Here is a 56,827-nt window from a genome sequence, read left to right on the forward strand (position 1 = left end):
GTCCGCGCCGCCGACATCCAGCACGCGCGCACCGTCGTCGGCGTGGAACAGCAACGTCGCCGGATAGGGGTTCTTCGCGCTGTCCCAGGCGAACGGCAGGTACACCACCGGGAATTCGAGTCCCTTGCTCGCATGCACGGTGGCGATCTGGACGGCGGCGGCGTCCCGGTCGAGCCTGCGGCTGCGGTCGGCGACGGCGCCGGAGGCGGGATCGCGCACGCGGTCGGCCAGCCACCGGGTCAGCGCGGTCAGCCCGAGCCCCTCGGTGAGCGCGACTTGGTCGAGCAATTGCGCGAGGTGCCGCAGGTCGGTGAGCTGCCGCTCCCCGTTCTCTACGGCGAGCAGCCGCGGCGCCAGGCGGGTTTCGGCGGCGATCTTCTCGAACACGGCCGCGAAACCCGCGCGGGTGAACAGCCGCGCCGCCTCACGCAACTGAGCGCTCACCCGGCCGACCAGATCGGCTCCCTCGCTGTCGATCTCGGCCGCGGTCACACCGAACAGCGGTGTGCACGCGGCCAGCCGCACCCGGTCGCCGCGATGCGGCTGTTCCAGCGCCCGCAGCACCCACAGCCAGTCGGTGGCGCTGTCGGTCGCGAAGACGCTGATACCGCCCGCGAGCACGGAGGCGACGCCGACGCGGTCCAGCGCCGCACGCACCACATCGATCTGCGAGCGGGTCCGCACCAGTACCGCGATGTCGCCCGGCCCGATCGGCCTGCGCGCCGTGTCGACCGCCGCGATCGAATCGGCTTCGGACAGTACCGTCTCCGCTTTCCCATCCAGCTGCACACCGGATTCGAGCAGGCGCACGATATCGGCGGCGAGATCGTCGGCGACCTTGGCCCGCATGCGCCCGACGGCCGGGAAGCCGGATTTGTTCAGCGGTCCCGCGCCCGTGCGCGGTAGGCACCGGACCCGCAGCGGCGTGGTGAGTTCGGAAGGTCCGGACAACCGGGACCATGGTCTGGTCGGGGCGACCGGATAGACGCGGATCTCCTCGTGCCCCAGGGCCGCCGCGCCGTGCAGGTGATCCAGCGCGGCGAGCAGTCCGGCGTCGCTGCGCCAGTTCGTGGTGAGTTCTTTGCGGACGTCGGCGTGCGCCACCGCGTCCAGGTAGCTGAGCACCTCCGCGCCGCGGAAGGCGTAGATCGCCTGTTTGGGATCACCGACCAGCACCAACGTGGCATGCCCGTGGAACGATCTGCGCAAGATGTCCCATTGCAGCGGGTCGGTGTCCTGGAATTCGTCGACCAGGGCGACGCGGTAGCGCGCCCGGATGCGGCGGCACGCGCGCGGGCCGTGCTCCGGGTCGGCGAGCACGTCGTGCAGCAGTACCAGCAGGTCGTCGAAGTCGCGCAGCCCGGCCAGCCGCTTGCGGCGCTCGGTCTCCGCGCGTACGGCGCGGGCGAACGCCACCCGCTCGCCTGCCTCGCCGTCGGGCTCGAGCGCCGCATGCCGGTCCCGCACGGCGGCCAGCGCGAGCGTGCGGGCCTCCTTCACCGAGAACGGCGGTTCCCCGCGCGCGTAGCGGTTGAGATACAGATCGTCGACGACGGTGCCGACGAGATCGTCGACGGTCTCCACCAGCCTGGTGCCCGGGTCGTGTTCACCCGCGAGGCCGAGTTCGTCGAGCATGCGCTGGCAGAAGCTGTGCGTGGTGGCGATGGTGCCCGCGTCGAAATCCGACAGGGCGGCCAGCAACCGTCGCCGCCGCGACCGCACCTCGTCTTCGTCGGCCTGCGCGAGGTGCCGGACCAGTTCGTCGGTGTGCGCCCTGGCCGCGACCGGGTCGGTCAATCCCGCGGCGACGGCGACGAATCGGTCGCGGGTGCGTTCCCGCAGCTCCTGGGTCGCCGCGCGGCTGAAGGTCACCAGCAGCAGCTGGGACACCTCGACACCCGCCTCGGCGACATAGCGCACGGCGAGACCGACGATGGCGTGGGTCTTGCCGGTGCCCGCGCTGGCCTCCAGCACAGTCGTGCCGGTGGGCGGCGGTCCGTACGGTTCGAACGCGGCCGCATCGAAAGCGTTTGCCGGGAAGGAGGTTTCCTGCACGGTCATGTGCGCCTCCCTCTTGCGCGGCCGGTAGTCACACACTCGGCGGACGGCGCGCTCGTCCTGGTGACCGGCCACGTCACACGGACCCGAAACGACTGTCCGAGCTGACATTCTGCCGCGCCCCCGGCCGCCCACCGGCGACCGACACGCGCAGCGGCGGCGTATTCCGGTGTCACGTGCCGCGTCGGTTCGCGATCGGTCACGGCTGGCCCTGGCTTTCCGCGGCCAGCAACGGGGCCCACATCCGCCGGGCCAGCGCGCCGAAGCGGGTGCTCTCGCCGGGTTCGCCCGTCGCGGCGGGCGCGGCCATGAGGTCCTCGAGCCGGGGCGCCGGGCCCCAGACGTAGCGAAGGTGGCGGTCGGTGTGATCGCCGAAGGGCCCCGGACCGTTGGGGCCGCCGTTGAATTCGCGCTCCGCCGCCGCGATCGCGTCGTCGGTGCTCGCGCCGCGGAAACGACGTTCGGCGTATACCGCGGTGGCGGCGGGCGCGACTGGCAGCGGTTCGGTCAGGCCCTCGTCGCGCAGCGCGACGAGCCTGCGCAAAATCTCCCCGGCCGCGGGCGCGTCGGGTGCGGTGAGCTCGCAGCGCCAGGTCGGACGGCCGAATTGGCCGCGGCCGGTGCTCACCGCCCGCCAGGAACGGTCCTCGGTGACGGTCAGCGCCAGCAGCGAAACCCACGCTCCGATCCGGTGTTTGGGGGCCAGCCGGGAGAAGGTGGTGCGGACCAGGGTGTCGCCGCGCACCTCGGGCACGGTGCCGGTGAGCCGCCGCCCGTTGCCCAGGTCGACCGCGATGTCCACCGCGCGCGCCGGGCCCGCGTAGTCCGCCTGCGCGGCGCGCACCAACCGGTCCACGGTGTGCTCCACCTCGTCGAGCACGGCGGCGCCGAATCCGAACGGCGGCAGCGTGCCGCGCCGCCACTCCGCCGCCCGCAGCCCGGCCGGATCCGCGCCGGTCAGGCGGGCCGCGAGCAGGCGTTCGCCCAGCTCCCACTTGGCCAGGCCGTCCAGTTCGATGGGCAGCCGGTCGGCGATGTCCTCGTCGTGCTCGGGAACCCGCAGACCGAGCCGCTGCCACAGGAAAGCGCGCACCGGGTGCTCCACGAACGAGATCAGATCGGCCAGCGCGACATCCGCCGTTCGCGCGGCGGGCAGCGGCGCGGCCAAGAATCCCGGACGCGGCAGCGCGGGTCCATCGGCCGCGTGCGCGCCGGCGAGGGCCACCTTGTCGAAACTGAACGGCTGCTCGGCCCGGAAATTCCGGCGATCGAAGGATTGCAGCGGATGCCGCGTCACCACCGAGCGCATCGCCGCGGCGCCGACGTGGGCCCGCAGTGCGTCCAGCAGCTCGGCGACCGGAACGGCGGGCGGCCGGTGCGCCCCGCTGACCGGGTCGGCGCCGGTGTGGAACACCAGCAGCGTGTCCCGCGCCGCGAGCACGGCGTCCAGCAGCAGCTGCCGGTCCTCGCTGCGCGGATCGCGTTCGCCCAGCAGGGGTTCACGGGCCAGCACGTCGTCTCCGTCCGCGGCGCTCGCGCGCGGGAACATCTCGTCGTCCAGGCCGAGCAGCGCCACCACCCGGTGCGGCACAGACCGCATCGGCACCATCGTGCAGACGGTCAGTTCGCCGGTGCGGAAGTTGGCCCGGGTGGGGCGCGCCGCCAGCCGCGAACGCAGCAGCACACCGACGTCGGCCAGCCGCAACGACACCTCGCCCGCGTGGTCGGTGGCGGCGGCGAGTTCCTGCCTGGCCTCGGTACGCACCCAGGCCTGCGCGTCCGGCACGTCGGTCAGCAGATCCAGCGCGCGGCCGAGCGCGGCCGCCCATTCGTGCGCGGGACGGGGGCCGCGCAGGTCGCGCAGGCACACCGCGAGCCGGTCGACGTACTCCGCGAAGCGTCCGGCCAGATCGACGTCGTTGCTGTCCACGTCGTCCAAGGGCAGCGCGAGATCGAGCCAATCGTCGGAGGTCTCGCCAGCGGTGACTCCGAGCAGGATCCGGTCCACCGCGCTGTTCAGCGTGTTCTGCGCGAAATCGGCGAGCCCGAACGCTTGGCGCTGACGCTGCCCGATGCCCCACCTCGCCCCGGACTCGGCCGCCCACTCGCGCAATCGCTCGATGTCGTCGTCATCGAACCCGCAACGGCGCCTGACTGTTTCGGCGGCGGCGAGATCGAGCACCTGGGTCACCGTCACCCGGCCGTCGGCCAGCTCGAGCAGCACTGCGATGACCGCGAGCAGCGGATTGGTCACCCCGCGTCCCCGGTCGGCCAGGCGCACCCGCAAGCGGTGCGCCGGATGCTCCGAATCGCTCTGCGTCTCCGGCGCTCCCGGCGCGCGCTGCCCGAATGCCGCGCGCACCAGCGGCGCGTACGCCTCCACCTCCGGGCACATGATCAGCACGTCACGCGGCTCCAGCGTCTCGTCGGCCGCGAACAGCCCGAGCAGGCTTTCCCGCAGGACCTCCACCTGCCGTGCGGGGCCGTGACAAGCGTGCACCTGCACGGTGCCGTCGGCGCCGACCTGCCCCGCCGCCGGGGGCCACTGGTCGTCCCGGATACCCCGTTGTAGCGCACGAAGCAATGTCATGGACGAATCATGCTGTGCCGCAACGTCATCGAGTTCGCTGATCGGATGATAGGTGTCGGTTCCGGTGACGGCGGACGCGGCCAACCGCTGCTGCAACTCCCGGACGTCGCGCCCCAGTCCCGCCAGCAGCGGATGGGTGACCGCCGTGGCGCTGCGGTCCTCGGCGCGCGTGCGGGCAGGGGGCAGCTCGCTCAGGGTCGACCAGAGGACGGGACTCGGATGCACGAGCCACAGGTGCACGTCGCGGCCGGCGGCCAGCGCCGACAGCACGGCCAACTGGTCGCCGGCCAACCGGGTCACGCCGAACAGCGACAATCGCGGCGGCAGCGCGACCAGATCCGGCCGCGCACGCAACCGGGCACAGGCGGCGTCGAGCCGCTCGGCCGGGCTCGGCGCCCCGATCTCGGCGCGCAGCCCGCGCCAGAGCATCGGCTGCCAGAGCAGGTCGTCGGGTACCGGAGCGCCCGCGCCATCGGTGTCGAGGCCCGCCGCCCACTCGGTGATCAGCGCTGGACGCTGAGCGGCGTAACTGTCGAACAGCGCGGCGACCTGTGCCGCGGTCGCGTAACGCCGTCCGGCGCGGTGCTCGCCGCCCGTGGCGTCTCCTGCGCCGAGATGCCTGGCGGGCACCGCGCACCAGGGTTCGGACAGCGAGGCGTCGATCACCCGCAGCAGCGTCCACACCGCCCGCTCCTGCGCCCACGGATCCTCCGCCTGCGCCACCCCGCTCGCCGCGGCCAGCGCCTCCGCGACCAGCGCGGAAGGCGAGGGGAAGGCGATGTTGGCGCACACACCGTCGGCCGCTCCGCCCGCGCCGAGCACTCCCGAGAGCGTCTGCGTCAGCCAGCGCTCCACGCCTTTCGCCGGCACCGCGACCACCTCGGGCGCGAACGGGTCTTCCTGCGGCGACGCCAGCACCCCGGCGAGCGCACGGGCGAGGACGTCGGCGCGCTCGGCACGGTGGATGTGCAGCGGCATCTGCGCCCTCTCGATCGGTGGTGTCCGGCTGCCCGGCCTCGGACTTCGTGCACGTTTATACGCCCAGCGACCGACGTGCAACCGCACCGCCCCATCCGGAGTGCAGTGAAATAGACCACACCAGAACGGATTACTCCGACGTGTCACGCGGGCGCCGCCGCGGCGATGTGCGACAGTGCTGCACCGGGGAGGAGAGCTTGCACCGGGGCGGAACGAGAGAGCTGCACCGAAAGGCTGGTTCGCGTTCTATGGATGCGATGGTGATTCCCCTGCTTCCGAAAGGCGGATTCACGGTCCGCCGGATCGGTGACCGCTGGGACCTGATCAACTCGCGCCACTACGGTCGCACCGTAGTCCTGCATTCCTGGCCGAGGGACCGGCACACCGAGGCCTTCGAGCACTGCTACCGGCTCAACGGACGTACCGTCGAGGAACTGCGCGCCGCCTTCCGCTGACGTGCCCGGCCGGGGGTGACGATCGAATTCCACTGCGGCGCAAGCAGCCGGAACGGGCGCTAGCACACCCTGGATCCGAGCTCAAGACGTGCGTCCGGACCCGCGATGTGCGATCGTCATCCCTCGTGCGTTATCCGTCCCCCGCCACCCGAACCGTTCCCCGCGTGGCCGCTTCCGCCTGTGTCCTCGCCGCAGCGGCGATCATCGCTCCGAGCCTGCCCGCCGCGCTCCCGACCGCGGGCGCGGTGCCGCTCGCGCACACGCAGGGCTGCCTGCCCGGCTTCGACTGCGATCTGAGCAGCCGCATCGCGAAGGCCGACGCCTACCTCAACAACCGTCCCGGTGTCACCGGCTACGTCCTGCGCGACCGGGTGTCCGGCGGGGTCTACGCCAACGCCAACGCCGAGAACGCGGTCTGGACCGCTTCCACGATCAAGCTCGCGATCGCCGCGGACCTGCTCAACCGGGCGCGGGTCGGCGCCATCAACCTGACTCCCGAGGACCGCGGTCTGATGGAGGGCATGCTCGCGACCTCGAACGACGGCGCCGCCGACCTGCTCTGGACCAAGTACTCGGGCATCGACCGGATGGCGTTCAACAACGCCTTCCGCGCCAACGGGATGACCTCGCTGGTTCCCCAGCCGACCAATACCGCGCTGTTCCCGGACTGGTCGTTCCAGAAGTGCACCGCCGCCGACCTCGACCGCCTGATGGACAACGTCCTCAACCGCATGCACCCCGACGACCGCAACTACCTCGTCGACCGGATGCGCGCGGTGGACTCCAACCAGCACTGGGGCGTGTGGGGCGCGGGCGCGAGCATGCGTCCCGGACTGAAGAACGGCTGGTCGGCCGAACAGGGCGGCTGGGTGGTCAACTCGGTCGGCTTCGCGGGACCGGGCGAGCGCTACACCCTGGCCATCATGAGTTCGCTGGGTGACGCGGGCGGCTACACCGAAGGCGCCGAGACCGACACCAAGCTCGCGGAGATCCTGCTCGCGGGCCGCTGACCGCCCGGCCGCTCAGGCGGCCGCGCGCCTGCGCAACGTCATCGGCGCACCGTCCCTGGGGAAGGGAATCGTGGTGAATCCCCAGGGCATGCGGTATTTCTCGGGTATCCGCCACTCGTATGCACGCACCAGGGCGGCGGTCACCGTCTTCACCTCGAACGTGCCGAAGTGCATCCCGATGCACTTGTGCGCGCCCGCTCCGAACGGCATCCACGCGAGGCGGTGCGACTTGTCCTCGCGCCGCTGTTCGCCGAATCGTTCCGGATCGAAGCGTTCGGGGTGGGTCCACAGTTCGGGCAGCAAGTGATTCACCTGGTAGGCGAGGTCCACCGGGGCGCCGGCCGGAATATAGTGGCCTGCGATCTCGGTGTCACGCACGGCGCGGCGCGACAGTCCAGGAACCGGCGGCATCAGCCGTAGGCTTTCCCGGACCACCAGATCCAGATCGTGCAGCGCCTCCAGGTCCGCGATGGCGGGCGGCCCGTCGCCGAGGCGCGCGTCCATGTCGAGCACCTCAGCGCGCACCCGCTGCTGCCACTCCGGGTGCTTGCCCAGGTAGTACGCGACGGCGGTGGCGGTCGTCGTCGTGGTGTCGTGCGCCGCCATGATCAGGAAGATCATGTGGTTCACCACGTCGGCGTCACCGAAGACGCCGCCGTCCTCGCTGCGCGCGTGGCACAACCCGGAGAAGAAGTCCGCCGTCTCGACGCGGCGCTTCTCCGGCAGCATCGCGGTGAAGTAGTCCTCGAGCACTCTCCTGCCGCGCAGCCCGGCCCGCCAGTTGCCGCCCGGCACCGAATGCCGGATGATCGCCAGCCCCGCGTGCGTGCAGTCGACGAACGCGTCGATGAGCTGGCCGCGCCGCGGGCCGACATCGACTGCCATGAACGTCTCGCCGGCGATCTCGAGGGTCAGCTCCTTGATCGCCGGATACAGCCGCACCGTGCGTTCGGCGTCGCGCCCTACCGGCACCCAGCGTGCGATGTACTCCCGCGCCACCGGCGTCAGCGCCGCCAGGTGCGCTTCCAGCCGGTCCCTGGTGAACGCCTGCTGCATGATCTTGCGGTGGAATTTGTGCTCGTCGAATTCCAGCAGCAGCAAGCCGCGCCGGAAGAACGGGCCGATGAAGTAGTCCCAGCCCTGGCCGAAGTCACGGCGCCGGTGCCCGAGTACTTCGTCGAGTGCGTCCGGTCCCGCGACCAGCACCCGGTCGACACCGAGCGATGTGTTCAGCGAGACGGGTCCGTACCTGCGGTAACGCTCCATCATCTCGGCCGGGCCCCAGCGCATGTAGTGCAACGCCCGGCCCAGGTAGGGCAGCCCGGCATCGCCGCGCACCGCGACGGTGTCGCTGCCCCGCGGCGGGGTGGCCAGCACTTGGCGCCGTTCCGGCAACAATCCCAGCGCCCGATCGATCAGATGGCCGTGCGGTACCTCGATCAGCGCGATGTTCTCCGAATCGGCCCGCACGCTGGGCTTCCGGCCGATCGCACGGTCACCGGCGACCATGGCAATCCTCCCTGAGCGACAGTTACCATCGTAGGCTCTCGACCTCGCCCGCTCGGCCGGTTCGGTCGCGACGATCCTCCCCGCCCAGGCCCGGCGGCAGTGAGATATCGCACCGCAACACGCCAGGAACGGACATCTCGTCGTGACGGTGCCCGACTCGACGGCTACGGTTTAGCTGTCAGGAACCCCCGCCGGGGACGACCCCCAGGTCCATCGAGGAGCAGGACGATGAGCACTCAGACTGTCGAGAACGGCCGGCACCGGGTGGTGGTGATCGGCTCGGGCTTCGGCGGCCTGTTCGGCACCAAGCACCTCAAGCGCGCCGACGTCGACATCACGCTGATCTCGAAGACCTCGACCCACCTGTTCCAGCCGCTGCTCTACCAGGTCGCCACCGGCATCCTCTCGGTCGGCGAGATCGCGCCCGCCACGCGGCTGGTGCTGCGCAAGCAGAAGAACGCGCAGGTGCTGCTCGGCGAGGTCACCGACATCGACCTGACCGCCAAGACGGTCACCTCGCGCCTGCTCGACCAGGACACCGTCACCCCCTTCGACAGCCTGATCGTCGCGACCGGCGCGCAGCAGTCCTACTTCGGCAACGACCGGTTCGCCACCTACGCGCCGGGCATGAAGACGATCGATGACGCGCTCGAGCTACGTGGCCGGATCCTCGGCGCCTTCGAGCAGGCCGAGCTCGCGACCACCCAGGAGGAGCGCGACCGGCTGCTGACCTTCGTCATCGTCGGCGCGGGCCCTACCGGCGTCGAGCTGGCCGGACAGATCGCCGAGCTGTCCGACCGCACGCTGGAGGGCACCTTCCACAACATCGATCCGCGCGACGCGCGGGTGGTGCTGATCGAGGGCGCGGGCGCGGTGCTCGGCCCGATGGGCCCGAAGCTGGGCGGCAAGGCCGAGCGGCGCCTGGAGAAGATGGGCGTGGAGATCCAGCTCAACGCCATGGTGATCGATGTCGACGCGTTCGGCGTCACGGTGAAGGACTCCGACGGCACGATCCGCCGCATCGAGTCGGCGTGCAAGGTGTGGTCGGCGGGCGTGCAGGCCAGCCCGCTGGGCAAGCTGATCGCCGACCAGTCCGACGGCACCGAGGTCGACCGCGCGGGCCGGGTCGTGGTCGAGCCGGACCTCACCGTCAAGGGCCACCCGAACGTCTTCGTGGTCGGCGATCTGATGTCGGTGCCGAACGTGCCGGGGCAGGCGCAGGGCGCGATCCAGGGCGCGACCTACGCCGCGCGGCAGATCACCGCGGGGCTGAAAGGCCAGACGCCGCAGGAGCGCAAGCCGTTCAAGTACTTCAACAAGGGCAGCATGGCCACGATCTCGCGGTTCAGCGCCGTGTGCCAGGTGGGGAAGCTGGAGTTCGGCGGGTTCATCGCGTGGCTGGCCTGGCTGGCGCTGCACCTGTACTACCTGGTCGGCTACCGCAGCCGGATCATCACCGTCATCCAGTGGTTCGTCACCTTCCTCGGCCGCAGCCGCGGACAGATGGCGGCCACCGAGCAGTGGGTGTTCGCACGATTGGCCCTGGAGGCGATCAGCAACGGCGACGACGAGGACGCCGAACAACTGGCCGCCGCTCTCGGCGCTTCCACCAACAGCCGGGTCGCGGTGGACAAGGCGCATACCGACGCGAAAGCCGGCTGATCCCGCCGTAATAGCGCGTTCGACCAATCCAGGTCACCGGCAGATCCGAATGTGGGGCGTCGACGTCTCCTTCGGATGAAAGGTGATCTATGGGCACAGGCAAGCACCGAGCACCCAAACCGCACCGGGCGAAGTTGGGTCCTCTCGTCGCCGTGGGAACGGTTCCTCTCGTTCTCGCGCTGGTGGGAACCGGCACCGCGAACGCGGCACCCGATCGGCCCGTTCCGGTGACCCGGACGGATCCCACCGATCAGCCGGCCCAGTGGCCCGCGGCCGAGGCGCCGAACGTGCGCCCGTACGAAGGTGTGCGGATTCCGGACGACACGCTGAGTTCGTTGCAGTGGGCGCGTCCGTTGCCGAATCCGAAGTATCTGGCCCCGCTGGAAGGGCTGCACGGCCCCGTTCCCGTCGCCCCGGTGCCGCCGATCGCGCCGCCGCCGCACAAGCTGCGCTTCGGAGACGTGCAGGTCGACGCACCGGATTGGCTCTACCGGGAGCAGGCCATCCAGCTCAACGACGGCGCCGCGATGGCCGAGGCGAATATCGCGACGTACCTCGACTCGATCGGGATGGAACGCACGAGGTCCGATCGGGTGGCGGGCCAGACCGTGGGCGCCGCCGCCATCGGCGCCGCGGCCGGCGCCGCGTTCGCGAGTCCGTTCGCGCTGTTCGGAGCGGCCGTCGGCGGAGGTCTCGCCCTGGCCATCGGTCTGCCGTTCGCGCCGATCGGTCTCGCCGCGGGCCCGATCGGGGCCGCTTACGGCGCGGCCCTGATGGCCGCCCCGTTGGCTGCCATCGGTGCGGGGATCGGCGCGGGACTCGGTGCGGTGCACGCGCTGAGCGCACCTCCCCGGGCGCAGGGCGCGCCCGAGGCGGTCGATCCGGCCCCGGAGAACACCGCCCCGGCTTCGGAAGCCACCGACACAGCTCCGGAGGCCGGAGACACGGCCCCGGAGACGGCCAACGGCTGATCGGATGGGGCTTCCGAGGAGCGAGCCGGAAAGGTGGGAACCCGACGACGCTGTCGGGCTCCCACCCTTTCTATCTCCAGCTCTCGGCCGGATTACACCTGTGTCGAACGAAACGATTGATCAGCGCCGCGGCTCGGCATGCTCCACCCCGGAGACGCCCAACAGCGCCCCGGTGCGGGTGAACAAACTGCCACCCGCCGCCAGCGGCAGCCGAGTCTGCGTCAAACCCGTTGTCGCCGTGGCACATTCGTCCGGATAGACGAGTTCGCTCTCCAGGGCGCGAGGCGCGGACAGCGCGTCATCGGCCGCTGTGTCCGCGCCCAGCGCCAGCCGGTGGCGCAGCAGAGGCGTGTCGTCGACATCGGCGATCAGGTCACCGCGCCATATGCCGCCGTCCTCGCCCGTGCGGCCGATCTGGACGCGTTCGCGCATTCGCAGCCGGGCGCCGGAATCCAGCCGGATCGTGGTGACGGTGTGGTGCCGCGCACCGCCCGCGACGATCATCGGCTCGGGATCGAAATCCAATACTCCCGCACTACCGACCTCGAGCTGCCAGCGTCCGCACGATTGCGGCGTCGCCGCGCCCGGCAGTGCCAGTGTCGCCGCGACCGAGCGGACCACCAGTTCGGCACCCGGCGCGACCACGATCACGATGTCGAGTTCGTCGCCGCCCAGCGGCGTGGCGGCGGTGCCGATCAGATGGACCGCACGCGGTCCGGTGCGGCGGGCCGACAACCCGCCGCTCGCATGAATCTCCGGAAGCGTCCCTGGGCGAGCGAGGATGCGTAGCTGCGTGCGCACCGGCGACACTCAGTGCGCGGCGGCGGATTCGCCGGCGCCCGCCCGGTCCTGCTCGGTGACCGTGCGCAATTGCTCGCGTACCCAGGCCAGCACCGGCGTCGCCGCGGGATCCTCGGTGAGCGAGACGAGCACTGTCGGCCGGTCCGCGCGCACCCGCGCCGCATCACGCTCCATCACACCGAGGTCCGCGCCGACCAACGGCGCCAAATCGGTCTTGTTGACCACGAGCAGATCCGAGAACGTCACGCCGGGACCGCCTTTGCGCGGCACTTTGTCGCCACCCGCCACGTCCACCACGAAGATCTGCACGTCGATCAGGCCGGAGGAGAACGTCGCGGTCAGATTGTCGCCGCCGGATTCCACCAGGATCAGGTCCAGCGGCGGATTGGCAGCTACCAGATCGTCGATCGCGTCGAGATTGGCGGTGATGTCGTCACGAATGGCGGTGTGCGGGCAGCCGCCGGTCTGCACGGCGGTGATCCGCTCGTCCGGCAGGACCGCGTGCCTGCGCAGGAAGTCGGCGTCCTCGGTGGTGTAGATGTCGTTGGTCAGTACCGCCAGCGACAGCTCGTCGCGCAACTGCCTGCACAGCGCGGCCACCAGTGCGGTCTTGCCCGAACCGACCGGGCCGCCGATACCGATGCGCAGCGCCTCCCCGGGTGTGCGGGCCCGTTTCGGCCGCTCGTGCCCGTGGTCGTGCAGCTCACCGTCGATCAGGTGCGGGGGCATGGGGCGGTCTCCTTCTTCCGGGACATCAACTCGCGAACAGGGGCATGTCCCGCTGCCGATGCCGCTCGGCGAGCACGTCCTGCAGCGGGTCCGACATCGCGGCGAGACCGGTCACGGCCTCGGCGGCGACGCGATCGCACAGGTCGGCCAGCCGGACCGTGCACGCGGCGATCGCGGCGGGGTCCAGAGCCAGCAGACGCTGGGCCGCGGTGGCGGCGCCGGTGAGGGTCGTGTAGACGACCACACCGGCGATCTCCCGGGGCGGCACCGCGGCGGCCGCGCCGACCATTCCGAAGACCGTGGACAGATGCGGTGTCGTGGCGAGCGGCGACCAATCGTGCCGGGGCCACAGCTGTTTCGCCAGGCGCAACAGACCGCGGCCCTGGGCACGGGACGCGGCCCGCGCCGCGGGTGCGGGCGTGCGCGCGTCGGCTTCCGCTTCGGCCCGCGCCGGATCCAGTTCGCCCGCGCAGACCGCCGCGGCCAGCGACGCGCTCACCAGTCCCGAGGTCCGGATGCGGCGGCGCAGATACAGCTCGACCGTCGCGACGTCGCGGACCAAGCCGGACGCGACGGCTTCTTCCACACCGCCGGAGTGCACGTGGCCGCCGATCGGCAACCGTGAGTCGGCGAGCGCGAGCACCGTCGTGAGACCGGACGCGGCCGGACCGATCGCAGCGGATTCGCGCATCCGTCGATCCTATGTCCCGGCGTGTCGGATAGATGTCCCGGTCGTTTCGCGGAGGTTCCGGTCCGCGCCGGACATGTCCCGCACGAGCCGCGGCAGGTCCTGGCGGGTGAGGTAGGCGGCGATGCTCAGCTCACCCCCGGCGCGCCGGACCAGGAAATCGCTGTAGAGGTCGAGCGTGGGCGCGTCGCCGAGGGTCATCGTCCAGTGTGCCGAGCAGAGCCAGCAGTGCCCGCCGAGTGCGATGGTGGACTGGGTGGCCAGCGTCGCGCGCGGTGCGGCGAGTCCGTGCGCCCGGGCGCGAGCGGCGGCGATGAATTCCTCCCTGTGACGCACCGGCTCGTCGTGGGCGTGACCACCCACGAACGGTGTTCGACTCGTGGGAGGCGCGCCGGTGCGTGACTCAAGCATTTCTACTCGAGCACCCGGCGGCGATCATGTGTTCGAATGTTGCGGGCGCACAAACTTCTTCACCTGGGCTACGCCGGGTGCATCTACCGAGGGGGAACGAGGTGTCGACGCCGGAAACGCGAGTATCTGCCGCACAGTGGGTCGCGCGCGCGATCGCGATCGTGGTGCTGGTTCCGATCCGTCTGCTGTGGGAGGGCGTTCTGCTTCTGTGCCGCGCCTCGGCGGCGGCGCTCGGGTACATCGCGCGACATCTGCTGGTCCCGGCAGCCGAGCTGATCCGGCACTGGGTGCTGCGGCCCGCGTGGATCGTCGTGAAGGATTTCCTGTGGGGCTGGGTGGTGCAGCATCTGCTGTGGGGCTCGGTGCTCACGCCGCTGCTTTCGCTCCTGCTGGAACACCTGTTGCGACCACTGCGGCGTGCGGTGGAGGTCTTCCTGTGGCGCAAAGTGATTCGTCCCGCTGGGGCCTGGTTGCTGCGCTGGGTCGTGTATCCGATCGCATATGCCATCGCCTGGGTCTGCCACCAGACCGTCAAGTGGCTGATCGTCTGGCCCCTGTCGCGATTGTGGCGTTGGGTGCTGCACCCGCTCTGGAAAGCGGTGCGCGTGACCGCGCGCTACGGGTGGCGTGTGGCCACGCTCATCGTGGGTGTGCTCGTGGTGCTGCCGTGCCGCGCGCTGTACCGCTACGTGCTGCGCCCGGTGTTCGCCGCCTTCGCCGTCGTCTGGCTCGCTGTGGTGGTGCGCCCGGTCCGCTGGGTGCACGGCACGATCGTCCGGCCGATGAACCGCTGGGCGGCCGAGATCGTGACTTCCGTCTTCGGCCACTGATCCCGGCCGCCCGACTCAGCGCGAACGTGGAGCGGCGAAGCGGGCGATCAGCGCCATCGCCGTGAGCACCGTCGCGCCGACGGCCACCGCGACGTGCATGCCGTCGACGAAGGATCCGCGCGCCGCCTCGATCAGCGCCGCGTTCCCGCCGGCCTGCTGGATGGTCTCGCCGAGCGTCGCCGCGTAGTCGCCCCCGGACCGGAAGATGAGCGCCGCGAGCGAACCGAGCAGCGCGAGACCCAGCGCATTGCCGAGTTCGAAGCTGGTTTCCGAGATACCTACCGCCGACCCGGCCCGCTCCGGCGGCACCGAGGACACCGAGACCTCCGACACCAGCGTGAAGGCCAGACCGTAGCCGATTCCGGCGATCGTGGAACCGGCGAGGTACCAGCCGAGTCCGTCGTGCGCGCCGACACCGAGCAGCATCAGGTTGCCCGCCGCGGAGGCGAGCAAGGCGAACACGAAGGTCGCGCTGGCCCCGAAGCGATGCCCGACCCGGGCGCCGCCCACCGAACAGACGAAGACCGCGATCGCCATGGGAATGCCGAGCAGCGCCGCCGCCAGCGGCGTGCGCCCGGTCACCGATTGCAGATAGACGCTGGTCAGATAGCTGAGGCCGGCCAGCGACATCATGCCGGTCAGGCTGGCGCCGATCGCCACCGAGAACTGGGGCATGGCGAACAGCCGCAGATCGAGCAGGGGCTCACGCAGCTGTCGCTGCCTGCGCACGAAAACGGTCAGGATCACCGCGCCGACCAGCGCGACGACGATCGCTTGCGCATCGATGCCCTTGGTGGCGGCGTGTTTGATCCCGTACACCACCGGCAGGATGCCGCCGATCGACAGGACGACGCTCGGCAGATCCAGCGGTCCCCGCACTCCCGCCCGGTGCTCCGGCAGCACGAACGGGCCGAACGCGAGCAGGACCAGCAGCACCGGGATGTTGATGAGGAACACCGAGCCCCACCAGAACTGGTGCAGCAGCATGCCACCGATGATCGGTCCGACAGCCGAGCCGCCCGCGAAGAACGCCGTCCAGACGCCGATCGCGGCCGCTCGCTCCCGCGCGTCCGGGAACAGGCTCGAGATAAGCGCCAGGCTGGACGGCAGCAACGTCGCGCCGCCGATGCCCATCAGCGCCCGCGCGGCGATCAGCACGCCCGCGCTGGGCGCGAACGCCGCGATCACCGACGCGATGCCGAAGACCACGGCGCCGGTCAGCAAGATGTTGCGCCGCCCGATCCGGTCGCCGAGATTGCCCATGGTGATCAGCAGGCCCGCGATCAGGAAGCCGTAGATGTCCAGAATCCACAGTTGCTGGTCCGCGGACGGATCCAGATCGAGAGTCAGTGTCGGCAGCGCGAGGAACAGCACCGAGATGTCCATCGAAACCAGCAGCACCGGCAGCAGCAGGACCGCCAAGCCGAGCCAGGCCCGCCGCGAGCCCGTCGTGGCCGGCTCGGTCCGGACCGGCTGCACGTCTGTCATCACCGAACATCCTCTCCATGACGCGTACGTCGTACGCATGATTCCGGGTACAGTGTACGCATGCTGCACCGCGCCGCCATCATCGACACCGCGATCGAGCTCGCCGACACCGAAGGCTTGGACGCGCTGTCCATGCGGCGCATCGCCGATCGGCTCGGCGTGGGAGCCATGTCGCTGTATCGCCACGTCGCGAACAAAGACGAACTGCTCGCGCTGATGACCGACGAAGTGGCCCGGCGCAACCCGTACCCCTCCCCCGAGGGACAGGGGTGGACCTGGCGCGACCGGGTCCGCATCGCCGCCGAGGTCGACTGGGCCCTGTACCGGCAACATCCGTGGGTGCTGCTCACCTTCGCCACTCCGCGCTACAGCTTCGGGCCGCAGAGCTTGGCCTGCCTGGCCTGGTTGGTCGACGGGTTCCTGGAACTCGGCGTGTCCACCCGCGAGGCGACCGGCATGTCCTTCACCGTCTGGAACTACATCTCCGGCGCGACGCTGCCCGAGATCAGCGCCGAGCTGATGGCCCGCAAAGGCATGGATCCCGCGGGCGACAACGGACTGCGGACGCTGCTGCACGGCACGGCACAGGGACCGGTCCCCTCCGCGTTGGCCGATCTCGCAGGCAGCGGTGTACGCGATCTGACCCAGGAGGAGCTGCTCTACGACGGGCTCGACGCGCTCTGCGACGGCTTCCAGGACAGGGCGGCCCGGCGCGACCGGTTGACCTCAACCTGACTTGATGCTGGAGGCTGACCGGCGACGCCAACGAACAGGAGCCACCGTGCGCGCCATCCGCCTCCACGCTTTCGGCCCGGCCGAGAACCTGCGCTACGAAATCGTTCCCGATCCGGTGCCTGGCCCCGGCGAAGTCCGCATCGCGGTGGCGGCGGCCGGTGTGCACCTGGTCGATACCGCCCTGCGCAAGGGCGAGCCCGGGCCGTTTCCCCTGCCGCAGTTGCCGACCATCCCCGGGCGCGAAGTCGCGGGCACCGTGGACCGCGTGGGCGCCGATGTGGATGCGGGCCTGCTGGGCGCGCAGGTGGTGGCCCATCTCGGCCCGGTGCCCGGCGGTTACGCCGAATTCGCCGTGACGGACGCGGCCCGGCTGCACGAGATTCCGGCGAACCTCGATGCGGCGGAGGCGGTGGCGATGATCGGCACCGGGCGAACGACCATGGGCATCCTGCAGTTCACCGAGTTGAAGCCCGGCAGTGTCGTCCTGGTGACGGCCGCGGCGGGCGGCATCGGCACGCTGCTGGTGCAATTCGCGAAGAATGCCGGAGCCACGGTGATCGGGTTGGCCGGTGGCCCCGCGAAGGTCGATCAGGTGCGACACAATGGCGCCGACCTGGCGGTCGACTATCTGTTGCCGGATTGGCCGGACCGGGTCCGCGCTCGAATCGGCGACCGCGGGGCGCACGTGCTGTTCGACTCGGTGGGCGGCGCGGTCGCCCGCGCCGGAATCGATCTGCTCGCACCGGGCGGCCAACATCTGGTCTATGGCTGGTCCGGCACATCGAACGACGAAGGGCCGGTCCGGCTCTCCGCCGCAGAACTGACCGAACGGGGTATCACCTCCGAGACGGTGATCGGTCCGCCGATGCTGGCGCGCGCGGGCGGCGATCTGCGCGTCCTGGAGAACCTCGCCATGGCCGAGGCGATCGCCGGACGGCTGCGACCCGGGATCCAGCGCTTCGCGCTCGCCGACGCGGCCGCCGCGCACCGCGCGCTGGAAACGCGCGGGACGACCGGCAAAGTGGTGCTGGAGCCCTGACTCACTCCACCTCGTCGCCGTTCACCACGGCATAGGCGAAGCCGTCCCAGCCCTTCGCGCCGACGGTCTGCACCACGGTCGCGTCCAGGCTCGGTTCGGCGGTGAGCAATTCGACGAGTTCGCGACTGGCCTGCGCGTTCGGGTCCTCGGACCGCTCGTCGGCGATCGTGCCGCCGCGCACGACGTTGTCGACGATGATCACCGAGCCCGGCCGGGTCAGCCGCAGCGCCCACAGCACGTAATTCGCGTTGTTCACCTTGTCGGCGTCGATGAAGACCAAGTCGAACGGTTCCGGATCCTCCTGCGCGAGCACGGGCAGGCTGTCCAGCGCGGCGCCGACCCGGATCTCCACTCGGTCGCCGACTCCCGCACGGTCCAGATTCGCCCGCGCCACCTCGGCGTGCCGGGCGGCGAACTCGAGCGTGACCACCCGCCCCTTGGGGCCGACCGCGCGGGCCAGCCAGATCGTGCTGTATCCGCCGAGCGTGCCGATCTCCAGCACGCGTCGCGCGCCGACCGTCCTGGCCAGCAGATGGAGAAACTTCCCCTGCGGCGGTGACACGTCGATCGCGGGCAGGCCGGCCGCCTTGTTCGCCTCCAGGGCCGCGTCGGAATCGGGATCCGCCACCAGCGTCTCCACCAGGTAGCTGTCCACATCGGCCCATCCAGATGTCGTCATACCTCGCAGTCTGCCACCCGATTCCACCCGCGGGCGCGCCTCCGGCGAGTAGCGTTCGGCACGGAGAGACGTACATGTTTCGTGAGCGCGCCGACGAATGGACGGACAGAAACGACATGACGAATCTTGCGCGGGCCACAGCGGTCACCGCCTGTCTGATCGCCCTGGGCGCCACCTCCCCCGCCGCGGCCGACCCCATCGGCGGGGCCGAATACGTCGCCGTGGGCGATTCCGGGGCGGCCACCACGGGCGTGCGGAACTTCGACATCTCGGCCCCGTTCCGATGCCTTCGCTCGACCGCGAACACACCGCAACTGGTCGCCCGGGACCTGGGCCTGCGGATCGACGACCGCACCTGCAACTCCGCCCTCATCGCGGACCTCACCGCACCACAGCAGCCGGGCATTCCGCCCCAGTTCGATCCGCTCGGCCCCGCCACCAGGTTGGTCACCGTGCACATCGGCGCCAACGACGCGTTGATGGCCGAACACATCGTCGCCTGCCACGTCTACGGCCTCTCCGGGGCCGGTACCTGCGCCGGTCCGGACTGGGACGTCGACATCGATGCGATCGCGGCGCCTTACGCGGCCGCGTTGCAACAGATCTCGGCCCGGGCGCCGCACGCGCTGATCGTCGTCGACGGCTGGCCGCGCTACGTGCGCGACGGCGGCTGCCCGGCGCTGGTCGGTCTCCGCCCGTCCGACGCCGCGCCCATCCAAGCCGCCTTCGATCATCTCAATTCCGTGGTGTCCCGCGTCGCCACCGCGCACGGCGCGATCTACGTGGACACCAGCGCCGCATCGGAGGGCCGCGACGCGTGCGCGCCCGTCGGCGTCCGCTGGATGGAGCCCGTCCTCGCCACCGAGACGCTGCTGCCCTACCACCTCAACCCGCAGGGCATGCGCGGCATCGCCGATGTCGTCGTCCCGGCGATCCGCGCCGCCGGGCTGCCCGGCTGAGTGATTCGGCCGCGCCGACGCGACCGCCCCGAACTCGGGCGGAGTCCGGGGCGGCGCCGGCGCATGTTATTTCGTGAAGTTCTCCGGCGGCTGCCAAGGACGGCCGTGCGGGTCGTCCGGGCGCTGGGCCGGAGGTTGCTGCGGCGGCTGCTGCTGAGCCGGGAAAGCCTCCTGCGGAGGGATGACCGGCTGGTGCGGCGAAGGTTCGAACGCCGGCGGGGGCGGTGTCGGGGTCAGCCCCTCGACCGGGGTCCGCGCCGTGGCCTCGGCGGCGCGCACGGCGCGCTCGATGGTCGGGTCGGGAGCGGTGTCGAACCAGTCCGCGACATCGGAGTCGTCCTCGGGCTTTGCTTCCGCGCCGTCGGAGGCGGGCGGCTCGTACCGGAACACACCGTCCTCGCCCTGCGTGCCGAAGCTCTTCGCGAACCCCTCCAGCGCCTTGCCGAAATCGCTTGGCACCAGCCACACCTTGTTGGCGTCACCGCGCGCGACCATGGGCAGCGTCTGCATGTACTGGTAGGCAAGCAATTCCGGCGTCGGCTTGCCGGATTTGATGGCGGCGAAGACCTTTTCGATGGCCTTGGCCTGGCCTTGCGCCTGCAGGTAGGAGGCGGCGCGCTCACCTTGTGCCCGCAGGATACGGCTCTGCCGTTCACCTTCGGCCGACAGGATCGCCGACTGCTTGGCGCCCTCGGCGGACAGGATCTGCGCCTGCTTCGAGCCCTCGGCCGTCTTGATCTGCGATTCGCGCTGCCCCTCCGCGGTGAGGATCATGGCGCGCTTCTCGCGATCGGCCTTCATCTGCTTCTCCATCGACTCCTGGATCGACGGCGGCGGATCGATGCTCTTCAGCTCGACCCGCGCGACGCGCAGTCCCCAGCGCCCGGTCGCCTCGTCCAGCACGCCGCGCAGCTGGCCGTTGATCGAGTCGCGTGAGGTGAGAGTCTGTTCGAGCGTCATGCCGCCGACGACGTTGCGCAGTGTGGTGACGGTCAACTGCTCGACAGCGGCGATGTAGTTGCTGATCTCGTACACCGCCGCCTGCGGGCTGGTCACCTGGAAATAGACCACCGTGTCGATGTGCAGGGTGAGGTTGTCCTCGGTGATCACCGGCTGCGGCGGGAACGACACCACCCGCTCCCGCAGATCCACCTTGGCGCGGACGCGGTCGGCGAACGGCACGAGGAACGTGAGTTGGCCGGAAACCGTCCGCGAATACCGCCCCAGCCGCTCGATCACCGCGGCCTCGGCCTGCGGCACCAGCGCGATCGACTTGAAGACCACCACCACGACCAGCAAGATGAGGACGGCGGCAACGATCAGTACAGCCATCAAGGCCCCTTCCAGACGACGGCGGTCGCGCCGTCGATCTTCATGACATAAACGGTCGTACCCGGTTCATAGACTTCGGTCGTGTCCATCGGCCGCGCGGTCCACACCTCGCCGTTCAGTTTCACCTGGCCGGAGTGCGCCGCCACCTGCTCGAGCACCAGAGCGGTCTTGCCCGGCAGGGCGTCCACGTTCGTCGGCGTGGGCGGAGGAGTTCCGTAGCGACGCCGGATGATCGGGCGCACACCGAGCAGCAGCACCGCCGAGATCACCGCGAAGACGACGGCGTCGGCCACGACGGAGGTATCCGCCGCCGCGCTGACACCCGCGGTGCCCAGCGCGGCGACACCGAGCATCAGCAAGGTGAGGTCGCCGGTGAGCATCTCCGCCGCCGCGAGCAGAATGCCCGCGACCAGCCAAAAAATTGCGGCCACACGACCACTGTAGTGCGCGGATCATGATCTCGGGCGCATCATCGACGAGTACTCCCGATGAATTCCACGCGTGGACGCGCGGTGCCCCTGGTCCGCCGAAAGCCATAGCGGCGGTGCTAGCTTCAGGCAGGTGAGCGGGCGTGACAGGTATGGCGACATCTTCTCCGGGCATCCTCGATCGAAGAACAGGGCGGTGCCGACGGTCACCGCGGAACGCGACCTGGTGGTCGAGGATGCCGCCACCGGATTCTGCGGCGCGGTGGTCGGATTCGATCGCAGCTACGACGGCGAGTTCGTGAAGCTGGAGGACGCTCGCGGCACGGTGCGCCTGTTCGCGCTGCGCGAGGCGGCGTTCCTCATCGACGGCGAGCCGGTGACGCTGGTGCGGCCGCGGGCCGCCGCGCCGCAGACGCCGAACCGCTCGGCATCCGGCTCCACCAGGGTGGAGGGCCTGCGCGCCCGGGTCGCCCGTGGCAGCCGGATCTGGGTGGAGGGCGTGCACGACGCCGCGCTGGTCGAGCGGGTGTGGGGCCACGATCTGCGCGTCGAGGGCGTCGTCGTCGAGCAGTTGGAAGGCTTGGACAATCTTGCCGCTCGGCTGGCGGACTTCCGGCCGGGCCCGGGCAGGCGGGTCGGCGTGCTGGTCGACCACCTGGTGACCGGATCGAAGGAGACCCAGCTGACCACCGGCCTCGGGCCACATGTCCTGGTGACCGGGCACCCGTTCGTCGACGTCTGGCAAGCCGTGCGCCCGGCCACCCTCGGCATCGCCGAGTGGCCGCGGGTGCCGCGCGACGAGGATTGGAAGACCGGTGTCTGCCGACGCCTGCGCTGGGGCTCCCCGCAGGACGGCTGGCGGAAGGTGTACGAGGCGGTGTCCTCCTTCCGCGACCTGGAGACGCCACTCATCGGCGCGGTCGAGCGACTCATAGATTTCGTCACCGAGCCGGACTAGCGACGGCGGAGGATGAGCGTCCCACTCCGATGCCGGACGGTATCCGCACGGACTCGCTCGTCGCGGGCAGCGCCGCGCCCGCGGTTTCCGTGCTGCTCACCAATGCCCTTGCGTATGGATGCCCACCGGTAGCGCCCACCCTTTATGCTCGATAATTATGTGCTCTCCAAGTGCGACGCTGACGGTGTGGGCGAGCTCCTGGCTGGCCGGCTGCAGTGCGCCCGACGACGTTTTGGCCGCCTTGCACGCGTGGGCGCCGAAGCACACCATCGCGGCTGGTGATCCGCTCACCGGCGGCCGCACCGACCTACCCTGGTCCGCCCACGGCAACCTGCCGGGGAGCGGAGTCATGGCACTGCTCAAGGTGATTCGCGAGACGATGGCGCAACCCGGCGCGCAACTGCGGTTGGTGCTCCCGGTCCCAGGAGACATCCGCGGCGTCCCCGCGGGCACGGCGTTCGCCGCCGACGCGATCGAGGCGGGCGAGGGCATGCTGATCGGCGTACCCGGCACCGAGGGCACCGGCCTCATCCCGCGCTGGGCCGAGGACGACACGCTGCAGTGGACCGTCTACAGTGCGCCCATCCCCTCGGCGCCCGGCCCCGACATGTCCCTCGGCGAAGCCGAATACGCGATGCGCGAAGCGGTTCGCGATGCCGCCGACGCGCTGATGAAGCTGCACACCACATCGCTGGGCGCGCCCGACTCGGATCCCCGCGAGCTCATCGAAGCCGAACTGGCCGACTATTCGCGGCACGACTATCCCGAGTCGATTTCATTGCGCGCCAGGCGCATTCTCGACACCGCCGATCATGTCGCGGCCATCCTCACGGTGGCGCAGCGGGAGCCCGCTTCCGCGCCCACCTCCGCCAGCGCGATCGGTGCGCAGGAATCGCTACTGCGGCCGCTGTGGGACGCGATCCGCGCCGCGCGCCTGGTCGCCGTGCACGCCTCCGCGCGCGGAAGCCGCTGACATCATGCCGGGGCGGTGTGAGATGCGTTTTTCCCATCGTTGCCGCATGGCCGCCGTCACCATCGCGACTGTTCTGTTCGGTCTCACTCTGCACGCCCCGGCCTCGGCGATCGTGGGCGGCGCCGACGCGACGACAGCGGAGTATCCGTGGCTGGCGGCCATCGGCACGCCGTTGTTCCTCACCCGCGCCTCCGGGCAGTTCTGCGGTGGCGCGCTCGTCGCACCGGACCAGGTGATCACGACGGCGCACTGCGTGGCCCTGGCACAGTCGCTGACACAAACGCTCACCGTCACCTTCGGCCGTGACGACCTTCGCGGAAGCGACGGAAAAACCGTGCATGTCAAGGACATTCGCATGCATCCGGGTTTCCTGGCAACCGTTCTGGACATGACGACCGCGTATCGCAACGACGTGGCGATCCTCACCCTGGACGAGCCGCAGCCCGGTCCGACGATCACCGTCGCCCCGCCCACTTCGGGCAACGCGACCATCCTGGGCTGGGGCGCGACCTCCGAAACCGACGAGACCAACACCCGGTTGCGCGCGGCGAACGTCCCACTGGCCACCGATGGTGAGTGCGCCACCGCCTATGGTCCGGCCTTCGATCCGTACACCATGCTCTGCGCGGGCACTCCCACCGCGGACACCGCCCAGTACGACAGCGGCGGGCCGATTCTCGTCGATGGGCGACTTGCCGGTCTCACATCCTGGGGCGTAGGCGCGGCCCGCCCCGGCTTCCCCACTGTCTACACCCGCCTGACCAGCCCGGGCTTCTGAGTCGCGGGCGCGGCGAATTTCACTGCTGCGGCGGGTACGGCGGCTGCTGCGGCGGGTACTGGTGCTGCGGCGGATATTGCTGATACTGCTGTTGCCCCTGCGGCGGATAGGGCTGTTGGTACTGCGGCGCCGGATATTGAGGTTGGCCCTGCAAATTCTGCTGCGGAAGATACTGCTGGGGGTACTGCTGCTGCGGATACTGCTGGGGCTGGTTCGATTGATTCGACTTGTTCCGCTTGCTCAGCCAGATCACGAGCCCGATGACCACGGCGACGACCCCGATGCACAGCAGCAGACCTCCGATCGAGAAACCACCGCCGCCACCGCTGCGACCACGGCGCCTGGCCTCGGTGACGTCGAGCGCCACGGCCCATACGTTCGTATCGGACCAGGCGTGCGGATCGAGCACGGCGGCGTTGGTCAGCATGTCGGCATAGGTCATCTAGAGGTACCCCCCAGAAAGTCGGATTCGGCGATCGGTCGCAGGCGATGCTATCCGCGACCGCCCCTCCTCAATTCCCAGCAGTGGGACGGCGTGTGACCGCACAGCAGCCGACGGCGCACGGCGCGCCATCGCGCGTGCAGCCGTAGCCGGGCACCGCGCCGAGCCGCCGGGGTTCGGCTCCGCGCAACTGCTCGGACACCAGTTCGACGACCAGCTTCGCGAAGCGCGGATCGCTTCCCGGCGTCGCGGCCCGCGCGAAGCCCATACCGAGTTCGGCGGCTTTCTGCGCGGCCTCGTTGTCCAGATCCCAGATGACTTCGAGATGGTCGGAGACGAAGCCCACCGGACAGACGACCACGGCCTCGACCCCCTTGGCCGCGAGATCGTCCAGATGGTCGACGATGTCCGGTTCCAGCCACGGCACCTGCGGCGGACCCGAACGCGACTGCCAGACGAGGTCGTAATCGGTGAAACCGGTTGCCGCGGCGCACAATCGGGCCGCGTCGGCGACCTGACGACTGTACAGCCGACCGCCGTCGGCAGGCGGACCCGCGGCGGCATCGGCCGACACCGGAATGGAATGCGCGGTGAAAACCAGCCTTGCCGCGGCGCGCTGCCCGGCCGGGAGCCGATCGCGCGCCGCGCGAACGGCATCGGCGAACGTCTCGATCAACAGCGGGTGATCGAAGTACTGACGCAGCTTCAGCAGTTCCGGCGCGCCCGCGCCGAAAGCCGCACGCGCCCGGGCGATGTCCTCGTGGTACTGCAGGCATCCGGAGTAGCCGCCCCACGCCGAAGTCGGGAAGACCACTGCGGAGCCGACACCGTCGGCGGCCATCCGCCCGACGGTGTCCTCCACCATGGGATGCCAGTTCCGGTTACCGAAGTACACCGGCAGCTCGATACCCGCGGCGGCCAGTTCGGCCTCGACCGCCGTGATGATGTCGCGATTGAGCGCGTTGATCGGCGAGACACCGCCGAAGTGCAGATAGTGCTCGGCGACCGCTTCCAGGCGCTCACGCGGCACTCCCCTGCCCCGGGTGACGTTCTCCAGGAACGGCATCACGTCTTCGGGACGCTCCGGACCGCCGAAGGACAGCAGCAGCAGCGCGTCGGCGGTTCGAACCACGGTGTCTCCCATCCGATCGGCTCAGTTGATCGCCATGTTCTCCGGGAACCAGGTGTTGTGGCTGGCTCCGCCGTCGACGTAGATGATCGAACCGGTGGTGCCAGGCAGCCAGTCCGACAGCAGCGCCACGATCGACTTCGCCACCACCGTGGGGTCGTCGACGTCCCAGCCGATCGGCGAGGCGCCGTCCCAGTAGACGTTGAGCTGATTGAGCTTGGCGGCGTCGTCGGTCGCGGTGCCCGCGATCGCCTTGGCGGCCAGCGTCTTGATCGGCCCCGCAGCGATGAGGTTGGACCGGATCTTCTTGGCCGCGCCCACCTCGCGGGCGACATACCGGTTCACCGACTCCAGCGCGGCCTTCGCCACGCCCATCCAGTTGTAGAACGGCATCGCGGTGCGCGGATCGAAGTCCATGCCGACGATCGAGCCGCCCTCGTTCATCACCGGCAACACCGCGCGCGACAGCGACGCGTAGCTCCACGCCGAGATCTCGAACGCCTTGGCGGCATCCGGGCCCGGGCCGTCGAGGAACGGCCGAGCCTCCGGCCCCATGAGGGTGCGTGGCGCGAACGCGATCGAGTGCAGCACCCCGTCGATCCCCTGCGGAGCCAGTTCCCGCAGCTTGTCGGCCAGGCCTGCGAGATCCTCTTCGCTGGTCACGTCGAGCCCGATGGCCGGCGGGACCTCCTGGGGCAGGCGTTTGGCGATCCGGTCGATCAGCCGCAGCCGCTCCGGGATGCCGGTGATGAGCACCTTCGCGCCCTGCTCCTGCGCGACAGCCGCCGCGTGGAACGCGATCGACGAGTCGGTGATGATGCCCGTGACCAGGATGGTCTTGCCTTCGAGCAGTCCGCCCATGAGTTCTCGGTTCTCCTGAAATTCGAATGTGGGGTTGGCTGCGGGCGGCCTGGACCGGCCGCGCTACGCGTTCGGTGTGGTCAGTGGCCCATGCCCATGCCGCCGTCGACCGGGATGACGGCGCCGGAGACGTAGGCGGAGTCCTCGGAAGCCAGGAAGCTGACCACGGCCGCGATGTCCTCCGGCTGGCCCAGCCGCTGCAAGGGGATGAACTTCTTGGCCATGTCGCGCACGTCCTCGGGCAGGTCGGCGGTCATGTCGGTCTCGATGAAACCCGGGGCGACGACATTCGCGGTGATCGAGCGCGAGCCGAGCTCGCGGGTGATCGAGCGGGCCAGACCGATCACACCGGCCTTGGAGGAGGCGTAGTTGATCTGACCGGCTTGGCCGCTCATGCCGACCACCGAGCCGAGGAAGATCATCCGGCCCCAGCGCGCGCGCAGCATGGCGCGGTTCGCGCGCTTGGCGCACCGGAACGCACCGGTCAGATTGGCGTCGAGCACCCGGGTGAACTGCTCCTCGTTCATCCGCATGAGCAGCGTGTCGTCGGTGATGCCCGCGTTGGCCACCAGCACCTCGACCGGACCCTGGTGCGCCTCCACCTCGGCGAAGGCGCCGTCCACCGATTCGCTGTCGGTCACATCGCATTTCACACCGAACAGGCCGTCCGGCACCCCCGAGCCACGATGCGTGACGGCCACCTTGTGACCGTCGGCAAGCAGACGCTGCGCGACCGCGAGTCCGATGCCGCGGTTTCCGCCGGTCACCAGGACCGACCGGGATGTGATGTTCGACATGGGGTTCAACCTACCTGGTCGAATCGGCAGGCAACGACCGGGCCGCCACGTTCGTCCGACCGCCATCCGAGCCCGGCCGCGTTCGTGAAACGCCACAATGACAGCGCGAAACGAAGCCCGATCACGCGGACCGGCCGGTGGTGTGCAGGACACCACCGGCCGGTCGGCATTCGATCGATGCGCCGCCTTTCACTCACCTTCGGCGAGCGACGCGAGAGGCACTGCTCAGCAGCTGGGGCACCAAGTCACGGACAGCGCGTCGAACCCCAGATCCTCCACCTGCTTACCCGGCCCCACGTAACGGTACGGTTGTCCGCCGCCACAGTTGGAACCGGAGCTGAACAGCAACTCGACGTTCGTGTTGTTGATCACCGATCTGGTGCTCGGATCTCCCGCGGGTCCGCAGTAGTTCCGGAAGTTCTTGGTGTTGAGCGTGACCACCTTCGCCGTACCGGAAAAACCGACACCGGAGTACTGACACAGACTGCCAGTTGGACAGCCTGCCGCTGAAGCTTCCGGAAGCGGAGCCACGACAAAAGCCAGCGCGGCGAACGCGATTGCGGTGACGATTGCAGAAATTCGCATGTTTCCTCCCCAAATGGAGGGCGGCACTCCCTTACCGCCCGTCCTGGGCACGGTAACACACTTTCCCGGCTATGGCCCGTGTAATCGCCTGCGCGCCTTGCTGTTCGTAGCGCTAAGGCAAACGCTGGCGATACACCAGACCGATGACCACTCCCGCCGCGACGACCACCAGTCCGAGCAGCAGCCACGGACGACTGGCGTCGCCTCTGGTCAGTTCGTACCCGATCTGTTGCTCCAAGGTGTCGTACACCTTGGTCAACTCCTGCAAGGACGACGCGGTGTAGAACTCCCCGCTGGACAGTCGCGCTATCTCGCGCATGGCGTCGTCGTCCACCTCGACGCGTACCTGGTCCTTGCTGCCGTCCTCCCGGGGGATCTCGACGACGCCCCAGCGAGTGCCGAAGGAAATGGTCGAGATGGGGACGTTCTTGCTCTTGGCGAGCCGGGCGGCGACGTACTCGTGCCGGGGGTTGTCGACGTCCTTGAAATCCGGAACGGTCTGCTTACCGTCCGACATCAGCACGATCCTGGCAGGCGGTGGCTCCTGGGCGCCACCGAGCACCGTGGCGAGCGTCTCGATCGCCTGCAGCGCGGTGAGAATGCCTTCACCGGTAGCGGTGCGCTCGGCCAGCCGCACATTGTCGATCGCGGCTTTGACCGATTCGTGGTTCGTCGTGGGCGAGACCATCACCGAGGCGGTGCCCGCGAAGGTGACGAAGCCGATGTTCACGCCCTCGGGCAGTCCGTCGACGAACTCCTTGCCCGCCTTCTTGGCGACCTGGATGCGGCTCGGGGCGACGTCGGTCGCCTCCATCGACAGCGACACGTCCATCACCAGCATGACGGTCGCGCGGTTGCGCGGCACCTTCTTGACCGCGGTCGGTCCGGCCGCGGCGACGGTGAGGAACACCAGGCCGACCAGCAGCAGCGCGACGGCCACATGCCGGAACGCGCTCGGCCGCGACGGAGCGACCTTCTCCAGCAGCGCCATGTTGGTGAACTTCAACATGTGCTTGCGCCGGTTGCGCTGCACCAGGACGTAGCCGAGCGCGATCAGCGCGATGACGACGAGGAATCCCAGCCAGATCTGTGCGGTGAAATGCGAAATACTCACTGGCGTGGCACCCGCCCCGTCGGGGCGCCGAAGCTGTGGCGCCGGGTGGACACGAACCGGACCACGTCGGCGATCCAGTCCCGATCGGTTCGCAAGGTGAGCACCGGAGCGCCACAGCTGCGCAGGGCCTGTTCGACCTGCTGCCGGTGGCGCTGCGCGGCAGCCGCGAAATCGGCGCGCAGCGCGGAGGTCACGCTGAACTCGCGGGTGCGCCCGGTCTCCGGGTCGTGCAGTACGACGTCGCCCATGTCGGGCAGGGAGAGGTCGCGCGGGTCGAGCACCTCGACCGCGAGCAGATCGTGCCTGGCCGAGATCGCGCGCAGCGAGCGCTGCCAATCGATGTCACCCAGGAAATCGCTGATGATCACCGCGAGTCCACGTTTGCGCTGCGGACGGCGCAGCGATTCGATGCCGGCGCGCAGGTCGCCGCGCACACCGTCGCGCGCGTGCGGTGTGGTCGCGATGCCGCGCAGCAGCGACTGGGCGTGGACGCGCCCGCCGCGCGCCGGGATGCGGGTCAACCGTTCGCCGGTGGCGACGACCGCACCGATCCGGTTGCCGCCGCCACTGGTCAGATGGGTGATGGCGGCCGCGGCGGCGATGGCGAGATCACGCTTCTGGCAGGCGGCGGTGCCGAAGTCGAGGCTGGCCGACAGATCGACCACCATCCAGGTCTCCAGCTCCCGGTCGGCGATCATCTGCCGCACGTGCGGATGAGTGGTGCGGGCGGTGACCGACCAATCCATCTGGCGCACGTCGTCGCCCGGTTGGTAGGCGCGCGCCTCACCCGGCTCGGAGCCGGGACCTGGGATGAGACCGAGGTGATCGCCGTGCAGCACGCCGTCGAGCCTGCGGCGCACGGTGAGTTCGAGAGTCTTGAGCGCGACCGTGAGCCTGGGGTCGGTCAACTCCCCCGCGTGGAAGGACGGCGGTGCGTGGGACGGCGACGTCGGCACTGGCGCGACCCGATCCGATGCCGAGGTCACTTCGGCGGAACGGTGCCCGCGGGCTGCGACTGCTGCCCGTTGGGCGGCTGGGGCACGGCCTGCTGCGGCGACGGCGGCTGGGGAACCTGCTGCGGGGCGCCCTGCGGCGGCGCGGCGGGCACGCCGGGCGCAACGGCCTGCGGGGCGACCTGTGGCAGGCCGACGGTCTGCAGAACGCGCTTGATGACGTCCTCCGGGCTGATCTCGTCGGCGAGCGCGTCGTAGGACAGCACCAGGCGATGGCGCAACACGTCCGGGATCACTTCGACGACGTCCTGCGGCACCACGTAATCGCGGCCCCGGATGAGCGCGACGGCGCGGGCCGCGGCGATGATGCCGAGGCTGGCGCGCGGCGACGCGCCGTAGGAGATCCAGCTGGCCACGTCCTGCATGCCGAACTCGGCCGGTTTGCGGGTGGCCGCGATCACCCGGACCACGTAGTCGACCAAGGCGTGGTGCACGAAGGTGTTGGCCGCGACCTTCTGCAGACGGATCAAGTCCTCCGGCTCCAGGATCCGGCTCGCCTCCGGCGGGGTGACGCCCATCCGGTAGATGATCTCGCGCTCCTCCTCCACGGAGGGGTAGTCGACGACGACCTTGAACAAGAAGCGGTCGCGCTGCGCTTCGGGCAGCGGGTACACGCCCTCGCTCTCGATCGGGTTCTGCGTCGCCATGACCAGGAACGGGTCGGGCATCGGGTAGGTCTTGCCGCCGATCGACACGTGCCGCTCGGCCATCACCTCGAGCAGCGCCGACTGCACCTTGGCGGGCGCGCGGTTGATCTCGTCGGCGAGCACGAAGTTGGCGACGACCGGGCCGAGTTCGGTGTCGAACTCTTCGCGGCCCTGCCGGTAGATGCGAGTACCGATGAGGTCGGTGGGCACCAGGTCGGGCGTGAACTGCACGCGGGCGAACGAGCCGCCGACCACCCTGGCGAAGGTCTCCACGGCGAGGGTCTTCGCGATGCCGGGGACACCTTCGAGCAGAACGTGACCACGTGCGAGCACGCCCACGAGCAGTCGTTCGACCAGGCGATCCTGGCCCACGATCACCCGCTTGACCTCGTAGATCGCCTTCTCCAGGGTCTGGACGTCACGCTCGAGGGTGCTGGGCGTCGAGACCGGCGCATCCTTCGCCGAGTTCGCTCCGCTCACACCGTCCGTCGAAGTCACCAACATCCCCGCTTTCGCCTTGGTCCTGTGCGTGCTGCCACAACTATTCCAGGTAATCACCGCCTGTGCCGCAACCGGACCCGACAGAATGGGAATTTCCGCGGTCCTCCGGCCGGGCGGGGCACCCGGAATGTCCGATATCAGGAGACGACGCGCACCGCGAACGGCATGATGCCGCCCTCGCGGACCGGGGACACCTTCACCACGTCGCCGGATTCCGGCGCCTCCACCATCTTCCCGTCGCCGAGATACAGCGCCACGTGCTGGCTGCCGTTCGGCCCCCAGAACAGCATGTCGCCGCGCTCGCGATCGCCGACCGGCACCCGGGTGCCCGCGTTGTATTGGTAGCCGCTGTAGTGCGGCAGCGAGACCCCGACGCCCGCGAACGCGTAGACCATCAACCCCGAGCAGTCGAAGCCGACCTTCTCGAAGTCCCCGTAACTGTCGGCGACGCCGCCGTCCCGGATGCCGCGGGTCGGCCCGTCCTCGTCGCCGCCACCCCAGGCGTAGGTGACGCCGAGCTGTGACATGGCGCGATCGACCACGATCTCGATCGCCGCGGAGCCTTCGACCGGTGGCGACTTCGGTCGTGGCGCGCTCCGCCGCGGTGGCGGCGCGTCCTCCAGCTGAGTGTGCGGGCGTTTTCCGGTGCCGAGTTCGGCGGCGCGATCGCGAGCGGCCTGGTCGGCGGCCGCGCGCGCGGCGGCCGCCGCCGCGGCGGCACGCACCGCCGCTTCCTCCACCTTGCGCATGGCGTCCCAGGCCAGGTACGCGTCACGCTGGTCCTGCAGGCCGGCCACGTTCTGCCGCGCTTGATCCAGCCTGCCCTGCGCGTCCTGGCGCCGCCGCAGCAGGTCGTCGCGCTGGGCGGTCTGCCGGTCGAGTTCGGCCTTCGCCGCCGCGACCGCGTTCTCGGCGTCGGCCCTGCGCGCGGCGGCGAGGGCGGCGGCCGTGTCGGCGTCCGATTTCGCCCGCCGCGCGGTGGAGTTCTTGTTGCCTTGATCGATCTGCGCGCGCCGCAGACCGTCCAGCACCTGCTGACGATTTTTGGAGACCAGCTCGAGGAGCTGGGCCCGGTCCAGTGCGACCGCGGGGGTGGCCGCGGCGAGGTAGGTGACCATCGAGCCGGAGCCCGGATTGGTATAGGCCTGGGTGGCGAACTGATCGAAGTTGCGTCGCGCCTGGCCCACCTTGGCCGCGGCATCGGCGAGGTCGAGCTGGGTGTCCACCACCACGACGGCGGCCGCGTCGGCGGCGTCGCGCGCGGTCTGCAGGTCCACCAGCGCTCGGTTGACGTCCTCCCGGCGCTGCGCGACGGCGTCGTCGAGTTGCCCCAGTTGCTGATCGACCACGGCGACCTGGTTGATCAGGGTGCCGACCTCGGCGACACCGGCGTCCACCTGCGCGCCCGCCTGGGCGATCTCGCCGTCGCTGGGATTTGGCGGAGGAGGTGGCACAGCAGCGACAGGTCCAGTCGTGACCACTACAACGACCGCAATCAGCAACCCCACAGCGACCGATAGTCGGCGCCAGTTGGTGAGCCCGCCGTTGTTGCGCATCACACCTCCAAGGACCGGATTCCGGCAATCCTCGAGGGCATCAGGCGAACCAGGATGCACTGTGGTCGACAGATGGCCTCTGGGAACACTTATTCCCCATCAGGGACCATTCGAACCGTACGACACTTACGTCACCGACAAAACGGCATCGACCTTGTTGCCGCCCACATCTTCTTCATTGCTAGAAATTTGCTGTACTGCGCGCCACGCTTTCTTCGAACGCAACAGACCAACCGTTCGGAAAATTAGCTACCTGGATGCTGACGACCCGATTTCGCCCCAGATCGGACACAGCTCGGCTTCGCATCGAGCGAAGGCGGTGTCAGCGACGCACGCCTGCGACACGTAGAGGTCCCGCGCTCGGGGCCGAGTGGCGATGGACAACCACGCCGTTACCGGCGCGGTGAACCACGAGAATGTCGAATCGGCCGCAGCCGGCTTCGCAGAAAGGCGCCGCGACCTCAGATGGCGCGCGCGTCGGACGACTCGCCGTCCGGTGTCCGCCGGGCGCTCGCCACACGCTCCGGTCCGTCGGCCGCCGCCCGCCGGACCTTGACCCAGTACAGTCCGGCGATGACCGCCACCGTTCCACCCAGCAGCGCGCAGGTGATGGCAGTCCAGGACATCGACTCCGGCGTCTCCAAGCGGGCGGTGAAGATGCTCGCGGCTTCTCCGCTCTTACCCTGCGTGCCCTTGGCGGCGTCCTCGGCCCACTCCAGCCGCACACGGCTGATCGTGTCGCTGTAGGTGCCTACCCAGTCGTCGCTGAGAACGACCACGGTGCCGTGCTGCGTCTTACCCACCTCGGTGGCCAAGTCCCGTAGGCTCGAGTCGTGTCCTGGATTGCCGGGGACGACCACGATGCTCAGCGGGATTCCTTGCGATCGCGCCTCCGCGGCGATGGCGGCCAGTTCCTTCTTGTCCTTACCGGTCAGTGTCGCGACGTGATCGTCGGCCAGATCGGCGTTGAGCGAGCGCACGGTGTCGGCGGTGACATTCGGCGGCAATTCGGCGGCCATAGGGGTGAAAACCGAGTTGTGCGGGGCGGTCATCTTCCATCCGGTCTGTCGAGCCGCATCGGCAACCGAAGCGACGGGCATCCAACACTGCAGGGCGAGCAAGATCCCCCTTGCTGGCTCGAAAGCACAGTACGCGACGGAGTGTCGCATCTCGCGCGCGCGGCACGCCGAACCGCCCCCTGGTGTTTCACAGGACAAGCGTACTGTTAAGGTCGTAGGCGCGAGGAACCAGCGCCGGAGCGGCGCCGGAGCACCTCCGAAGACTCGGCCGCCGGCACAGCCCCGCCGGTGGCCACCCGCACAGACGAGTGGAGCTGACGTGACGACAAGTATCGATACTTTCGGCGCCAAGGGCACCCTCGAGGTGGGAAGCAACTCCTACGAGATCTTCCGCCTCTCCGCCGTGCCCGGCACCGAGAAACTCCCGTACGCACTGAAGGTCCTCGCGGAGAATCTCCTCCGCACCGAGGACGGCGCCAACATCACCGCCGATCACATCCGCGCCATCGCGAGCTGGGATCCCACGGCGCAGCCGAACACCGAGATCCAGTTCACGCCCGCCCGCGTCATCATGCAGGACTTCACCGGCGTGCCGTGCATCGTGGACCTGGCCACCATGCGCGAGGCCGTGGCCACCCTGGGCGGCGACCCGGACAAGGTGAACCCCCTCGCCCCCGCCGAGATGGTCATCGACCACTCCGTCATCATCGACGTCTTCGGCCGCGCCGACGCCTTCGAGCGCAACGTCGACATCGAATACCAGCGCAACGGCGAGCGCTACCAGTTCCTGCGCTGGGGCCAGACCGCGTTCGACGACTTCAAGGTCGTCCCGCCGAGCACCGGCATCGTGCACCAGGTCAACATCGAGCACCTGGCCCGCGTCGTCATGGTCCGCAACGGCCAGGCCTACCCCGACACCTGTGTCGGCACCGACTCGCACACCACCATGGTCAACGGCCTCGGCGTCCTCGGTTGGGGCGTCGGCGGCATCGAGGCCGAGGCGGCCATGCTCGGCCAGCCCGTCTCGATGCTGATCCCGCGCGTCGTCGGCTTCAAGCTGACCGGTGAGATCCAGCCGGGCGTGACCGCCACCGACGTCGTGCTCACCGTCACCGACATGCTGCGCAAGCACGGCGTGGTCGGCAAGTTCGTCGAGTTCTACGGCAAGGGCGTGGCCGAGGTGCCGCTGGCCAACCGCGCCACCCTGGGCAACATGAGCCCCGAATTCGGTTCCACCGCAGCGATTTTCCCGATCGACGACGTGACCGTCGACTACCTGCGCCTGACCGGCCGCTCCGACGAGCAGGTCGCGCTGGTCGAGGCGTACGCCAAGGAGCAGGGCCTCTGGCACGACGCCGACTCCGAGCCCGCCTACTCCGAATACCTCGAACTCGATCTGAGCACCGTGGTGCCGTCCATCGCGGGCCCGAAGCGCCCGCAGGACCGGATCCTGCTGTCGGAGTCCAAGATCGCGTTCCGCAAGGACATCCACAACTACACCAACGACGCGGAGAGCGGCCCCGCCGCCGACACCCCGCACAGCAAGCTGGACGAGGCCGTCGAGGAGTCCTTCCCCGCGAGCGACCCTGCCGTGTTGTCCTTCGCCGACGACGGCGCCGAGTCGCTGGTGTCGGCCGCCAACGGCGCCGAGGGCCGTCCGTCCAAGCCGGTGACGGTGCGCAGCGAGGAGTACGGCGACTTCGTGCTCGACCACGGCGCCGTCGTGGTCGCCTCGATCACCTCCTGCACCAACACCTCCAACCCGTCGGTCATGCTCGGCGCGGCCCTGCTGGCCCGCAACGCGGTGGAGAAGGGCTTGGCCCGCAAGCCGTGGGTGAAGACGTCCATGGCTCCTGGTTCGCAGGTGGTCAACGGCTACTACGAGAAGGCGGGCCTGTGGCCGTACCTGGACAAGCTGGGCTTCAACCTGGTCGCGTTCGGTTGCGCCACCTGCATCGGCAACACCGGCCCGCTGCCGGAGGAGATCTCCAAAGCGGTCAACGACAACGACCTCACCGTCACCGCGGTGCTGTCGGGCAACCGTAACTTCGAAGGCCGCATCTCCCCCGACGTGAAGATGAACTACCTGGCCTCCCCGCCGCTGGTCATCGCCTACGCGCTCGCGGGAACCATGGACTTCGACTTCGAGAACGACCCGCTGGGCAAGGACACCGAGGGCAACGACGTCTTCCTGAAGGACATCTGGCCTTCGCCGCAGGAGATCCAGGACACCATCGACCGGGTCATCAGCCGCGACATGTTCCTCGAGGACTACAAGGACGTGTTCCGGGGTGACGAGCGCTGGCGCAGCCTGCCCACCCCGGAGGGCAAGACCTTCGAGTGGGACGCCGAGTCGACCTACGTGCGCAAGCCTCCGTACTTCGAAGGCATGCCGCAGACCCCGGAGCCGGTCACCGACATCAAGGGCGCCCGGGTGCTCGCGCTGCTCGGCGACTCGGTCACCACCGACCACATCTCCCCGGCGGGCAACATCAAGCCCGGCACCCCGGCCGCGCAGTACCTGGAGGCCAACGGCGTCGAGCGCAAGGACTACAACTCCTACGGCTCGCGGCGCGGCAACCACGAGGTGATGATCCGCGGCACCTTCGCCAACATCCGGCTGCGCAACCAGCTCCTCGACGACGTCTCGGGTGGCTACACCCGCGACTTCACCCAGGAGGGTGGCCCGCAGGCGTTCATCTACGACGCCTCGCAGAACTACCAGGCCGCGGGCGTCCCGCTGGTCGTGCTCGGCGGCAAGGAATACGGTTCGGGCTCCTCCCGCGACTGGGCCGCCAAGGGCACCAGCCTGCTGGGTGTGAAGGCCGTCATCACCGAGTCGTTCGAGCGCATCCACCGCTCCAACCTCATCGGCATGGGCGTCATCCCGCTGCAGTTCCCGGCGGGCGAGTCCGCCGCGTCGCTGAAGCTGGACGGCACCGAGACCTTCGACATCGAGGGCATCACCCAGCTCAACGAGGGTGCCACCCCGAAGACCCTGAAGGTCACGGCCACCAAGGAGAACGGTGACAAGATCACCTTCGACGCGGTGGTCCGCATCGACACCCCCGGCGAGGCCGACTACTACCGCAACGGCGGGATCCTGCAGTACGTGCTGCGCAACATGATCCGTGCCTGATCGCGCCACCTTCGGTGGCGCGTGTTCGCGCCACTGAAGTCTCGTGTCGGACAACCCCCGCGTCGGTCTACCGCCGACGCGGGGGTCCGTGTTTCCCCGCTGGAGGATTCCGTGCCCAAGGTCAGTGACGATCACCTCGCCGCCCGGCGCAGCCAGATCCTCGACGGAGCACGCCGCTGCTTCGCCGAGTACGGCTACGACGGCGCCACCGTGCGCCGCCTCGAGGAAGAGATCGGGCTGTCCAGGGGAGCCATTTTCCACCACTTCCGGGACAAGGACGCGCTGTTTCTCGCCCTCGCCCAGGAAGACGCCGAACGCATGGCCGATGTCGCGGCCAATCAGGGCATCGTGCAGGTGATGCGCGACATGCTCGCCCACCCCGAGCAGTTCAACTGGCTCGGAACGCGTTTGGAGATCGCCCGCAGGCTGCGCACCGACCCCGAATTCCGGGCGGGCTGGACCCAGCGTTCGGCCGAACTCACCGCCGCCACCTTGGCCCGCCTGGAACGTCGTAAGGCCGCGGGCGCGCTGCGCGACGATGTGCCCACCGACGTGCTGCTCGGCTACCTCGACCTCGTCCTCGACGGTTTGATCGCCCGGATCGCCTCCGGCCACACCAACGAGAACCTTTCCGCCGTATTGGATCTGGTCGAGGCGTCGGTCCGACGCAAGCAGTGAGGGCGGCTAGTACGCCGCGTTGAGGTACTCCGCGGCGTGCGTGGTCCACAGCACGTTCGTCCCCGGCATGTTCCGTCCGGAATAGAGCACGTGCTGACCGTCGGGCCACGGGGTCAGATAGCCGATGACGCCGCGTACGGCCGTCGTGTAGCGCTCGAGGTTCCCGATCGGGTCGCGCAGCAGGACTTCGAGCAGTTCGGCGAAGATCAGCGGCGCGACGTTGCCGATCCGAGCGCCCTCCACGAACGAGAACGGCGAGATACCCACGTCGATGACGCGCAACGGCGAATCCGCGGGCGACGCGGTGATGATGTCGCCGGGATTCGCGTACTCGCGGACGTCGATCGACGCGGGCCACGCGCCGCGCTGCCCGTGCAGGCCGAACGTATTCGCCGGGCAGAGGTTTCCGACCGACTGCCCGGCTCGGCGCAGCGGGTTGGCGATGTTCACCACGAAGGCGATCTCCAGCGGCGTTCCGTCGGTGTTCTTGTACTTCCCGGACCGCACGCCCTCCAGGATCCGGCTGGCGCAGATGCCGCCGAGCGAATAACTCAGCAGGCCGCAGACGTTCGGCGAGTCCTGGATCGCCCGCACGCCGGCGGCGATGCCGAGCCGTACCGACGTCTCCAGCGAAGGACCCCAGACCTCCGGCACGGGGCCGACGGAAGCGGGCCAATCCGGTTCGAAGCAGCTGAATTTCCCGGTGTCGAGTAGTTTCACGACGTCGTGCAGCATGCCCGCGGGCGTTCCGTCGGAGTTGCGCGGCTCCCCGGTGCCGCGGAGAGTGATGATGTCGATCATCGTGGCCTCCTTGCCCACCGCACCGACCCCTTCGGCACGGAATCTCAAGGTAGAGCAGGGACGCCCACTCGGCACGAGTATCGGGCTACCTCATCGCGGCACGAGTTCGCCCAAGTAGAGCGCGATTCGGCGGATCGAAGGATGCGTGAGCTACCGCGGCTACGCGTCCGGTTCCATGCTGCTGAGCAGGATTCGCGCGAGCCGGTCCAGTTCCCGTCGCTCCCCCGCGGTGAGCACGGACAGCATCCGCGCCTCGTTCGCGGTGTGCTCGGTGACCACGGTGTCGACCAATTCCCGTCCCGCCTCGGTGAGGCCGACGCGCACCGCCCTGCGGTCCCGCGCGTCCGCGACGCGCCGCACCAGTCCCGCCGACTCCAGCCGGTCCAGCCGTCCGGTCATGCCCGCCCTGGACAACATCAGCGTGTCGGCGAGCACCGACGGGCTGAGTTCGAACGGCGCGCCCGAACGACGGAGCGCGGCGAGTACGTCGAATTCGCCGCGCTGCAGGCCGTGCTTGCCGAACACCGCCTCGATCTCACGCTGCGCCACCACCAACAGCCTGCCCAGACGTCCGGCCACGGCCATCGCCTCGAGATCCAGGTCGGGTCGTTCCCGCTGCCACTGCGCCACGATCGCGTCCACGGCGTCCGTTTTCCGCTCGGTCATGGACAGGATCTTATTCGGCACGATATAGTTCGCTAGCAAATTATCAATCACCGAACTAATACGGAGGCTCCGATGGCCATTCCCGCGCCACGCAAGGACGTCGCGATCCGTCAGCCGCAGGATGCGGAGACCCTGCGTACCACGTCTGTCACCATGCGCCTGCTGATCGATGCCAAGGAGGCGGGCGGCGGGCTGAGCACACTCGAGGTCGACATGGACCGTGGAGCGGACGGCGCGGCGCCGCACTATCACACGCTTTCCGACGAACTGTTCTATGTCGCGGACGGCGAACTGCAACTGCTCGCCGGTGACCGCATCGTCACCGTCGGCGCGGGTGGTTCGATCGTGGTCCCGAAATTCATGCCGCACGCCTTCGGCGCCGCACCGGAGAGCACGGCACGGATCCTCATCGCGCTCACGCCCGGCGTGCAGCGCTTCGAGTACTTCCGGCTGCTGGAACGAATCGCCGCGGGCGAATCCCCGATGACCGATCTCGCCGCCGCTCAGGACGAGTTCGACAACCACTTCGTCGACGCCCCCGCTTGGTGGGCGGAGCGCAACGCGAACCGGAAGTGAAGTCGGCGCCCCTCCGAATCCGCTCGCGGGCAATCAATTCGGAGCGAGTCGAGCACGGCGCGGCGCGGGAGGAAATACGATGCCGCACAGCAGCCGTCGTCGCGGGCCACCTGCGCTCAGCAGGACGAGAGTACAGATGCACAGCCGCCAATATCGGGCTATGAGCAGCATCCGCGCCTCACGGGAGATTAGCTTCTCGATTGCCATCTCAGTATTTCCAGGCTACCGGAAAACTTTCGGTACTCGGGCGTTATGAATCGGAATTCGGTTTGCCACAGGCCGGGAAATCTCGCGATCCGAGCCGATAACGCCGCTCATCGCGATATGATCGCTCACACGCTTGGGGGTCGTGGCAAATCGCGAGCAGATCGGAGAAACGGCTATGACCGACGCAATCCACCTTCCCGGGACGACGCCGAGGGGTGACCGCGTTCCTCCGCTCCAGGGTCTGCTGGTCGCGGAATCGGACCGGCAGATCAGCGTGCGCGTCGCCGAGGGAACGTGGACCTTCAGTCGGTCCGATGTCCTGCGCGTGGTCGATTCCGCGGCGCCCCACGCCGATCAGGACGGGCGCCCGGTGCTGGTGGACATTCGCGCGGGCGCCACCGCCGATTTCACCCGCAGGCTGCGGATCGACCTGGTCGATCGGCCGATGACCATCCCGGAGTCACCGTCGGAGGCGCTCGGCGACGAGCAGTTGCGCCGGCTCACCGAAACCTGGGCCGACCGGCTGCAACTCGTCGACTGCCCGGGTGCGAGCGGTGCGACGTTCACCTACTGCCAGACCAAGTCGATGAACGGCAGCGACGACGGCATCAACTGCGACAGCCTCGACTGAGCGGCAGGCGGATGGCCGCACGCCGGCGCGGTTCGGTCCTGATCGTGTCCGAATCCGATGATCTACACGCCACCGCGATGGCGGCGACGCTGCGAGAACACCACGGGCTCGGCCCGATCCACCTCGACCTGCGCGATTTCCCCCAGGAGTCCGGCAGCTTCCGGCTGGACCGGCTCGGCACCACACGCTCGCTGTCGCACCTGATCGGCCTCGACGACGTGCGGTCGGTGTGGTGGCGGCGCCCGCATCCCGCGCGGGTGCCCGCGGGTGTCCGCGCCTCGGACAACGAGTTTCGCCAGGCCGAGTGCGACGGATTCATTCAAGGGCTGCTCTGGTCCATCCCCGCTCACTGGGTCAACGACCCGGGCGCCGACCGCACCGCGGCACGCAAGATCGTCCAGCTGGAGACGGCGCTGCGGGCCGGGTTCGCGGTGCCGGAGACGTTGATCACCAACGATCCGGACGAGGCGCGCAGCTTCGTCGAATCCCGGCCCGGTCCGGTGGTTTACAAGCGCACCGGCACCAGCCGGGCGGAGTTCGCCGAGACCAGGATCATCTCCAGGGACGATTTCGGCAGGCTGGCCGCGATCCGCTCGGCGCCGACCACCTTCCAGGACTACGTCGACGCCACCTGCGATCTGCGCGTGGTGTGGGTGGACGGGGTCGAATGGACCGTGCGCATCGACTCCCAAGCGGGCGTCGGCAAGGTCGACTCCCGCTTGGACACGTCGGTCGATTTCGCGCACGATCACCTGCCCGCCTCGGTGAGCAAGTCACTGGCCACGCTGATGGGCGCACTCGGATTGTCCTTCGGCGTGCTCGACATTCGGCTCGGCCGTGATGGCGAGTACTACTTCCTGGAGGTCAACCCGCAGGGCCAGTTCGCCTACCTGGAGATCAAGACCGGGCTGCCGATCTTTCGCAGCTTGGCCAACCTGCTGGTGGACGGTGACGGCATGGTGGAGGGCTACTGAACCCGGTCACAGGTCCGGCGGCACGATATCGAGACCGGGAACGCCACGGTATGCGGCAACGGCGGCCCCGCATTCGCCGCGCAGCGGCGCTCCACCGGACGACAACAGCAGCCGAAGCCCGTCGCTGGACGGGGTCCCGCGCGACGACCAACGGCGCGAGCGCCGCTGAATTGCGTTGCGTTTCCACTCGATCGCCGAGATGCGCCCGAGGACCTGGCATCGACGCCGCCGTGCAGCTCGGCGAGGTAGACATCCAGTTCGGGGGCGTCGACGTCGATCCGGTTGGGGGCTCCGCCCGGGGCGGCCGCGTAGCCGTCCGGCGGCAAAGCACGCCGTTGCGGCGCTATGGGCTCTTGCGGCGATTGGCTCCACCCCGGCTGCGGAGCTGCACATGCGACTCCACGAGGACGTTGTGGATGAAACCGTAGGAGCGGCCGGTGGACCGCGCCAGTGACCGGATGCTCGCACCGGCCTCGTACTGTTTCTTCAACTGGGTTTGTAGGCGATCGCGTGACTTGCCGGTGACGCGTGTGCCCTTACCCAATGTGGCCTTGCTCTGTGGCCTGTCGCTCATGGCTTCCTCCGAGTCGCCGAGCAGCGTCTTTCCAGGCTAAGCACTCAGCAGGCCGTGATCAACGGGTACCTGTGATGAATCTCACGCGAGCTGAATAAGTTCCAGATATTCGGCCGACCAATGGTCTTCTGTCCCGTCCGGGAGCAGGATCACACGTTCCGGAGACAACGCCTCCGCTGCACCCGGGTCGTGGGTCACGAGCACCACCGCGCCCGCATAGGTGCGCAAGGCGTCGAGAACCTGTTCCCGCGACACCGGGTCGAGATTGTTCGTCGGCTCGTCCAGCAGCAACACGTTCGCCGCCGAGGAGACCAGTCCGGCCAGCGCGAGACGGGTCTTCTCACCGCCCGAGAGCGTGCCCGCGGGCTGGTCGAGCTGCGGGCCGGAGAACATGAACGCGCCGAGCAGGCCGCGCAGCTCCTGCTCACCGGCGTCCGGCGCGGCGTGGCGGATGTTCTCCCACACGGTGGCGTTGTCGTCCAGGGTGTCGTGCTCCTGGGCGAAGTAACCGACCTTCAGACCGTGCCCCGGCACCAGACCACCCGCCGTCGGCTGCTCGACTCCGGCGAGCAGGCGCAGCAGCGTCGTCTTTCCCGCGCCGTTGAGCCCCAGCACCACCACCCGGCTACCGCGGTCGATCGCGAGGTCGACGCCGGTGAAGATCTCCAGCGAGCCGTAGACCTTGGTCAGGTTCTCCGCCATCAGCGGCGTCTTGCCGCAGGCGGCGGGCTCGGGGAACTTGATCCTGGCGACCTTGTCGGCGACGCGCACGTCGTCGAGTTCGGCCAGCAGGCGATCGGCGCGCTTGGCCATGTTCTGTGCCGCAGTCGCTTTCGTGGCCTTGGCGCCGAGCTTGGCCGCCTGGGCGCGCAGCGCGCTCGCCTTCTTCTCGGCGTTCGCGCGTTCCCGCCGCCTGCGCTGCTCGTCGGTGGCGCGCGCGTCCAGGTACTTCTTCCAGCCCATGTTGTAGACGTCGGCCTCGCCGCGCACCGCGTCCAGGAACCACACCTTGTTCACCACGTCGGCGAGCAGGTCCACGTCGTGGCTGATGACGATCAGGCCGCCGTCGTGGTTCTGCAGGAAACCACGCAGCCAGGTGATCGAGTCGGCGTCGAGATGGTTGGTCGGCTCGTCCAGCAGCAAGATGGTGTCCGACCGCCCGCCGCTGCCGTCGGAGGCGGCGAACAGGATGCGCGCCAATTCGATTCGGCGCCGCTGTCCGCCGGACAAGGTGCGCAGCGGCTGACCGAGCACGCGGTCGGGCAGACCCAGGCTGTGGCAGATGCGCGCCGCCTCGCTCTCGGCGACGTAACCGCCCAGCGCCGAGAAGCGTTCTTCGAGCCGGCCATACTTGCGGACCGCCTTCTCCCGCTCTTTGTCGTCGGCGACCTCGGCCATCAGCGCCTGTTGCTTCTCCATCTCCCGGATCAGCGTGTCCAGGCCGCGCGCCGACAGCACCCGGTCGCGGGCCAGCACGTCGAGGTTGCCTTCGCGCGGATCCTGCGGCAGATAACCGATATCGCTGGAGCGCAGGATCTTGCCCGCGTACGGCTCCCCCTCGCCTGCCAGGATGCGCAGCGTGGTGGTCTTCCCCGCGCCGTTGCGCCCGACCAACCCGATCCGGTCGCCCGCCTGCACCCGAAGCGCCGGTCCGGGAGCGGACAGCAGGGTGCGGACTCCGGCCCGGACCTCCAGGTCGGTCGCGGTGATCACAAACTTCTCCTCGCGGATCGTGGTGCTGGACGCGTGCTCGATTGTGCGACCCGACGCGCACAAGAACCACCGATTTTACCCGGGGCGCAGGGTGCGCCCGCATACCAGCACCCCGCATGTGACGGCGATAACGGCCCCCGCGGTGGCCTGCGCTACCGTGCGATGCCATGAGTACCGATCTATTGGGCAAGAGCGCTCTGGTCACGGGGGCCAGCCGTGGCATCGGCAAGGCGGTCGCGGCGGAGTTGCTCGCCCGCGGCGCGAACGTGCTGATCACCGCGCGGAAGAAGGATCCGCTGGAGGAAGCCGCAGCGGAGCTGCGCGAACTGGGGCACCAGGGTCAGGTCGTCGCTCTGGCGGGCAACTCGGGCGTCGCCGAGGATCGATCCGCCGCGGTCGAACGCGCGGTCACGGAGTTCGGTTCGCTGGACGTCCTGATCAACAACACCGGCATCAACCCGGTCTTCGGCTCCCTGATGGACGCCGACCTCGATGCCGTGCGCAAGATCTTCGACGTGAACGTGGTCGCGGCCCTGGGCTACATCCAGGAGGCGTACAAGGCGTGGATGCGCGACCACGGCGGCGCCGTGGTCAACGTGGCCAGCGTCGCGGGCATCCGCTCGACCGGCGTGATCGCCGCCTACGGCGCGTCCAAGTCCGCGCTGATCCATCTCACCGGTGAGCTCGCCTGGCAGCTGGGGCCGAAGATCCGGGTGAACGCGGTCGCGCCGGGCGTGATCAAGACGAAGTTCGCCGACGCGCTGTACTCGACCGACGAGGAGCGCGCCGCGAGCGTGTACCCGATGAAGCGGCTGGGCAGCCCGGAGGACGTGGCGCGCTTGATCGGATTCCTGGTCTCCGACGAGGCGGCGTGGATCACCGGCGAGACGGTCCGGGTGGACGGCGGGCTGCTCTCCACGGGCGGAATCTGACCGCGAACGGGAGCCGCCCGCGCTAGCGGAACGCCAATGCGCCGATGGTGTCGGCGTGCCGGTAGCGCAGGTACTTCTCGACGGCCGCGGCGTCGACCGCGCCGGTGGCCGTCGCCAGCGTCACCACCACGAATTCCTTCTCGCTGCCGTCCTTCCACTTGCCGGTGGCGTAGCCCTTCAGGTAACTGCCCGGACGCAGCGCGAGGTCGGCGTCGGTGAACCGGCCCTTCGCCGCGGCGGCCCGGCCCTCGTCGGCCATGCCGAGCACGAACTGCGTGAACATCAGCGCGCCGCCTTCGGCGCGGTACACCAGCTCCGCCGCGTAGACGCAGCCCAGACCGGTGAGTTTGCCCGCCGCCTCGATGGGGTGGCAGTCGGCGTGATCGCGGCCGTCGACCCACTCGGCGTGCAGTTCGACGCGATCGAACCGGAAGTCCCAGTCCTTCGCGAACTCCGTGTAACTCAACCGGCCCGCCGAAGGGCGCGCACCACGCGACGACGGGCTCGCCGGTCGCGTGCTGGTACCGCCGCCCGCGCGGGTGGTCGCTTCGGCGGTGGCGACCGCGGCTTGCGGGTGCCCTTCCTCGCGCGGCGCCGGCGCCACTCCGATGCCGACCGCGACCAGCACGGCGACGACGCCGATCACCAGCGCGACGACCACACCGGTTCGGGACTCGGGCGGCGGCGGCAGGGGCGGCGCTTCCCACTCCGGCATCGGGTACGCGCTCGGCGGGGACATGCTTCCCCAGTCCGGCGCGTACCGCGCGTCCTCCGGTTTCCCGGACGGATAGGTCATCGCGGTCGCCCTCCCACATCTCCCAGCAGCCGTCCCACCCCGCGTGGGCCTCCCCGAGCCGCCCGAGCGACCCTATCCGATCGAGCCTGCCCCGATCGCCCCGAAATCAGAGCCGGACCGGCTGGAGCCAGTCCTCGCGCCCCGCGGTCGCCGGAGCGGCAGGAGCCTCCTCGATTCCGAACCGCTCGTGCAGTCGGCGCAGCGGGCCGGGCGCATACCAGTTCCAGTGGCCGAGCAACTCCATCGCCGCGGGCAACAGGAAGCCGCGCACCAGCGTCGCGTCCACCAGCACGGCGAGTGGAAGCCCGATGCCGAATGCCTTCATGAAGGTGATGTCCGAGGCGAGGAAGCCGAGGAAGACCAGTGAGATCAGGACGGCGGCGGCCGTGACGATCCGGCCGATCCGCTCCAGTCCGGACGTGACGGCCAGCGCGTTGGACCTGGTGCGCAGGTACTCCTCGCGGATGCGGGCCAACAGGAACACCTGGTAGTCCATGGCGAGACCGAACGCGACGCCGAACAGCATCACCGGGACGGTCGGCGGGAGGTCGCCGGTGACGGTGAAGCCGAGCAACCCGGACAGGTGCCCGTCCTGGAAGATCCAGACCAGCGCGCCGAAAGTCGCGGTGAGGCTCAGGAAGCTGAGCACGACGGCCAGCAGCGGCAGCACGACGCTTCCGGTGAGCAGGAACAGGACCACCACCATGATCAGCACGACGAAGGCCAGCGCGTACGGCAGCGCCGAGACGACCGAGCCGATCGCGTCCGTGTTGGCCGCCGCCACGCCGCCGACCAGCACCGGCGAGGCGGCGGGCGTCCCGCGCACGTCGGCGGCGATCCGATCCAGCACCGTGGGATCGGTGGTGTCCGGGACCACCGTCAGATAGGCGGCGTTCTCGGCGCGGAAGCGGTCGGCGGCCGCGGTTGGCGCGACGAGCAGACCGCCGTGGCTGTAACTGCCGGTGACGGTGTCGACCCGGCGGACGTCCTCGATCTCCGACAGCTCACGAGCGTAGGCGTCCAAGCCTGCGGCGCTGTAAGCGCTTTCGGGCAGCACTACGAACAGCCCGTTCTGCTCGGTGGCGGCGAAGTCGCGCTGGATGGTCTCGGTGACCTGGCGGTTGTTCATCGACTCAGGCAGCGACCGTTCGTCGGGGAAGCCGAGATTCACTCCGAGGAACGGCGCGCCCAGTACGAGCAGCAGGGCGGTGACCCCGAGGCCGATGGGCACCGGCCGCATCATCACGAACCGCGCCAAGCGGTGCCAGGCGCCCTCGCCGGGTGCGGGACGGGCCGCGCGCAGGAACCACCACAACTGACCGTTGTCGATCTTGGTGCCGAGCAGGAACAGGATCGCGGGCAGCACGGTCAGCGACACCGTCGCGGCGATCACCGCCACGGCCAGGCCCGCGTAGCCCATCGACCGCACGGCCAGCAGCGGGAAGAACAGCAGGCCCGACAGCGCGACGGCGACCGTGACGGCCGAGAACGCGACGGTCCGGCCCGCCGAGCGCATGGTGGCGGCCACCGCGGCGGCGGGCTGCTGACCGGCGACCAGCTCGTCGCGGTAGCGGCTGATGATCAGCAGGCTGTAGTCGATCGCCAAGCCGAGGCCCAGCAAGGTGGCGACGTTGGTCGCGGTGGCCGCCAGATCGGTGACGCTCGCGATCAGCCACAGCGCGCCCATGGTGATCATCACCGTGATCATCGCGACCACCAGCGGCAGGCTGGCGGCGACCAAGCCGCCGAACACCAGCAGCAGGGCGATCAGCGTGACCGGGAATGCGATGGATTCGCCCAGAACGACGTCTTTCTCGCTCTGCTGCACCGTCTCGTGCAGCAGCATGGCGTAGCCGCCGACGCGCACCTCGAGTGGGCCGTGGGTGCCGCCGAATCGGTCGGCGAGATCGCCCACCCGCTTGTCGACGTCGGCCTCCTCACCGAGGATGCTGGCCACGATCAGGCCCTTGGTCCCGTCGGTGCTGCGCAGCGCGGGCGATTTGTCGGTCCAGTACGACGTGACGCCCGCGACGCCGGACTCCGACTTCAGCTCGGTGACCAGATTCGTCGCCGCGGTGGCCGTGGCGTCGTCGTCCACCGACCGGCGAGTCTGCACCAGCAACACGAAATTCGGGGTGGCCTCGCCGAAGGTGTCGCGCAGCACCGCGGTCGCCCGGCTCGATTCGCTGTCGGGGTCGATGTACCCGCCGCCCTGCACTTTGTCGAACAGCGTCGCGCTCAGCGTGCCCATCGCCAGTGCGAGCACCACGAACACGGCCAGGATCCACCGGCTGCGCCGCCTGGTCAGCTCGAACACTCCGTCTACCCCTAACTCGTTCCGGTCGTGCCGCTTTCGCGCTCGGACTCCAGCGGTCGCCGGTCGGCAACCTGCCCGGCGTGCCATCCGCGGCACGCCGGTGCGCCGACACCTGACACTCGGCACCGGAGCCGGATGCGTACGCCAGCGCCCCGGCATCCTAGCAACGCGGGACAAACTGCGGTGAGCCCGAACACATTCCGTCGGTGCGCCCGGTCCGGCCACCTGCCTGCACGCTCCGGCATGGGAAGGCAACCGAGCCAGGCCGGACGCACTTCCGCACGCGGGGCGGGCGATCCGGAACCCGCGACAGCTTTCGCGAAACGTTCACTTCGCGGGTCCGGACCTCCGCGCCGGAACGTGTTCGACGCGTGGCTGTGCGACGCTCCAGCGAGCAGATGGGAGGCTCGAACCCATGCATCGCAACACGCTTCCTCGGATCCGGACGAGCCCGGCATGAAGCCGGACGTGGTCGTCTGCGGGCTCGGCCCGGCCGGACGCGCCCTCGCACACCGGGCAGTGGAGCGCGGACTCACGGTCACCGTGGTCGATCCCGCGCCGGAGCGCCGGTGGACCGCCACCTACGCGGTGTGGGCCGACGAACTGCCTGATTGGCTGTCGCCTCAGGTCGTCGCGGCGACGGTACCCCGGCCGATGGCCTGGGGAACGCGCGCTCACCGATTGGACCGCCCGTACGTGGTGCTTGACACCGCCCGGCTGCAAAGGTCGCTGCACCTGGCCGACGCGAGCGTGGTCTCCGAGCGCGCGATCGATGTCGGCCCCGAGCGCGTGACCTTGGCCTCCGGCGCGACGATCACCGGCGGCCGGGTGGTCGACGCGCGCGGACTCGCCCGCTCGCCCGCCCGGGCAGAGCAGACGGCCTACGGCGTCATCGTGGACGCCCGGCGCTGCGCCGGGCTCGAACCGCTGTTCATGGACTGGCGTCCGGACAACGGCGCCGCCCCCGAGGCGCCGCGTTCGTTCCTCTACGCCGTTCCGCTGGACGACGAGCGGGTGCTGCTCGAGGAAACTTGCCTGGCCGGCCGGCCGGCCTTGACCGGTGCGCAACTGCGCACACGCTTGTGGGAGCGCCTCCGCGCCAGAGGCGTCCCGCTCACCGGTGACGAACCCGTGGAGCATGTCCGTTTTCCGGTGCAAGGAGGCCGTCCTGGGTCGAGCAGGTTCGGGGCCGCCGGCGGGTTCCTGCATCCGGCGACCGGGTACAGCGTCGGCGCCGCGCTGTCCGCTGCCGACGCGGTGGCCGAGGGCCGGGACGTATGGCCGGCCGCGGCGCGCGTCGTCCACCGGTTGCGCGGCGCCGGGCTGCGCGCGCTGCTGGCGTTGCCGCCCGATGATCTCCCGCTGTTCTTCGACACGTTCTTCGCGCTTCCCCCGGACGCGCAACGCGCGTATCTGTCCGGCCGCACCGACCTCGCCGGCACGGTCGCGGCGATGAGCGCACTGTTCGCCGCGCTCCCGGGACGGCTGCGTCGGCGTGTCGCGACCGCGACACTCGGAGTTCCGGTTCCCCCGCGCGGTCGGTGGGCTTCGGCAATGATGGGGGTATGAGATCGATCTGGAAGGGCTCGATCGCATTCGGGCTGGTGAACGTTCCGGTGAAGGTGTACACCGCCACCGAGGACCACGACATCCGGTTCCATCAGGTGCACGCCAAGGATGGAGGCCGGATCAAATACGACCGCGTCTGCAGCGTGTGCGGCCAATCCGTCCAGTACACCGAGATCGACAAGGCCTACGAGTCGCCGGACGGCGACAAGGTGGTGCTCAGCGACGAGGACTTCGCGAAATTGCCGGTAGCGGAGAAGCACGAGATACCGGTGCTGCAGTTCGTGCCGTCGGAGCAGATCGATCCGATCCTGTTCGAGAAGAGCTACTACCTGGAACCGGACTCCAGCACGCCGAAGGCCTACGTCCTGCTGGCCAGGACGCTGGAGCAGATCGAACGCACCGCCCTGGTGTACTTCACGTTGCGGCAGAAGACCCGGCTTGCCGCGCTGCGCGTACGCGAGGGCATTCTGGTGGTCCAGACGCTGCTGTGGCCCGACGAGGTCCGCTCCGTGGAGTTCGAATCCCTCGACGGTGTCGCCGAGCCCAGGCCGCAGGAGATCAAGATGGCCGAGACGCTCGTCGAGGCCATGTCCGACGACTTCGATCCGGAGCAGTTCACCGACGAGTACCAGATCGAGCTCAAACGCCTGCTCGACGAGGCGATCGCCAGCGGAACCGGCAAGGTGCCCGAACAGCCGGAGCTCGCGCCGAGCGGGATGGACGCCGAGGTGGTCGATCTGGTCGCCGCGTTGCAGCGCAGCCTGGAGGCCAGCGGGCGCAGGACGGCGGGCGGCGATGGGGCCGAGCCGAAGAAGACCGCGAAGAAGGCCGCGGCCAAGAGCGCCGAAGGCAAGAGCGGCGCCGCCAAGAGCACGGCAGCCAAGAGCACGGCGTCCAAGAGCGGCGCGTCCAAGAGCGCGGCGAAGAAGACGCCTGCGAAGAAGGCGGCCAAAAAGGCTCCGGCTCGCAAGGGCGCCTGATCTTCCTACGGCGGGGCCGCCACGACCGCCGAATCAGTCTTGTGCCGCGCGCTGCCTGCCCTCTTCGAAGAACTCCAGCAGGGCCGCGACGGTGTTCACCGCGGTGCGGGGCCGGAGCGCGCCGAACGGCGCGTTCCAGAAGTCGCCGGCTCGCGGGGTCCACGGCCCGATGTAGGCGTAGGGCCCGGGATGAGCGTCATCTCCCGGCGAAACCCCGTAGTTCACCTCGTCGACCGTGCTCGACAGATCGAAATGCTCCGGCCACAGCACCGGTGTCACGCCGGACGCCAGGCACCGCAACGCCTTGTCCCCCAGCGCGAACCAGTCCTCGATCAGCCCCGCCGCCGAGGGATCCACTTCGATCGCCGAATCGGTATCCACGCCGGTGGTGTCCGCGTACACCCCTTCCGGCGGCCCGGGTTCGAAACCCGCGGCCTCGGCGACCTCCCGATACGTCCCCTTCAGCCGCGCCCGCCCTTCCGGCCACACCAGTTCCTCCCCGACCACCGAAACCGGCCAACGCACACCGGCGAAACCCCGGTGCACGACTGCCAACCGAATGGTGCCGAATTGTCGATACTGCGGCCCGGCGATCAGCAACTCCGCGACCGCGTGCAGCCCGACGCGCGATCGCCGATATGTCATCTCATCCACCCCCGAATCATCTCCACTGCCGCCGCCCCACCGCACGGGTTCGGCAGGAAGCGGCCGGTCGCCTCGCGCTGTCAGGAAGACGGTCGCCACTCACCCTGATTTCGCGGAAATCCCCTCGCTGGCGCCGAAGCTGGCTTCCTCGTGACTGACCAGCCCCAGCAGGGCGAGGGGGCGGGGTGTGACCGCGATGGTCAGGTAGGAGACCGTGATCGCCCAGCGGTTGACCGCTCGCGGCACGGCGAACGTATGGTAAGCGCGGGTCACCGCCTTGGCGGGCAGGCCGGACAGGCGGATGCCCATCGGGTTGGCGACCGCGAAGCGCGGCCCGAGGTCGACGACCAGACCCAGGTCGCGGTGCTTGTAGTCGGCGGCCGTGCCGATGCCCAGGCTCGCCGCGACGTTCCTGGCCAGCGTCTTGCCCTGTCGCGTAGCGTGCTGCGCGGTGGGCGGAGTGATCCGGCCCGGCTTGGTGAGGTCGGGCACCGCCGCCGCGTCGCCGCCCGCGAAGACGTCCGGGTGGCCGGGCACGTTCAGTTTCGCGTCGACGACCAAGCGGCCCTTCTCCAGCGGCAGGCCGAGCGTGCCGAGCACCGGTGCGCCGGTCACACCCGTCACCCAGGCCACCGTGCGGGTGGGCACCACCGTGCCGTCGGTGAGCACGACCGAGTTCTCGTCGAGTTTCGTCAGCGAGGTCTCCAGCCGGATCTCGATGCCGCGTTTGCGCAGCACCTTCAGCACCTTGTCACTGAGCCGCTCGCCGACCTCGGGCATCACCCTCGGCGCCGTGTCGAGCAGAAGGAAACGCACTTCGGCGGGGTCGAACCCACGGCGCGCGGCGTAGGCGTCGGCGAGGGCGCGCAACTGCGCCACGAGCTCGGTGCCCGCGTAGGACGCCCCCACGACCACCACCGTGCGGCGCGCGCGCCGCACCTCGGGGTCCTCCTCGTCGTCGGCGAGTTCGAGCTGGCGCAGCAGCTGCTCGCGCAGGTACAGCGCTTCGGCGACGGTCTTGAGCCCGCGCGCGTGCTCGGCCAGACCCGGTATTTCGAACAGGCGGGTGACCGACCCGGGCGTGAGCACCAGCCGATCCCATGACAGCTGCCGCGGCGGATGATGCTCGTCTTCCACCGTGATCGTCTTGTTCCGCAGATCGACCGACCTAGCGTTCGCCACCACCAACCGGACCCGCGGCAGCGAATCCGCCAGTGAGATGGCGACGAACCGAGGGTCGATCAGGCCACCGGCCACGTCCGGCAGCAGCGGCGTATAGAGCATGTAGTCGTTGGGCGTGACGAGCACGATTTCGATGTCGCGGTTCGCCTTGGCCACGATGCGGCAGAGCTTCTGGGCGCAGGTGAACCCCGCGAACCCGCTCCCGACGATCACGACCCGCTGCGGGCTCGCAGTGTTCCCATCCGGCACGGAGACCTCCTCGGTGTCAGCTCCCCGACGCGATTCCCGCTCAGGCACATCCGAAACCGCGCTACCGGTCGCCCGTGGCTCCGCCGACCGGCCCATCGGCCGGACCGATTCGTGGTTCGGCAGGCCGAGCGGGCGCGGGGCAGGTTCCTACTTCCGGAACCGAGCCTCCAGTTCGGCGAGCGTCGCCTGGAGATCGGCCGGGCTGTTGGTTTTGAAGATGCCCTGGTACCCGGTTTCCGCGCGGACCGCGGCCTCGACCTCTGGGTCGTGATAGAGCTGCGCGAGTTTCAGCAGCGTCGGGTTGTCCTTGTCGGCGGCGCGGGCGGCGAAGACATTGATGTACTGCTTCAGTTCCGGACGTTCGGGGTCGTCGGTGTAGATCACCTCGTTGGATGTCAGTCCGGCGGGGCGGGCGAAGGTGTCGTCGACGAAGGCGGCGTCCACGCTGCCGAGCGACTGGGCGGTCAGGGTCGGATCGATGGGCGTGAGCTTCACCCGGGAGGCGACCGGGTCGACGTCCTCGATCTTGGAGTCCCAGCTCGCGCCGCCCTTCAGCACGATGAGCCCGGCTGCGGCGAGGCCGAGCAGGGGCCGCACCTGGTTGGCCGGGTTGTTGCTCAGGGTGATCTCGCCGCCCTTCGGAATGTCGGCCACCGACTTGTGCTTGCGCGAGTACAGCGTCAGCGGGAAGATCTCGGTCGCGCCGATCGGCACCAGCGTGTCGTTGTTGCGGACGTTGTAATTGGCCAGGTACCGCACGTGCTGGAACTTGTTGAGATCGATGCGCCCCTGCGCCAGGGCCGGATTCGGCTGGTTGTAGTCGGTGAAATTGGTGAACTCCACCGTGATGCCCTGCTCCGCCGCCTTCTTGCGGTAGACCTCCCAGTGCGGCAGCGACAGATCGTTGACCCCGATGTGGACCGCGTCGGATCGGTCTTCACCACCGCAGCCGACCGCGGCGACGGCCAATACGGACACGAGCGGGATCAGCAACAGCCGGAGACGCGAGCGCATTATCAGCAAATTAGACGCTCGTTCAGTTCGTGCGGAGGGTTTCGCTCACCACAATCGAAACCGTTGTCGCCCGCTGCGCCCCGTCGCTTGGATTACCGGGTCATATCGCGACGAGCAATCGGGAGCACGAGTGAAATTCCATCGGGTACTGGCGATCCCGGTCCTGGTAGCGACCGCGGCCTTGACCCTGACCGGCTGCGGCGGTGACGACGCTTCCTCGGACAAGGTAGTGCGCATCGGCACCACCGACAAGGATCACTCCTGGGACGTCTTCGAGCAGCGCGCCAAAGACAAGGGCATCACGCTGCGGATCACCAACTTCTCCGACTACAAGCAACCGAATCTCGCGCTGTCGCAGAAACAGATCGACATCAATCTCTTCCAGCATCTGCAATTCCTGGGCGCCTACAACGTCGCGAACAACGACACCCTGACGCCGATCGGTTCCACCTACATCGTGCCGCTCGGTCTCTACTCGAAGAAGCACAAGTCGCCGGCCGACATTCCGCAGGGCGCGGAGATCGCGATCCCGAACGACCCCACCAATCAGGCACGGGCACTGTTCGTGCTGCAAGCCGCCGGGCTGCTGAAACTGTCGTCCGACACCAAGGCGCCGACCCCTGCCGACATCGACAAGGGCGCGTCCAAAGTGCGCGTCACCCCCGTCGACGCCGCGCAGACCGCGCTGTCGCTGGCCTCGGTCGACGGATCGATCATCAACAACACCTTCCTGGAGCGTTCCGGCATCGATCCGCATTCGGCGCTGTACAAGGACGATCCGAAGAATCCCGCCGCGGAGCCGTACATCAACGCGCTGGTCACCCGCGCCGAGGACAAGAACAATCCGGTCTATCTGCAGCTCGCCGAGCTGTGGCACGACCCGGAGGTGCAGAAGGCGCACGACGAGGTGACCAAGGGGACCGCCGTCGAGGTGCGGCGCAGCGGCCAGGAACTCGAGCAGATCCTGCAGCGGGTGCAGCAGACCATCCGCGACGGCAAGTGAGCGACACCGCCGTTCCCGCCGTCGAGTTCCGTTCGGTCACCAAGGTTTTCGGCAAGGGCGCGCAGCGCAATGTGGCGCTCGACAACATCGACCTGCGCATCGAGCAAGGCGAGATCTTCGGCGTGATCGGGTATTCCGGCGCGGGCAAGAGCACGCTGGTGCGGCTGATCAACGCGCTGGAGAAGCCGACGAGCGGCACGGTCGAGATCTCCGGCACACCCATCACCGGCGTGCCGGAGCGCCAAGTGCGGCGGCTGCGGCGCGACATCGGAATGGTGTTCCAGCAATTCAATCTCTTCCGCTCCCGCACGGCCGCGGGAAACGTCGAATATCCGCTGAAGGTCGCGGGCTGGAAGCGCGCCGAACGCAAGGCGCGAGTAGCCGAACTGCTGGAGTTCGTCGGGTTGTCCGGCAAGGCGCGCAGTTACCCCGATCAGCTGTCGGGCGGCCAGAAGCAACGGGTGGGCATCGCCAGGGCGCTGGCCACGTCGCCGTCCTTGCTGCTGGCCGACGAGTCCACCTCGGCACTGGACCCGGAGACGACCGGTGAGGTGCTGCGGCTGCTGCGCAAGATCAATCGCGAACTGGGCGTCACCATCGTGGTCATCACCCACGAGATGGACGTAATCCGCGCGGTGGCCGACCGGGTCGCGGTGCTCGCCGAAGGGCGCATCGTGGAACTCGCCGACACCTTCGAGGTGTTCGCCACGCCGCAGGCGGCCCCCACCCGCTCCTTCGTCGAGACCGTCCTGCACAACCGCCCCTCCGAGAAGGAACTGCGTCGCCTCGCCGGTCGCCATGGGGGCCGTTTGGTCACCGTCGACGTGGACGACGAGCGCGGCATCGGCGCGGCGCTGGCCGCCGCGGCGCACGCCGAGGTCAGGTTCGAGGTGGTCTACGGCGGGGTGAGCAGCCTGCAGGAGAAGACCTTCGGCAGTCTCACCCTGGCGCTGCACGGCCCCGACGACGCCGTCGACAAGGTGGTCGCCGAACTCGAGCGCCGGTCGGCCTGAAAGGAGTTGCCATGCATACCGATTGGGACAAACTCCGGCCGGTGCTGAACGAAGCGATCGGCACTACGCTCTATCTGGTGGCGCTCACGTTCGTGGTCGGTGGCTTCATCGGGTTGCTGCTCGGCACCGCGCTCTACACCACCCGCAAGGGCGGTTTGCTGGCGAACACGCCGATCAACCTGCTGCTCAACGTGCTCGTCAACGTGGTGCGCCCGATACCGTTCATCATCCTGCTCGCCGCGCTCGGCCCGGTGACGCTGGAGGTGGTGGGTACCACGATCGGCACCGAGGCGGCGGCGTTCGTCATGATCGTCGCGGCGTCGTTCGGCATCGCGCGCATCGTGGAACAGAACCTGGTGACCGTCGATCCCGGCGTGATCGAGGCGGCGCGCGCGGTGGGCGCGGGACCGCTGCGCATCATCCTGACGCTGCTGATCCCCGAGGCGCTCGGGCCGCTCATCCTGGGTTACACCTTCGTGGTGATCGCCATCGTGGACATGTCCGCGATGGCGGGCACCGTCGGCGGCGGCGGTCTCGGCGATTTCGCCCTCGTCTACGGCTATCAGCGCTTCGACTGGCAGGTCACGCTCGTCGCGACGCTGATCATCATCGCGGGCGTACAGGGCATCCAGTTCTTCGGCAACTGGCTGGCGCGGAAAGTCCTGCGCCGCTGAGCTACCCGGCGGTCGAGGTACATGCCGTCAAGCGCACGCTCGCGGGCCGGGGAATCGCGCTGCCGAGACTCGGGAACGGCGGGGCGCTGGGACCGAGGACATCGATGGCCCGGCGTTCGGCTTCGGCGCGGGTGGGTCCCCACGCCCATCCGTGCTTGCCGTCGGCGCCGCGCACGACAGACCCGCAGGCGTTCCAGAACTGCACGACCGTCTGGCAATCGGTGACACCGCATTGGGCGCGTGCCGCGGCATCGGCGGCGGCCGCGCTCGCATAGTCCACCGCCGATGTCACCGCGCCGGTGCTGGGCGAAAGCGCCAGCGCGCCATAGTAGGTCGCCGCATGCGCCACACCCGCGGGAGCGCCGACCACGGCGCAGGTGGCGGCGGAGACCGCCGCGAGCCCGAGGGCAGCCTTGTGCGGCACCGACATGTGAGGATCCTCCCCGTTCCGAACGACTCGAAGCTCAAATCTTCATTCGGCCCGTGCGCTTTTGTCGAAATGGGCACTTCCCACCATCGGCGGGTGCGCCGGATCGACCCGCGCGACGAACCCCTTTTTCGAGCGTCCGTCTTCGCCGAGAGCGGAGCGCCGGTCGATTCGGCCGTGCGCGCTCAGGTCGGAACGCGTCGATGATCGTCCCCGAGCGCTCCGCGGGGAAGGCGCATGCGGCGGATACGACTCAGCCGCCGGGCGCCTTGTTCAGGCGCTACCGGCGGCTGCGTCAGTTGCGGAGAATTACACCGTGAAGCCGAGGGCGCGCAACTGTTC

At 69.2% G+C, this 56,827-nt stretch carries 54 protein-coding genes (2 of these 54 cut by a window edge); 22 read left to right on the forward strand and 32 right to left on the reverse strand.

The window, feature by feature from the left end; translation table 11 throughout:
* Positions 1–2,061: the 5' portion of a UvrD-helicase domain-containing protein gene (locus tag ACFV2O_RS12130; protein ID WP_379251831.1), read on the reverse strand. 1,329 nt of this gene lie to the left of the window's left edge; 2,061 of the gene's 3,390 nt are visible here — the first part of the coding sequence; its start codon is at positions 2,059–2,061; its stop codon lies beyond the left edge, outside the window.
* Between the two features lie 196 nt (positions 2,062–2,257).
* Positions 2,258–5,626, reverse strand: a complete 3,369-nt coding sequence (recC, locus tag ACFV2O_RS12135) for an exodeoxyribonuclease V subunit gamma (protein WP_379251832.1) — start codon at positions 5,624–5,626, stop codon at positions 2,258–2,260.
* A gap of 257 nt (positions 5,627–5,883) precedes the next feature.
* Between recC and ACFV2O_RS12140 the strand changes: the two genes are divergently transcribed.
* Together ACFV2O_RS12140 and ACFV2O_RS12145 are read left to right on the forward strand one after the other, a co-directional pair.
* Positions 5,884–6,081 carry a hypothetical protein gene (locus ACFV2O_RS12140; RefSeq protein ID WP_355070929.1) on the forward strand — a complete coding sequence of 66 codons (198 nt, stop codon included), beginning with the start codon at positions 5,884–5,886 and terminating at the stop codon, positions 6,079–6,081.
* Between the two features lie 164 nt (positions 6,082–6,245).
* A complete protein-coding gene (locus ACFV2O_RS12145) occupies positions 6,246–7,091 on the forward strand; it encodes a tat pathway signal sequence (protein ID WP_355070927.1) in 846 nt (281 codons plus the stop codon).
* Positions 7,092–7,103: 12 nt separating this feature from the next.
* Here ACFV2O_RS12145 and ACFV2O_RS12150 read toward each other — a convergent pair whose 3' ends face one another.
* Positions 7,104–8,600 carry a cytochrome P450 gene (locus ACFV2O_RS12150; RefSeq protein ID WP_355070926.1) on the reverse strand — a complete coding sequence of 499 codons (1,497 nt, stop codon included), beginning with the start codon at positions 8,598–8,600 and terminating at the stop codon, positions 7,104–7,106.
* A 228-nt stretch (positions 8,601–8,828) separates the two neighbouring features.
* Here ACFV2O_RS12150 and ACFV2O_RS12155 point away from each other — a divergent pair, with 228 nt between their 5' ends.
* On the forward strand, positions 8,829–10,262 hold the full coding sequence (locus tag ACFV2O_RS12155; RefSeq protein ID WP_355070924.1) for an NAD(P)/FAD-dependent oxidoreductase: 1,434 nt from the start codon (positions 8,829–8,831) through the stop codon (positions 10,260–10,262).
* A gap of 152 nt (positions 10,263–10,414) precedes the next feature.
* Entirely contained in the window at positions 10,415–11,233 is an 819-nt protein-coding gene (locus tag ACFV2O_RS12160; protein WP_364431131.1) for a hypothetical protein, read from the forward strand.
* A 120-nt stretch (positions 11,234–11,353) separates the two neighbouring features.
* Here the strand turns inward: ACFV2O_RS12160 and ACFV2O_RS12165 are convergent, their stop codons facing one another.
* From ACFV2O_RS12165 to ACFV2O_RS12180, 4 genes are read right to left on the reverse strand one after another with little or no spacing between them, the layout of a single operon-like run.
* Positions 11,354–12,034 carry an urease accessory protein UreD gene (locus ACFV2O_RS12165; RefSeq protein WP_379251833.1) on the reverse strand — a complete coding sequence of 227 codons (681 nt, stop codon included), beginning with the start codon at positions 12,032–12,034 and terminating at the stop codon, positions 11,354–11,356.
* A gap of 9 nt (positions 12,035–12,043) precedes the next feature.
* Positions 12,044–12,763, reverse strand: a complete 720-nt coding sequence (ureG, locus tag ACFV2O_RS12170; RefSeq protein WP_379251834.1) for an urease accessory protein UreG — start codon at positions 12,761–12,763, stop codon at positions 12,044–12,046.
* A 25-nt stretch (positions 12,764–12,788) separates the two neighbouring features.
* Positions 12,789–13,454: an urease accessory protein UreF gene (locus tag ACFV2O_RS12175; protein ID WP_379251835.1), complete on the reverse strand. Its 666-nt coding sequence runs from the start codon at positions 13,452–13,454 to the stop codon at positions 12,789–12,791.
* A 9-nt stretch (positions 13,455–13,463) separates the two neighbouring features.
* Positions 13,464–13,787, reverse strand: a complete 324-nt coding sequence (locus ACFV2O_RS12180; protein ID WP_379251836.1) for a hypothetical protein — start codon at positions 13,785–13,787, stop codon at positions 13,464–13,466.
* Between the two features lie 176 nt (positions 13,788–13,963).
* Between ACFV2O_RS12180 and ACFV2O_RS12185 the strand changes: the two genes are divergently transcribed.
* On the forward strand, positions 13,964–14,692 hold the full coding sequence (locus tag ACFV2O_RS12185) for a hypothetical protein (protein WP_379251837.1): 729 nt from the start codon (positions 13,964–13,966) through the stop codon (positions 14,690–14,692).
* A 15-nt stretch (positions 14,693–14,707) separates the two neighbouring features.
* Here the strand turns inward: ACFV2O_RS12185 and ACFV2O_RS12190 are convergent, their stop codons facing one another.
* Positions 14,708–16,180: an MFS transporter gene (locus ACFV2O_RS12190; RefSeq protein ID WP_379251838.1), complete on the reverse strand. Its 1,473-nt coding sequence runs from the start codon at positions 16,178–16,180 to the stop codon at positions 14,708–14,710.
* A gap of 60 nt (positions 16,181–16,240) precedes the next feature.
* Between ACFV2O_RS12190 and ACFV2O_RS12195 the strand changes: the two genes are divergently transcribed.
* Together ACFV2O_RS12195 and ACFV2O_RS12200 are read left to right on the forward strand one after the other, a co-directional pair.
* Positions 16,241–16,915: a TetR/AcrR family transcriptional regulator gene (locus ACFV2O_RS12195; RefSeq protein ID WP_379251839.1), complete on the forward strand. Its 675-nt coding sequence runs from the start codon at positions 16,241–16,243 to the stop codon at positions 16,913–16,915.
* A gap of 46 nt (positions 16,916–16,961) precedes the next feature.
* Complete coding sequence (locus ACFV2O_RS12200) at positions 16,962–17,954, forward strand: zinc-binding dehydrogenase (RefSeq protein WP_379251840.1); 993 nt, start codon at positions 16,962–16,964, stop codon at positions 17,952–17,954.
* A 1-nt stretch (position 17,955) separates the two neighbouring features.
* Here ACFV2O_RS12200 and ACFV2O_RS12205 read toward each other — a convergent pair whose 3' ends face one another.
* Positions 17,956–18,633, reverse strand: a complete 678-nt coding sequence (locus ACFV2O_RS12205; protein WP_379251841.1) for an O-methyltransferase — start codon at positions 18,631–18,633, stop codon at positions 17,956–17,958.
* Positions 18,634–18,749: 116 nt separating this feature from the next.
* On the opposite strand from ACFV2O_RS12205, the gene ACFV2O_RS12210 reads away from it, so the two are divergent.
* Entirely contained in the window at positions 18,750–19,592 is an 843-nt protein-coding gene (locus tag ACFV2O_RS12210) for an SGNH/GDSL hydrolase family protein (RefSeq protein ID WP_379251842.1), read from the forward strand.
* A gap of 66 nt (positions 19,593–19,658) precedes the next feature.
* On the opposite strand, the gene ACFV2O_RS12215 is transcribed toward ACFV2O_RS12210, so the two are convergent.
* Together ACFV2O_RS12215 and ACFV2O_RS12220 are read right to left on the reverse strand one after the other, a co-directional pair.
* Entirely contained in the window at positions 19,659–20,924 is a 1,266-nt protein-coding gene (locus ACFV2O_RS12215) for an SPFH domain-containing protein (RefSeq protein WP_364431162.1), read from the reverse strand.
* Positions 20,924–21,355 (reverse strand): NfeD family protein, encoded by a 432-nt coding sequence (locus tag ACFV2O_RS12220; protein WP_355070898.1) that lies wholly within the window; start codon positions 21,353–21,355, stop codon positions 20,924–20,926. Before ACFV2O_RS12220 ends, ACFV2O_RS12215 begins: the two co-directional genes overlap by 1 nt.
* 130 nt (positions 21,356–21,485) lie before the next feature.
* Here ACFV2O_RS12220 and ACFV2O_RS12225 point away from each other — a divergent pair, with 130 nt between their 5' ends.
* The 3 genes from ACFV2O_RS12225 to ACFV2O_RS12235 all read left to right on the forward strand — a co-directional run bounded on the left by ACFV2O_RS12225 (position 21,486) and on the right by ACFV2O_RS12235 (position 24,061).
* Positions 21,486–22,310: a DUF3097 domain-containing protein gene (locus ACFV2O_RS12225; RefSeq protein WP_379251843.1), complete on the forward strand. Its 825-nt coding sequence runs from the start codon at positions 21,486–21,488 to the stop codon at positions 22,308–22,310.
* 157 nt (positions 22,311–22,467) lie between these two features.
* Positions 22,468–23,283, forward strand: coding sequence for a hypothetical protein (locus tag ACFV2O_RS12230; protein ID WP_355070895.1), 816 nt, complete (start codon positions 22,468–22,470; stop codon positions 23,281–23,283).
* A 46-nt stretch (positions 23,284–23,329) separates the two neighbouring features.
* On the forward strand, positions 23,330–24,061 hold the full coding sequence (locus ACFV2O_RS12235; protein ID WP_379251844.1) for a S1 family peptidase: 732 nt from the start codon (positions 23,330–23,332) through the stop codon (positions 24,059–24,061).
* Positions 24,062–24,080: 19 nt separating this feature from the next.
* On the opposite strand, the gene ACFV2O_RS12240 is transcribed toward ACFV2O_RS12235, so the two are convergent.
* The 10 genes from ACFV2O_RS12240 to ACFV2O_RS12285 form a co-directional block, all read right to left on the reverse strand.
* On the reverse strand, positions 24,081–24,503 hold the full coding sequence (locus ACFV2O_RS12240) for a hypothetical protein (RefSeq protein ID WP_379251845.1): 423 nt from the start codon (positions 24,501–24,503) through the stop codon (positions 24,081–24,083).
* A 70-nt stretch (positions 24,504–24,573) separates the two neighbouring features.
* On the reverse strand, positions 24,574–25,635 hold the full coding sequence (locus tag ACFV2O_RS12245; protein WP_379251846.1) for a ferrochelatase: 1,062 nt from the start codon (positions 25,633–25,635) through the stop codon (positions 24,574–24,576).
* A 21-nt stretch (positions 25,636–25,656) separates the two neighbouring features.
* Positions 25,657–26,493, reverse strand: a complete 837-nt coding sequence (gene inhA / locus ACFV2O_RS12250) for an NADH-dependent enoyl-ACP reductase InhA (RefSeq protein WP_355070887.1) — start codon at positions 26,491–26,493, stop codon at positions 25,657–25,659.
* An 80-nt stretch (positions 26,494–26,573) separates the two neighbouring features.
* The gene (gene fabG1, locus ACFV2O_RS12255) at positions 26,574–27,290 is read right to left on the reverse strand and encodes a 3-oxoacyl-ACP reductase FabG1 (protein WP_356961866.1); all 717 of its coding nucleotides are present in this window, start codon (positions 27,288–27,290) and stop codon (positions 26,574–26,576) included.
* A 225-nt stretch (positions 27,291–27,515) separates the two neighbouring features.
* Positions 27,516–27,875, reverse strand: coding sequence for a peptidase inhibitor family I36 protein (locus ACFV2O_RS12260; protein WP_355070883.1), 360 nt, complete (start codon positions 27,873–27,875; stop codon positions 27,516–27,518).
* Between the two features lie 112 nt (positions 27,876–27,987).
* Positions 27,988–28,989, reverse strand: a complete 1,002-nt coding sequence (locus ACFV2O_RS12265; RefSeq protein ID WP_355070881.1) for a VWA domain-containing protein — start codon at positions 28,987–28,989, stop codon at positions 27,988–27,990.
* Positions 28,986–29,945, reverse strand: a complete 960-nt coding sequence (locus ACFV2O_RS12270; RefSeq protein ID WP_379251847.1) for a DUF58 domain-containing protein — start codon at positions 29,943–29,945, stop codon at positions 28,986–28,988. The genes ACFV2O_RS12265 and ACFV2O_RS12270 overlap by 4 nt, the downstream gene beginning before the upstream one ends.
* A gap of 26 nt (positions 29,946–29,971) precedes the next feature.
* Complete coding sequence (locus tag ACFV2O_RS12275) at positions 29,972–31,153, reverse strand: AAA family ATPase (protein ID WP_379251848.1); 1,182 nt, start codon at positions 31,151–31,153, stop codon at positions 29,972–29,974.
* A gap of 134 nt (positions 31,154–31,287) precedes the next feature.
* Positions 31,288–32,706, reverse strand: coding sequence for an NlpC/P60 family protein (locus ACFV2O_RS12280; RefSeq protein WP_379251849.1), 1,419 nt, complete (start codon positions 32,704–32,706; stop codon positions 31,288–31,290).
* A 461-nt stretch (positions 32,707–33,167) separates the two neighbouring features.
* Positions 33,168–33,758 carry a DUF6676 family protein gene (locus ACFV2O_RS12285; protein ID WP_356961861.1) on the reverse strand — a complete coding sequence of 197 codons (591 nt, stop codon included), beginning with the start codon at positions 33,756–33,758 and terminating at the stop codon, positions 33,168–33,170.
* A 286-nt stretch (positions 33,759–34,044) separates the two neighbouring features.
* Here ACFV2O_RS12285 and ACFV2O_RS12290 point away from each other — a divergent pair, with 286 nt between their 5' ends.
* Together ACFV2O_RS12290 and ACFV2O_RS12295 are read left to right on the forward strand one after the other, a co-directional pair.
* The gene (locus tag ACFV2O_RS12290; protein ID WP_355070871.1) at positions 34,045–36,864 is read left to right on the forward strand and encodes an aconitate hydratase; all 2,820 of its coding nucleotides are present in this window, start codon (positions 34,045–34,047) and stop codon (positions 36,862–36,864) included.
* Between the two features lie 111 nt (positions 36,865–36,975).
* Positions 36,976–37,542, forward strand: coding sequence for a TetR/AcrR family transcriptional regulator (locus ACFV2O_RS12295; RefSeq protein ID WP_039798681.1), 567 nt, complete (start codon positions 36,976–36,978; stop codon positions 37,540–37,542).
* Positions 37,543–37,548: 6 nt separating this feature from the next.
* Here the strand turns inward: ACFV2O_RS12295 and ACFV2O_RS12300 are convergent, their stop codons facing one another.
* Positions 37,549–38,343, reverse strand: coding sequence for a hypothetical protein (locus ACFV2O_RS12300; protein ID WP_379251850.1), 795 nt, complete (start codon positions 38,341–38,343; stop codon positions 37,549–37,551).
* A 159-nt stretch (positions 38,344–38,502) separates the two neighbouring features.
* Positions 38,503–39,009: a MarR family winged helix-turn-helix transcriptional regulator gene (locus ACFV2O_RS12305; RefSeq protein WP_379251851.1), complete on the reverse strand. Its 507-nt coding sequence runs from the start codon at positions 39,007–39,009 to the stop codon at positions 38,503–38,505.
* Positions 39,010–39,081: 72 nt separating this feature from the next.
* Between ACFV2O_RS12305 and ACFV2O_RS12310 the strand changes: the two genes are divergently transcribed.
* From ACFV2O_RS12310 to ACFV2O_RS12320, 3 genes are all read left to right on the forward strand, one after another.
* Positions 39,082–39,585: a cupin domain-containing protein gene (locus ACFV2O_RS12310; protein ID WP_379251852.1), complete on the forward strand. Its 504-nt coding sequence runs from the start codon at positions 39,082–39,084 to the stop codon at positions 39,583–39,585.
* A gap of 382 nt (positions 39,586–39,967) precedes the next feature.
* Positions 39,968–40,423: a hypothetical protein gene (locus ACFV2O_RS12315; RefSeq protein WP_355070863.1), complete on the forward strand. Its 456-nt coding sequence runs from the start codon at positions 39,968–39,970 to the stop codon at positions 40,421–40,423.
* A gap of 44 nt (positions 40,424–40,467) precedes the next feature.
* On the forward strand, positions 40,468–41,397 hold the full coding sequence (locus ACFV2O_RS12320; RefSeq protein ID WP_356961855.1) for a hypothetical protein: 930 nt from the start codon (positions 40,468–40,470) through the stop codon (positions 41,395–41,397).
* Positions 41,398–41,740: 343 nt separating this feature from the next.
* Here ACFV2O_RS12320 and ACFV2O_RS12325 read toward each other — a convergent pair whose 3' ends face one another.
* Entirely contained in the window at positions 41,741–41,971 is a 231-nt protein-coding gene (locus ACFV2O_RS12325; protein WP_355070859.1) for a helix-turn-helix domain-containing protein, read from the reverse strand.
* A gap of 81 nt (positions 41,972–42,052) precedes the next feature.
* On the reverse strand, positions 42,053–43,684 hold the full coding sequence (locus ACFV2O_RS12330; RefSeq protein ID WP_356961853.1) for an ABC-F family ATP-binding cassette domain-containing protein: 1,632 nt from the start codon (positions 43,682–43,684) through the stop codon (positions 42,053–42,055).
* 167 nt (positions 43,685–43,851) lie between these two features.
* Between ACFV2O_RS12330 and ACFV2O_RS12335 the strand changes: the two genes are divergently transcribed.
* Complete coding sequence (locus ACFV2O_RS12335) at positions 43,852–44,616, forward strand: SDR family oxidoreductase (protein ID WP_355070855.1); 765 nt, start codon at positions 43,852–43,854, stop codon at positions 44,614–44,616.
* Positions 44,617–44,638: 22 nt separating this feature from the next.
* On the opposite strand, the gene ACFV2O_RS12340 is transcribed toward ACFV2O_RS12335, so the two are convergent.
* Together ACFV2O_RS12340 and ACFV2O_RS12345 are read right to left on the reverse strand one after the other, a co-directional pair.
* Positions 44,639–45,412, reverse strand: a complete 774-nt coding sequence (locus tag ACFV2O_RS12340) for a hypothetical protein (RefSeq protein ID WP_379251853.1) — start codon at positions 45,410–45,412, stop codon at positions 44,639–44,641.
* A 106-nt stretch (positions 45,413–45,518) separates the two neighbouring features.
* Entirely contained in the window at positions 45,519–47,729 is a 2,211-nt protein-coding gene (locus tag ACFV2O_RS12345) for an MMPL family transporter (protein ID WP_379251854.1), read from the reverse strand.
* A 456-nt stretch (positions 47,730–48,185) separates the two neighbouring features.
* Here ACFV2O_RS12345 and ACFV2O_RS12350 point away from each other — a divergent pair, with 456 nt between their 5' ends.
* Both ACFV2O_RS12350 and ACFV2O_RS12355 read left to right on the forward strand, forming a co-directional pair.
* Positions 48,186–49,298: a lycopene cyclase family protein gene (locus ACFV2O_RS12350; protein ID WP_379251855.1), complete on the forward strand. Its 1,113-nt coding sequence runs from the start codon at positions 48,186–48,188 to the stop codon at positions 49,296–49,298.
* Positions 49,295–50,278, forward strand: a complete 984-nt coding sequence (locus tag ACFV2O_RS12355; protein WP_379251856.1) for a Ku protein — start codon at positions 49,295–49,297, stop codon at positions 50,276–50,278. Before ACFV2O_RS12350 ends, ACFV2O_RS12355 begins: the two co-directional genes overlap by 4 nt.
* 33 nt (positions 50,279–50,311) lie before the next feature.
* Here ACFV2O_RS12355 and ACFV2O_RS12360 read toward each other — a convergent pair whose 3' ends face one another.
* From ACFV2O_RS12360 to ACFV2O_RS12370, 3 genes are all read right to left on the reverse strand, one after another.
* Positions 50,312–50,923, reverse strand: coding sequence for a hypothetical protein (locus tag ACFV2O_RS12360; protein WP_379251857.1), 612 nt, complete (start codon positions 50,921–50,923; stop codon positions 50,312–50,314).
* Positions 50,924–51,022: 99 nt separating this feature from the next.
* Complete coding sequence (locus ACFV2O_RS12365) at positions 51,023–52,354, reverse strand: NAD(P)/FAD-dependent oxidoreductase (protein WP_379251858.1); 1,332 nt, start codon at positions 52,352–52,354, stop codon at positions 51,023–51,025.
* 147 nt (positions 52,355–52,501) lie between these two features.
* Positions 52,502–53,368, reverse strand: coding sequence for a MetQ/NlpA family ABC transporter substrate-binding protein (locus ACFV2O_RS12370; RefSeq protein WP_379251859.1), 867 nt, complete (start codon positions 53,366–53,368; stop codon positions 52,502–52,504).
* 130 nt (positions 53,369–53,498) lie between these two features.
* On the opposite strand from ACFV2O_RS12370, the gene ACFV2O_RS12375 reads away from it, so the two are divergent.
* Genes ACFV2O_RS12375 through ACFV2O_RS12385 form a run of 3 tightly spaced genes read left to right on the forward strand, consistent with a single transcriptional unit; the run spans position 53,499 to position 56,058 of the window.
* Entirely contained in the window at positions 53,499–54,371 is an 873-nt protein-coding gene (locus ACFV2O_RS12375; RefSeq protein ID WP_379251860.1) for a MetQ/NlpA family ABC transporter substrate-binding protein, read from the forward strand.
* The gene (locus tag ACFV2O_RS12380) at positions 54,368–55,384 is read left to right on the forward strand and encodes a methionine ABC transporter ATP-binding protein (protein ID WP_379251861.1); all 1,017 of its coding nucleotides are present in this window, start codon (positions 54,368–54,370) and stop codon (positions 55,382–55,384) included. Before ACFV2O_RS12375 ends, ACFV2O_RS12380 begins: the two co-directional genes overlap by 4 nt.
* Positions 55,385–55,395: 11 nt before the next feature.
* Entirely contained in the window at positions 55,396–56,058 is a 663-nt protein-coding gene (locus ACFV2O_RS12385) for a methionine ABC transporter permease (protein WP_379251862.1), read from the forward strand.
* Between the two features lies 1 nt (position 56,059).
* Here the strand turns inward: ACFV2O_RS12385 and ACFV2O_RS12390 are convergent, their stop codons facing one another.
* A complete protein-coding gene (locus ACFV2O_RS12390) occupies positions 56,060–56,488 on the reverse strand; it encodes a DUF4189 domain-containing protein (protein WP_379251863.1) in 429 nt (142 codons plus the stop codon).
* A 306-nt stretch (positions 56,489–56,794) separates the two neighbouring features.
* A protein-coding gene (locus ACFV2O_RS12395) for a metal-sulfur cluster assembly factor (RefSeq protein WP_355071057.1) crosses the window boundary here: on the reverse strand, positions 56,795–56,827 show its end. It continues 306 nt past the right edge of the window; 33 of the gene's 339 nt are visible here — the last part of the coding sequence; the start codon falls outside the window, past its right edge — the gene reads right to left on this strand; the stop codon is at positions 56,795–56,797.

Origin of the sequence: Nocardia sp. NPDC059691, assembly GCF_042733915.1 — a bacterium.
In the GTDB taxonomy this organism is placed as follows: domain Bacteria; phylum Actinomycetota; class Actinomycetes; order Mycobacteriales; family Mycobacteriaceae; genus Nocardia; species Nocardia sichangensis.

Bases quoted from the DNA above. Each gene is read 5' to 3' on its own strand.
- ACFV2O_RS12140 (WP_355070929.1), top strand. From the start codon at position 5,884: ATGGTGATTCCCCTGCTTCCGAAAGGCGGATTCACGGTCCGCCGGATC.
- ACFV2O_RS12175 (WP_379251835.1), bottom strand. From the start codon at position 13,454: ATGCGCGAATCCGCTGCGATCGGTCCGGCCGCGTCCGGTCTCACGACG.
- ACFV2O_RS12370 (WP_379251859.1), bottom strand. From the start codon at position 53,368: ATGCGCTCGCGTCTCCGGCTGTTGCTGATCCCGCTCGTGTCCGTATTG.
- ureG (WP_379251834.1), bottom strand. From the start codon at position 12,763: ATGCCCCCGCACCTGATCGACGGTGAGCTGCACGACCACGGGCACGAG.
- ACFV2O_RS12355 (WP_379251856.1), top strand. From the start codon at position 49,295: ATGAGATCGATCTGGAAGGGCTCGATCGCATTCGGGCTGGTGAACGTT.
- ACFV2O_RS12215 (WP_364431162.1), bottom strand. From the start codon at position 20,924: ATGGCTGTACTGATCGTTGCCGCCGTCCTCATCTTGCTGGTCGTGGTG.
- ACFV2O_RS12360 (WP_379251857.1), bottom strand. From the start codon at position 50,923: ATGACATATCGGCGATCGCGCGTCGGGCTGCACGCGGTCGCGGAGTTG.
- ACFV2O_RS12340 (WP_379251853.1), bottom strand. From the start codon at position 45,412: ATGACCTATCCGTCCGGGAAACCGGAGGACGCGCGGTACGCGCCGGAC.
- ACFV2O_RS12260 (WP_355070883.1), bottom strand. From the start codon at position 27,875: ATGCGAATTTCTGCAATCGTCACCGCAATCGCGTTCGCCGCGCTGGCT.
- ACFV2O_RS12280 (WP_379251849.1), bottom strand. From the start codon at position 32,706: ATGCGCAACAACGGCGGGCTCACCAACTGGCGCCGACTATCGGTCGCT.
- ACFV2O_RS12310 (WP_379251852.1), top strand. From the start codon at position 39,082: ATGGCCATTCCCGCGCCACGCAAGGACGTCGCGATCCGTCAGCCGCAG.
- ACFV2O_RS12240 (WP_379251845.1), bottom strand. From the start codon at position 24,503: ATGACCTATGCCGACATGCTGACCAACGCCGCCGTGCTCGATCCGCAC.
- ACFV2O_RS12305 (WP_379251851.1), bottom strand. From the start codon at position 39,009: ATGACCGAGCGGAAAACGGACGCCGTGGACGCGATCGTGGCGCAGTGG.
- ACFV2O_RS12385 (WP_379251862.1), top strand. From the start codon at position 55,396: ATGCATACCGATTGGGACAAACTCCGGCCGGTGCTGAACGAAGCGATC.
- ACFV2O_RS12325 (WP_355070859.1), bottom strand. From the start codon at position 41,971: ATGAGCGACAGGCCACAGAGCAAGGCCACATTGGGTAAGGGCACACGC.
- inhA (WP_355070887.1), bottom strand. From the start codon at position 26,493: ATGGGCGGACTGCTCGAAGGCAAGACCATCCTGGTCACGGGCATCATC.
- ACFV2O_RS12285 (WP_356961861.1), bottom strand. From the start codon at position 33,758: ATGACCGCCCCGCACAACTCGGTTTTCACCCCTATGGCCGCCGAATTG.
- ACFV2O_RS12155 (WP_355070924.1), top strand. From the start codon at position 8,829: ATGAGCACTCAGACTGTCGAGAACGGCCGGCACCGGGTGGTGGTGATC.
- ACFV2O_RS12315 (WP_355070863.1), top strand. From the start codon at position 39,968: ATGACCGACGCAATCCACCTTCCCGGGACGACGCCGAGGGGTGACCGC.
- ACFV2O_RS12275 (WP_379251848.1), bottom strand. From the start codon at position 31,153: ATGTTGGTGACTTCGACGGACGGTGTGAGCGGAGCGAACTCGGCGAAG.
- ACFV2O_RS12205 (WP_379251841.1), bottom strand. From the start codon at position 18,633: ATGACGACATCTGGATGGGCCGATGTGGACAGCTACCTGGTGGAGACG.
- ACFV2O_RS12195 (WP_379251839.1), top strand. From the start codon at position 16,241: ATGCTGCACCGCGCCGCCATCATCGACACCGCGATCGAGCTCGCCGAC.
- ACFV2O_RS12350 (WP_379251855.1), top strand. From the start codon at position 48,186: ATGAAGCCGGACGTGGTCGTCTGCGGGCTCGGCCCGGCCGGACGCGCC.
- recC (WP_379251832.1), bottom strand. From the start codon at position 5,626: ATGCCGCTGCACATCCACCGTGCCGAGCGCGCCGACGTCCTCGCCCGT.
- ACFV2O_RS12210 (WP_379251842.1), top strand. From the start codon at position 18,750: ATGACGAATCTTGCGCGGGCCACAGCGGTCACCGCCTGTCTGATCGCC.
- ACFV2O_RS12335 (WP_355070855.1), top strand. From the start codon at position 43,852: ATGAGTACCGATCTATTGGGCAAGAGCGCTCTGGTCACGGGGGCCAGC.
- fabG1 (WP_356961866.1), bottom strand. From the start codon at position 27,290: ATGTCGAACATCACATCCCGGTCGGTCCTGGTGACCGGCGGAAACCGC.
- ACFV2O_RS12390 (WP_379251863.1), bottom strand. From the start codon at position 56,488: ATGTCGGTGCCGCACAAGGCTGCCCTCGGGCTCGCGGCGGTCTCCGCC.
- ACFV2O_RS12190 (WP_379251838.1), bottom strand. From the start codon at position 16,180: ATGACAGACGTGCAGCCGGTCCGGACCGAGCCGGCCACGACGGGCTCG.
- ACFV2O_RS12300 (WP_379251850.1), bottom strand. From the start codon at position 38,343: ATGATCGACATCATCACTCTCCGCGGCACCGGGGAGCCGCGCAACTCC.
- ACFV2O_RS12230 (WP_355070895.1), top strand. From the start codon at position 22,468: ATGTGCTCTCCAAGTGCGACGCTGACGGTGTGGGCGAGCTCCTGGCTG.
- ACFV2O_RS12150 (WP_355070926.1), bottom strand. From the start codon at position 8,600: ATGGTCGCCGGTGACCGTGCGATCGGCCGGAAGCCCAGCGTGCGGGCC.
- ACFV2O_RS12235 (WP_379251844.1), top strand. From the start codon at position 23,330: ATGGCCGCCGTCACCATCGCGACTGTTCTGTTCGGTCTCACTCTGCAC.